53 protein-coding genes and 4 tRNA genes (1 of these 57 only partly in view) are annotated in these 55,932 nt (G+C 67.7%); 31 read left to right on the top strand and 26 right to left on the bottom strand.

From position 1 onward, the window contains the following. The first annotated feature begins 39 nt into the window (after positions 1 to 39). Positions 40 to 1,614, top strand: a complete 1,575-nt coding sequence (locus tag ABTV68_RS08975; protein ID WP_433677290.1) for an SDR family oxidoreductase — start codon at positions 40 to 42, stop codon at positions 1,612 to 1,614. 60 nt (positions 1,615 to 1,674) lie between these two features. Here ABTV68_RS08975 and ABTV68_RS08980 read toward each other — a convergent pair. From ABTV68_RS08980 to ABTV68_RS08995, 4 genes are all read right to left on the bottom strand, one after another. Next, positions 1,675 to 1,747 (bottom strand) — tRNA-His (locus tag ABTV68_RS08980). Between the two features lie 37 nt (positions 1,748 to 1,784). Next, positions 1,785 to 2,411 carry an oligoribonuclease gene (orn, locus tag ABTV68_RS08985; RefSeq protein WP_433677291.1) on the bottom strand — a complete coding sequence of 209 codons (627 nt, stop codon included), beginning with the start codon at positions 2,409 to 2,411 and terminating at the stop codon, positions 1,785 to 1,787. Positions 2,412 to 2,484: 73 nt separating this feature from the next. Then, positions 2,485 to 2,560, bottom strand: a tRNA-Arg gene (locus tag ABTV68_RS08990). A gap of 90 nt (positions 2,561 to 2,650) precedes the next feature. Continuing rightward, complete coding sequence (locus ABTV68_RS08995; protein WP_433677293.1) at positions 2,651 to 2,908, bottom strand: hypothetical protein; 258 nt, start codon at positions 2,906 to 2,908, stop codon at positions 2,651 to 2,653. A gap of 222 nt (positions 2,909 to 3,130) precedes the next feature. On the opposite strand from ABTV68_RS08995, the gene ABTV68_RS09000 reads away from it, so the two are divergent. The 4 genes from ABTV68_RS09000 (at position 3,131) to ABTV68_RS09015 (ending at position 6,775) form a co-directional block, all read left to right on the top strand. Then, positions 3,131 to 3,637, top strand: coding sequence for a single-stranded DNA-binding protein (locus ABTV68_RS09000; protein ID WP_433677294.1), 507 nt, complete (start codon positions 3,131 to 3,133; stop codon positions 3,635 to 3,637). Between the two features lie 171 nt (positions 3,638 to 3,808). After that, a complete protein-coding gene (locus tag ABTV68_RS09005) occupies positions 3,809 to 4,363 on the top strand; it encodes a DUF6993 domain-containing protein (RefSeq protein ID WP_433677295.1) in 555 nt (184 codons plus the stop codon). 257 nt (positions 4,364 to 4,620) lie between these two features. Continuing rightward, positions 4,621 to 6,300, top strand: coding sequence for an energy-dependent translational throttle protein EttA (ettA, locus tag ABTV68_RS09010; protein ID WP_433677296.1), 1,680 nt, complete (start codon positions 4,621 to 4,623; stop codon positions 6,298 to 6,300). Continuing rightward, entirely contained in the window at positions 6,251 to 6,775 is a 525-nt protein-coding gene (locus tag ABTV68_RS09015; RefSeq protein ID WP_433677297.1) for an acyl-CoA thioesterase, read from the top strand. The genes ettA and ABTV68_RS09015 overlap by 50 nt, the downstream gene beginning before the upstream one ends. 66 nt (positions 6,776 to 6,841) lie before the next feature. On the opposite strand, the gene ABTV68_RS09020 is transcribed toward ABTV68_RS09015, so the two are convergent. Further along, entirely contained in the window at positions 6,842 to 7,702 is an 861-nt protein-coding gene (locus ABTV68_RS09020; protein WP_433677583.1) for an acyl-CoA thioesterase, read from the bottom strand. Positions 7,703 to 7,786: 84 nt separating this feature from the next. On the opposite strand from ABTV68_RS09020, the gene ABTV68_RS09025 reads away from it, so the two are divergent. After that, positions 7,787 to 8,470, top strand: a complete 684-nt coding sequence (locus ABTV68_RS09025) for a hypothetical protein (RefSeq protein WP_433677298.1) — start codon at positions 7,787 to 7,789, stop codon at positions 8,468 to 8,470. Positions 8,471 to 8,595: 125 nt separating this feature from the next. Here the strand turns inward: ABTV68_RS09025 and ABTV68_RS09030 are convergent, their stop codons facing one another. Beyond that, on the bottom strand, positions 8,596 to 10,251 hold the full coding sequence (locus ABTV68_RS09030) for an FAD-binding dehydrogenase (protein ID WP_433677299.1): 1,656 nt from the start codon (positions 10,249 to 10,251) through the stop codon (positions 8,596 to 8,598). Positions 10,252 to 10,424: 173 nt separating this feature from the next. On the opposite strand from ABTV68_RS09030, the gene tdh reads away from it, so the two are divergent. Further along, positions 10,425 to 11,468 (top strand): L-threonine 3-dehydrogenase, encoded by a 1,044-nt coding sequence (gene tdh / locus ABTV68_RS09035; protein ID WP_433677301.1) that lies wholly within the window; start codon positions 10,425 to 10,427, stop codon positions 11,466 to 11,468. A 13-nt stretch (positions 11,469 to 11,481) separates the two neighbouring features. Further along, positions 11,482 to 12,654 carry a glycine C-acetyltransferase gene (locus ABTV68_RS09040; RefSeq protein WP_433677584.1) on the top strand — a complete coding sequence of 391 codons (1,173 nt, stop codon included), beginning with the start codon at positions 11,482 to 11,484 and terminating at the stop codon, positions 12,652 to 12,654. A gap of 14 nt (positions 12,655 to 12,668) precedes the next feature. Here ABTV68_RS09040 and ABTV68_RS09045 read toward each other — a convergent pair whose 3' ends face one another. The 5 genes from ABTV68_RS09045 to pepN form a co-directional block, all read right to left on the bottom strand. Then, positions 12,669 to 13,109, bottom strand: coding sequence for a globin (locus ABTV68_RS09045; protein WP_433677303.1), 441 nt, complete (start codon positions 13,107 to 13,109; stop codon positions 12,669 to 12,671). Next, positions 13,106 to 14,191: a mechanosensitive ion channel family protein gene (locus ABTV68_RS09050; RefSeq protein ID WP_433677305.1), complete on the bottom strand. Its 1,086-nt coding sequence runs from the start codon at positions 14,189 to 14,191 to the stop codon at positions 13,106 to 13,108. The genes ABTV68_RS09045 and ABTV68_RS09050 overlap by 4 nt, the downstream gene beginning before the upstream one ends. Before the next feature lie 95 nt (positions 14,192 to 14,286). Next, positions 14,287 to 15,129 carry an ABC transporter permease gene (locus tag ABTV68_RS09055; RefSeq protein ID WP_433677306.1) on the bottom strand — a complete coding sequence of 281 codons (843 nt, stop codon included), beginning with the start codon at positions 15,127 to 15,129 and terminating at the stop codon, positions 14,287 to 14,289. Further along, positions 15,126 to 16,037 (bottom strand): ABC transporter ATP-binding protein, encoded by a 912-nt coding sequence (locus tag ABTV68_RS09060; RefSeq protein ID WP_433677307.1) that lies wholly within the window; start codon positions 16,035 to 16,037, stop codon positions 15,126 to 15,128. The genes ABTV68_RS09055 and ABTV68_RS09060 overlap by 4 nt, the downstream gene beginning before the upstream one ends. A 163-nt stretch (positions 16,038 to 16,200) precedes the next feature. Further along, a complete protein-coding gene (gene pepN / locus ABTV68_RS09065) occupies positions 16,201 to 18,747 on the bottom strand; it encodes an aminopeptidase N (protein ID WP_433677308.1) in 2,547 nt (848 codons plus the stop codon). A gap of 117 nt (positions 18,748 to 18,864) precedes the next feature. Here pepN and ABTV68_RS09070 point away from each other — a divergent pair, with 117 nt between their 5' ends. The 4 genes from ABTV68_RS09070 to ABTV68_RS09085 are packed head-to-tail and all read left to right on the top strand — an operon-like array spanning position 18,865 to position 22,514. After that, positions 18,865 to 19,362 carry a ribose-5-phosphate isomerase gene (locus tag ABTV68_RS09070; RefSeq protein WP_433677309.1) on the top strand — a complete coding sequence of 166 codons (498 nt, stop codon included), beginning with the start codon at positions 18,865 to 18,867 and terminating at the stop codon, positions 19,360 to 19,362. Continuing rightward, entirely contained in the window at positions 19,362 to 20,357 is a 996-nt protein-coding gene (locus tag ABTV68_RS09075; RefSeq protein WP_433677310.1) for an Fpg/Nei family DNA glycosylase, read from the top strand. The genes ABTV68_RS09070 and ABTV68_RS09075 overlap by 1 nt, the downstream gene beginning before the upstream one ends. Before the next feature lie 19 nt (positions 20,358 to 20,376). Continuing rightward, positions 20,377 to 21,024, top strand: a complete 648-nt coding sequence (locus tag ABTV68_RS09080) for an FMN-binding negative transcriptional regulator (protein ID WP_433677311.1) — start codon at positions 20,377 to 20,379, stop codon at positions 21,022 to 21,024. Then, positions 21,021 to 22,514: an amidohydrolase gene (locus ABTV68_RS09085; RefSeq protein ID WP_433677312.1), complete on the top strand. Its 1,494-nt coding sequence runs from the start codon at positions 21,021 to 21,023 to the stop codon at positions 22,512 to 22,514. Before ABTV68_RS09080 ends, ABTV68_RS09085 begins: the two co-directional genes overlap by 4 nt. A 61-nt stretch (positions 22,515 to 22,575) precedes the next feature. On the opposite strand, the gene ABTV68_RS09090 is transcribed toward ABTV68_RS09085, so the two are convergent. From ABTV68_RS09090 to ABTV68_RS09100, 3 genes are all read right to left on the bottom strand, one after another. Then, positions 22,576 to 23,061, bottom strand: coding sequence for a Dps family protein (locus tag ABTV68_RS09090; protein ID WP_433677313.1), 486 nt, complete (start codon positions 23,059 to 23,061; stop codon positions 22,576 to 22,578). Positions 23,062 to 23,198: 137 nt separating this feature from the next. Then, complete coding sequence (locus tag ABTV68_RS09095) at positions 23,199 to 23,639, bottom strand: MarR family winged helix-turn-helix transcriptional regulator (protein ID WP_433677314.1); 441 nt, start codon at positions 23,637 to 23,639, stop codon at positions 23,199 to 23,201. Next, a complete protein-coding gene (locus ABTV68_RS09100; RefSeq protein ID WP_433677315.1) occupies positions 23,636 to 24,016 on the bottom strand; it encodes a hypothetical protein in 381 nt (126 codons plus the stop codon). The genes ABTV68_RS09095 and ABTV68_RS09100 overlap by 4 nt, the downstream gene beginning before the upstream one ends. 77 nt (positions 24,017 to 24,093) lie before the next feature. Here ABTV68_RS09100 and ABTV68_RS09105 point away from each other — a divergent pair, with 77 nt between their 5' ends. After that, a complete protein-coding gene (locus tag ABTV68_RS09105) occupies positions 24,094 to 24,624 on the top strand; it encodes a gamma carbonic anhydrase family protein (protein ID WP_433677316.1) in 531 nt (176 codons plus the stop codon). A gap of 65 nt (positions 24,625 to 24,689) precedes the next feature. Here the strand turns inward: ABTV68_RS09105 and ABTV68_RS09110 are convergent, their stop codons facing one another. The 5 genes from ABTV68_RS09110 to ABTV68_RS09130 form a co-directional block, all read right to left on the bottom strand. Next, positions 24,690 to 25,481: an amino acid ABC transporter ATP-binding protein gene (locus tag ABTV68_RS09110; RefSeq protein WP_433677317.1), complete on the bottom strand. Its 792-nt coding sequence runs from the start codon at positions 25,479 to 25,481 to the stop codon at positions 24,690 to 24,692. Beyond that, the gene (locus ABTV68_RS09115; protein WP_433677319.1) at positions 25,478 to 26,302 is read right to left on the bottom strand and encodes an amino acid ABC transporter permease; all 825 of its coding nucleotides are present in this window, start codon (positions 26,300 to 26,302) and stop codon (positions 25,478 to 25,480) included. Before ABTV68_RS09115 ends, ABTV68_RS09110 begins: the two co-directional genes overlap by 4 nt. A 62-nt stretch (positions 26,303 to 26,364) precedes the next feature. Then, positions 26,365 to 27,183: an ABC transporter substrate-binding protein gene (locus ABTV68_RS09120; protein WP_433677321.1), complete on the bottom strand. Its 819-nt coding sequence runs from the start codon at positions 27,181 to 27,183 to the stop codon at positions 26,365 to 26,367. A gap of 117 nt (positions 27,184 to 27,300) precedes the next feature. Further along, positions 27,301 to 28,017, bottom strand: a complete 717-nt coding sequence (locus tag ABTV68_RS09125; protein ID WP_433677322.1) for an SDR family NAD(P)-dependent oxidoreductase — start codon at positions 28,015 to 28,017, stop codon at positions 27,301 to 27,303. A 104-nt stretch (positions 28,018 to 28,121) separates the two neighbouring features. After that, positions 28,122 to 28,192, bottom strand: a tRNA-Gly gene (locus ABTV68_RS09130). Positions 28,193 to 28,367: 175 nt separating this feature from the next. On the opposite strand from ABTV68_RS09130, the gene ABTV68_RS09135 reads away from it, so the two are divergent. From ABTV68_RS09135 to ABTV68_RS09165, 7 genes are all read left to right on the top strand, one after another. Then, positions 28,368 to 28,444 (top strand) — tRNA-Pro (locus tag ABTV68_RS09135). Positions 28,445 to 28,522: 78 nt separating this feature from the next. After that, positions 28,523 to 29,998, top strand: coding sequence for a trigger factor (gene tig / locus ABTV68_RS09140; RefSeq protein ID WP_433677323.1), 1,476 nt, complete (start codon positions 28,523 to 28,525; stop codon positions 29,996 to 29,998). 68 nt (positions 29,999 to 30,066) lie between these two features. Further along, positions 30,067 to 30,582 (top strand): tetratricopeptide repeat protein, encoded by a 516-nt coding sequence (locus ABTV68_RS09145; RefSeq protein WP_433677324.1) that lies wholly within the window; start codon positions 30,067 to 30,069, stop codon positions 30,580 to 30,582. 93 nt (positions 30,583 to 30,675) lie between these two features. Continuing rightward, positions 30,676 to 31,260, top strand: coding sequence for an ATP-dependent Clp protease proteolytic subunit (locus tag ABTV68_RS09150; protein ID WP_231089954.1), 585 nt, complete (start codon positions 30,676 to 30,678; stop codon positions 31,258 to 31,260). Between the two features lie 22 nt (positions 31,261 to 31,282). Further along, on the top strand, positions 31,283 to 31,948 hold the full coding sequence (locus tag ABTV68_RS09155; RefSeq protein WP_433677326.1) for an ATP-dependent Clp protease proteolytic subunit: 666 nt from the start codon (positions 31,283 to 31,285) through the stop codon (positions 31,946 to 31,948). A gap of 114 nt (positions 31,949 to 32,062) precedes the next feature. Next, positions 32,063 to 33,331 (top strand): ATP-dependent Clp protease ATP-binding subunit ClpX, encoded by a 1,269-nt coding sequence (clpX, locus tag ABTV68_RS09160; RefSeq protein ID WP_433677327.1) that lies wholly within the window; start codon positions 32,063 to 32,065, stop codon positions 33,329 to 33,331. Next, a complete protein-coding gene (locus ABTV68_RS09165) occupies positions 33,328 to 33,975 on the top strand; it encodes a hypothetical protein (RefSeq protein ID WP_433677328.1) in 648 nt (215 codons plus the stop codon). Before clpX ends, ABTV68_RS09165 begins: the two co-directional genes overlap by 4 nt. A gap of 36 nt (positions 33,976 to 34,011) precedes the next feature. On the opposite strand, the gene ABTV68_RS09170 is transcribed toward ABTV68_RS09165, so the two are convergent. The 5 genes from ABTV68_RS09170 to ABTV68_RS09190 form a co-directional block, all read right to left on the bottom strand. Beyond that, positions 34,012 to 34,509: a GyrI-like domain-containing protein gene (locus ABTV68_RS09170; RefSeq protein WP_433677329.1), complete on the bottom strand. Its 498-nt coding sequence runs from the start codon at positions 34,507 to 34,509 to the stop codon at positions 34,012 to 34,014. A gap of 54 nt (positions 34,510 to 34,563) precedes the next feature. Continuing rightward, positions 34,564 to 36,612: a M3 family metallopeptidase gene (locus ABTV68_RS09175; RefSeq protein WP_433677330.1), complete on the bottom strand. Its 2,049-nt coding sequence runs from the start codon at positions 36,610 to 36,612 to the stop codon at positions 34,564 to 34,566. Between the two features lie 146 nt (positions 36,613 to 36,758). Beyond that, complete coding sequence (locus ABTV68_RS09180) at positions 36,759 to 36,980, bottom strand: hypothetical protein (RefSeq protein WP_433677331.1); 222 nt, start codon at positions 36,978 to 36,980, stop codon at positions 36,759 to 36,761. Continuing rightward, complete coding sequence (valS, locus tag ABTV68_RS09185) at positions 36,977 to 39,550, bottom strand: valine--tRNA ligase (protein ID WP_433677332.1); 2,574 nt, start codon at positions 39,548 to 39,550, stop codon at positions 36,977 to 36,979. Before valS ends, ABTV68_RS09180 begins: the two co-directional genes overlap by 4 nt. A gap of 80 nt (positions 39,551 to 39,630) precedes the next feature. Beyond that, complete coding sequence (locus ABTV68_RS09190) at positions 39,631 to 40,290, bottom strand: hypothetical protein (protein WP_433677333.1); 660 nt, start codon at positions 40,288 to 40,290, stop codon at positions 39,631 to 39,633. 200 nt (positions 40,291 to 40,490) lie between these two features. Between ABTV68_RS09190 and ABTV68_RS09195 the strand changes: the two genes are divergently transcribed. The 8 genes from ABTV68_RS09195 to ndk all read left to right on the top strand — a co-directional run bounded on the left by ABTV68_RS09195 (position 40,491) and on the right by ndk (position 51,240). Continuing rightward, entirely contained in the window at positions 40,491 to 42,131 is a 1,641-nt protein-coding gene (locus ABTV68_RS09195) for an ABC transporter substrate-binding protein (protein ID WP_433677334.1), read from the top strand. A 37-nt stretch (positions 42,132 to 42,168) separates the two neighbouring features. Continuing rightward, entirely contained in the window at positions 42,169 to 43,119 is a 951-nt protein-coding gene (locus ABTV68_RS09200; protein ID WP_433677335.1) for an ABC transporter permease, read from the top strand. Then, complete coding sequence (locus ABTV68_RS09205) at positions 43,116 to 43,925, top strand: ABC transporter permease (RefSeq protein WP_433677336.1); 810 nt, start codon at positions 43,116 to 43,118, stop codon at positions 43,923 to 43,925. Before ABTV68_RS09200 ends, ABTV68_RS09205 begins: the two co-directional genes overlap by 4 nt. Then, a complete protein-coding gene (locus tag ABTV68_RS09210) occupies positions 43,922 to 45,481 on the top strand; it encodes an ATP-binding cassette domain-containing protein (RefSeq protein ID WP_433677337.1) in 1,560 nt (519 codons plus the stop codon). The genes ABTV68_RS09205 and ABTV68_RS09210 overlap by 4 nt, the downstream gene beginning before the upstream one ends. 233 nt (positions 45,482 to 45,714) lie before the next feature. Continuing rightward, positions 45,715 to 49,089: an isoleucine--tRNA ligase gene (gene ileS, locus ABTV68_RS09215; protein WP_433677338.1), complete on the top strand. Its 3,375-nt coding sequence runs from the start codon at positions 45,715 to 45,717 to the stop codon at positions 49,087 to 49,089. Beyond that, positions 49,089 to 50,441 carry a bifunctional folylpolyglutamate synthase/dihydrofolate synthase gene (locus tag ABTV68_RS09220; RefSeq protein WP_433677339.1) on the top strand — a complete coding sequence of 451 codons (1,353 nt, stop codon included), beginning with the start codon at positions 49,089 to 49,091 and terminating at the stop codon, positions 50,439 to 50,441. The genes ileS and ABTV68_RS09220 overlap by 1 nt, the downstream gene beginning before the upstream one ends. Further along, positions 50,438 to 50,818 carry a DUF4233 domain-containing protein gene (locus ABTV68_RS09225; RefSeq protein WP_433677340.1) on the top strand — a complete coding sequence of 127 codons (381 nt, stop codon included), beginning with the start codon at positions 50,438 to 50,440 and terminating at the stop codon, positions 50,816 to 50,818. Before ABTV68_RS09220 ends, ABTV68_RS09225 begins: the two co-directional genes overlap by 4 nt. 5 nt (positions 50,819 to 50,823) lie before the next feature. Beyond that, positions 50,824 to 51,240, top strand: coding sequence for a nucleoside-diphosphate kinase (ndk, locus tag ABTV68_RS09230; RefSeq protein ID WP_404922217.1), 417 nt, complete (start codon positions 50,824 to 50,826; stop codon positions 51,238 to 51,240). Between the two features lie 78 nt (positions 51,241 to 51,318). Here the strand turns inward: ndk and ABTV68_RS09235 are convergent, their stop codons facing one another. Further along, a complete protein-coding gene (locus ABTV68_RS09235; RefSeq protein ID WP_433677341.1) occupies positions 51,319 to 51,906 on the bottom strand; it encodes a vitamin K epoxide reductase family protein in 588 nt (195 codons plus the stop codon). A 304-nt stretch (positions 51,907 to 52,210) separates the two neighbouring features. Between ABTV68_RS09235 and ABTV68_RS09240 the strand changes: the two genes are divergently transcribed. Then, on the top strand, positions 52,211 to 54,874 hold the full coding sequence (locus ABTV68_RS09240) for an Rne/Rng family ribonuclease (RefSeq protein ID WP_433677342.1): 2,664 nt from the start codon (positions 52,211 to 52,213) through the stop codon (positions 54,872 to 54,874). A 32-nt stretch (positions 54,875 to 54,906) separates the two neighbouring features. Here ABTV68_RS09240 and ABTV68_RS09245 read toward each other — a convergent pair whose 3' ends face one another. Next, a complete protein-coding gene (locus ABTV68_RS09245; RefSeq protein WP_433677343.1) occupies positions 54,907 to 55,179 on the bottom strand; it encodes a DUF4031 domain-containing protein in 273 nt (90 codons plus the stop codon). Between the two features lie 279 nt (positions 55,180 to 55,458). Between ABTV68_RS09245 and rplU the strand changes: the two genes are divergently transcribed. Continuing rightward, positions 55,459 to 55,767 carry a 50S ribosomal protein L21 gene (gene rplU, locus ABTV68_RS09250; RefSeq protein WP_433677344.1) on the top strand — a complete coding sequence of 103 codons (309 nt, stop codon included), beginning with the start codon at positions 55,459 to 55,461 and terminating at the stop codon, positions 55,765 to 55,767. An 18-nt stretch (positions 55,768 to 55,785) separates the two neighbouring features. Beyond that, on the top strand, positions 55,786 to 55,932 hold the 5' portion of the coding sequence (gene rpmA, locus ABTV68_RS09255; RefSeq protein WP_404923775.1) for a 50S ribosomal protein L27. The gene runs 108 nt beyond the window's last position; only the first 147 of its 255 coding nucleotides appear in the window; its start codon is at positions 55,786 to 55,788; its stop codon lies beyond the right edge, outside the window.

The following is a 55,932-nucleotide window of genomic DNA, read 5'->3' on the forward strand; positions in this document are numbered from 1 at the left end:
ATGGACCTCTCGCCCAGCGTCGATGCCTACGATGGCGTGATGACAGAGCGAGAAGCGGAAGCAGAGGCCGCGGCGGCACTGAGCTCACCGAGCGGCATGGAGGATCCGTATCGCTCGAGGGCCGGTGCGCAGGGCATCACGCCGCGTGTCCTCGTGCTGGGCGCGACCGGATATCTCGGCGGTCGCCTTGTCCCGCGGCTCGTGGCGGCCGGCTACCGAGTGCGCGCGTTGACTCGCGGCGGGTCACGGCTTGTCGGCGCGCCGTGGCATGACCAGGTCGACATCGTCGACGGTGATGCCAGCGATCCGGACGCCCTTGCACGAGCCCTCGACGGCGTCGATGTCGTGTACTACCTGATCCACTCGATGTCAGCGGGGCGCGACTTCGCCGCCGTCGATCGTCGCATTGCGCGAGCCGTGGCGAGCGCGGCGACACACGCCGGCGTGCAGCAGATCATCTACCTGGGAGGTCTCCATCCCCGCGATGTGCCGCTCTCACCTCATCTGAGTTCGCGGCGCGAAGTGGGGGAGATCCTGCTCGCGTCGGGTACCCCTACGCTCGTGTTGCAGGCGGGCGTCGTGATCGGCTCCGGGTCGGCATCCTTCGAGATGGTCCGTCATCTCACCGAAGTGCTGCCCGTGATGCCTGCCCCGCGCTGGGTGCGAAACAGGATCCAGCCGATAGCCGTGCGTGATGTTCTGCACTATCTGTTGGCCGCAGCGCGGCTTCCCGAACCGGTCAACCGGGCTGTCGACATCGGAGGCCCGGACGTTCTGCGCTACGGGCAGATGATGAACGCGTACGCCGTGGTCGCGGGTCTCCCGCAGCGGCGCATCATCGCGCTGCCGGTGTTGACCCCACGGCTGGCCTCCCTCTGGGTGGGGCTGGTGACGCCCGTACCGCAACGCATCGCTCGGCCGTTGGTGGAGTCGTTGCAGCAGGAATGCGTGATGCAGGATCATGCGATCGACGCACTCATTCCGCCTCCCGCTGACGGTCTCACCACCTACCGGGATGCGGTGCGGCTGGCACTCGGCCGCATTGAGATGGACGCGGTGGAGACCAGCTGGGTGGACGGGCGGGTACCGCGAGCTCCCAGTGACCCGATGCCGAGTGACCCGGACTGGTCCGGGCGCACCGTCTTCCTTGACGCCCGCGAGCGGACGACGGCTGCCTCTCCGGCCGCGGTGTGGCGCGTGATCAGCCAGATCGGGGGAGCGCGCGGCTGGTACTCGGCCTCGATCCTCTGGGCGCTGCGTGGACTCATGGATCGTGTGCTCGGCGGCGTGGGCCTCCAGCGGGGACGACGTTCCCGTCTCACCGTGCGCGAGGGCGACGCGATCGACTTCTGGCGCGTCGAGGCGGTGGAGCCCGGTCGTCTGCTGCGGCTCCGCGCCGAGATGCGCGTTCCGGGCGACGCATGGCTGGAGCTGGTGGTCGACGAGTCCGGCAGCGGCGGCGCCACGTACCGTCAGCGCGCCGTGTTCTTCCCTCGGGGGTTGTGGGGGCGGCTGTACTGGCTGTCGATGCTGCCGTTCCACGGTCTGATCTTCGCCGGAATGGTGAGTGAGATCATCGCGGATTCCGAACGCGGCGCAACCGACTCTCGCTGAGGGGATGGGGGCCGACGACGAAAGATCCCCGGAGCCTGACGGCTCCGGGGATCTCATCCGGGTGAGTAACGGGGCTTGAACCCGCGACCTCCTGGACCACAACCAGGCGCTCTACCAACTGAGCTATACCCACCGTGTCCCCGCCTCAGCGGGGCAACTCATCTATTCTGTCACAGGTTCGGAGCGAACGATGACACGACGGCCTCCGACACCGCCTTCGCCTGGTCCGAAGTTGGCCCCGGATCAGGCACGAATACGGCGCGACGGTAATATTCGAGTTCGCGAATGGACTCGAGAATGTCCGCGAGCGCGCGGTGTCCGCCATCCTTCTCGGGTGCCTGGAAGTAGGCACGCGGGTACCACCGGCGGGAGAGCTCCTTGATGCTCGAAACATCGACGTTGCGGTAGTGCAGGTACCCGTCCACGCGAGGCATGTACTTCGCGATGAACATGCGGTCGGTGCCGATGGTGTTGCCTGCGAGGGGGGCCTTGCCCTCCAACGGGACGAAACGGCGGATGTACTCCAGCGACAGGTACTCTGCTTCCGCCACGCTGACGCCGTCGGGGATCTCCTCGATCAGACCGGAGGTCGTGTGCATGCTCGTCACGAACTCGTTCATGTTGGCAAGCGCGGAATCGTTCGGCTTGATGACCACCCGGAAGCCCGGATCGATGAGATTGAGTTCGAAATCGGTGATGACGATCGCGATCTCGACGAGTTCGTCGACCGCGAGGTCGAGACCCGTCATCTCGCAGTCGATCCAGACGAGCCGGTCGTTCTCGGCAGCAGAAACCATGGTCACATCCTAGTCGCGGCATATTCGGGCAGCCGCGGGAATCCGACGCTCAGCGCAGGTACCACTCGCGAGATGGTCCCCCAGAGGTGATTCGAACACCTGACCGGCGGATTAGAAGGCCGCTGCTCTATCCACTGAGCTACTGGGGGTCTACCCACCAGAATATCCGGTCGGGCGACGGGCGTGAGAACCGGTGTGGTCGCGGTGGCAGGCATCGCGAGGAGCAAGCGCGGCATCGGTCACATCCACCGGAGGCAGTCGCAGGCTTCGTCGGGGCTCCAGAACTCGCCGACTTCGCGGAAACCGGAGACGGCCGCATCGAACCGGCGAGCCTGGAAGCGGGTGCCCGCCGCTGAGAGGACGGCACGAATCTGGCCGAGCACACGGCCATCGGCGGCGATGACCCGCCACGTGTTCTCCGACACTGCGAGCAGTCGCTCCCGGGCAGTGGTCTTGAGGTGGGGTGCGAACCGAGCGGTACTGATGGTGATGGACATGTGCGTCTCCCTTCTGACAGGAACGCTAGACCTGGCCACCGACATTGGACGCGGACCGTCCATCGTTCCTCCCCAGGCGCGGTTTCTCGGCGATCGGTTCCTCATCCACGGCTTCCTGTGTCACGGCGTCGCCGGTCGCCCCACGATGGAACCGATCCGGCGTCGACTCGGGCACGACGGCGCCGGATCGCCCGGCGGATGGTCCGCCCAGAAGGGAGAGAAATGACGGAGAACATCACGGTGGTCGGCAACGTCGCCTCAGAGCCGCGCCAGGCGACGAGCGGCGCCGGAGCGACGTACACCTCGTTCCGCCTCGCGACCGACAACAGGAGGTTCGATCGGGCGACCAGGGAGTGGGTGGATGGCACGCCCAACTGGTTCACGGTCTACGTGTGGCGAGCTCTCGGAGAGAATGCGCTCGCCTCCGTTCGCACGGGAGACCGCGTTCTGATCTCCGGAAGACTGCGCTTGCGGGCGTGGACGGACGGGGATCGTCGTGGCACGGCAGCGGAGATCGACGCCGACGCGATGGGTCCGGATCTGCGCTGGGGGACGACTACCTTCCACCGCACACGACGTCTGGCGGCGACAGACCCGGACGAGGGGATCGAGGTGCCGCCCGCGCCGATGGCGTTGACGGACACCGAGGCCCCGCCCCTCGATGCTCAGGACGAGCCGGCAGCTTCCGGCCGGGACGATCAGTGGGCGGCGACGGCGACACCGTTCTGAGGTGATCCCGGTTCCGGTCGCTCGAGTGCATCGGGGCGTCGCCCCGCGGTACCCGGGGCGGCCGCCGCGGGGCAGCGTGTCACCGTCTAGGGTCCGTGAGGGAGGCGCATCGCGTGACGCGGGCGCGGCGGCGCTCAGCAGGTTGCCGGGTGGGAACCATAGACTCGCTGGGTGACTCGTCTCCCGCGCCGAACGCTGACCGCCACCGCTCTCCCCGCCGTGATCGCCATCGCCGCACTGATGCTCGCCGGCTGTACGCCGACAGCACCCGCGGATCCAGGGTCTGCGGTATCGGACACCGCGGCACCGGATGCGGGTGCGGCTCCGGAGACAGACGCGGCGGTGGCACCGAGTGACGGCGCGGCGGCTGCTCCCCAGGAGCCCGCGGCCCCCGCCGCCTTCGTACCGGACGGCAACGCCGCCGCGAATCTGCCGATATTCACCGAGACCGTGAAGAGCGTCTGGGCGTCCGACAGCAAGGATCAGGGGCGGGCGTACATCGATGCTCTCGTGGGAGTCGGCTTCGACAAGGCCGCGATGCAGGTGACAGCCGACCGCACCACAATCGGCGATCAGGCAGAGAGCATCCAGTTCTCGGTCGTTTTCGCGGGGGAGTGCCTCATCGGACAGGTGGGCCCCGCTACGGGAGAGCCGCACACGGTGGTAGCACCCGTGCTGAGCACGGGCGCGTGCCTCGTGGGCGGAACGCGACCTATCGACTGGTGAGCTGACACGGAGACGCGCGTTCATCCGGCCGTTTCACGATCTGCACATGGGTTCGGAGGGGCCGGTTCGGATCCGCCCGGGACTTCGTGCCTTTCGCGGCGACACGGTGGGCGCGGACGCGCGGCGGCTCACCGGGCCTTTCCACGCGCGCGCCGGTAGACTCGAAAACGGTGCTCGGTTTGTCGTGCACACGCGGACTTCGCCGTGACACACACGGCGCGATCAACACCCATCACAACAAGGGACGTGAACCAGGTTTGGCTGAATACATCTACCAGATGGTGCGAGCTCGCAAGGCCGTCGGCGAGAAGCTCATCCTCGATGACGTGACGATGGCGTTCCTCCCGGGCGCCAAGATCGGCATGGTCGGCCCGAACGGTGCCGGTAAGTCGACGATCCTCAAGATCATGGCCGGGCTCGACACGCCGTCCAACGGCGATGCGACGCTGACCCCGGGGTTCACCGTCGGCATCCTCATGCAGGAGCCGGAGCTGGACGAGGACAAGACCGTGCTGGAGAACATCCAGTCCGGTGTCGCCATCAAGGCCAAGCTCGATCGCTTCAACGAGATCTCTGCCCTCATGGCTGACCCGGATGCCGACTTCGATGCGCTGCTGGCCGAGATGGGCCAGCTCCAGGAGGAGATCGACGCCGCTGACGCCTGGGACCTTGACGCACAGCTCGAGCAGGCCATGGATGCGCTGCGCACCCCGCCGGGCGATGCGGACATCAAGAACCTCTCGGGTGGCGAGAAGCGCCGCGTGGCGCTTGCCAAGCTGCTGCTCCAGAAGCCCGACCTGCTCCTGCTCGACGAGCCCACCAACCACCTCGACGCCGAGAGCGTGCTGTGGCTGGAGCAGCACCTGCAGAAGTACCCCGGCGCCGTCATCGCCATCACCCACGACCGGTACTTCCTCGACCACGTGGCCGAGTGGATCGCCGAAGTCGACCGCGGACGCCTGATCGGCTACGAGGGCAACTACTCGACGTACCTGGAGAAGAAGCAGGAGCGTCTGGCCATTCAGGGCAAGAAGGACGCGAAGCTCGCCAAGCGCCTCTCCGAGGAACTCGAGTGGGTGCGCTCCAACGCCAAGGGCCGTCAGGTCAAGTCCAAGGCCCGTCTGGCGCGCTACGAGGAGATGGCTGCGGAGGCGGAGCGGACGAAGAAGCTCGACTTCGAGGAGATCCAGATCCCCGCGGGTCCGCGTCTGGGCAGCATCGTCATCGAGGCCAAGAACCTGAAGAAGGGCTTCGACGGTCGTTCGCTGATCGACGGTCTGAGCTTCTCGCTGCCGCCGAACGGCATCGTCGGCGTCATCGGTCCGAACGGTGTGGGTAAGACCACGCTGTTCAAGACGATTGTGGGGCTGGAGCCCCTCGACGGCGGCGACCTGAAGATCGGTGAGACCGTCAAGATCAGCTACGTCGACCAGTCGCGCGCCAACATCGACCCGGAGAAGACGCTGTGGGAGGTCGTTTCCGACGGCCTGGACATCATCACCGTGGGCAAGACCGAGATCCCCTCGCGCGCCTATGTGTCCAAGTTCGGCTTCAAGGGCCCCGACCAGCAGAAGAAGGCCGGGGTGCTCTCCGGTGGTGAGCGCAACCGCCTGAACCTCGCGCTGACGCTCAAGGAGGGCGGAAACCTGCTGCTCCTCGATGAGCCGACGAACGACCTGGATGTCGAGACGCTGTCCAGCCTCGAGAACGCGTTGCTCGAGTTCCCCGGTTGCGCCGTGGTCATCACCCACGACCGCTGGTTCCTGGACCGCATCGCCACGCACATCCTGGCCTACGAGGGCACGGACGAGAAGCCCGACCAGTGGTACTGGTTCGAGGGCAACTTCGAGTCCTACGAGGAGAACAAGATCGCCCGCCTGGGTGCCGATGCTGCCAAGCCCCACCGCTCCACGCACCGGAAGCTCACGCGTGACTGACAGCGTGCGCCTGCACGTTCCCATCCACCTCCGGTGGGGCGACCTCGACGCCTTCAATCACGTGAACAACACGTCGATGCTGAAGCTTCTGGAAGAGGTCCGGGTCCGGGCGTTCTGGCGCCCGGGCCCGGGCGAGGACGCGCCGGACACCGCGGTGCTGGACTCCGGGATCTCGGCCGGGCTGCTCACGCTGATCGCGCGACAGGAGATCGAGTACCTCGCTCCGGTGCCGTACCAGCGCAACCCGCTTGACGTGCAGATGTGGTTCTCGAAGCTCGGTGGATCGAGCATGGAGATCTGCTATGAGGTCTACTCACCGGCGGATGGCGGCGAGCAGACGCTGTACGCACGGGCCACCTCTGTCGTGGTAATGGTCGACGCCCACACGGGTAAGCCCGTCCGGCTCGACGACGAGCAGCGCCGGGCCTGGAACCCGTATCTCGGCGAGCCGATCACTTACGCGCATCGGCGCTGACACGTGCACGAACCCCCGGATCACGTTGATCCGGGGGTTCGTTCGTTGTGGCTGGTCGGGGACTGTTCAGCCCTCTTCAGCGTGGGGCACGCGCACCATGAGCTCCTGCGCCACGGTGGCGACGAGCAGGCCATCCCGGGTGTAGATGCGCCCGGTCGACAGGCCACGCCCGCCGCGTGCGCTCGGTGACTCCTGCGCGTAGAGCAGCCAGTCATCCACGCGGGCATCGCGGTGCCACCACATCGCGTGATCCAGGCTGGCGACCTTCAATCCGGGCGTTGCCCACGGCACGCCGTGCGCGCGAAGGACGGAGTCCTGGATGGTGAGGTCGCTCATGAACGCGAGGGTCGCTCGGTGCAGCCATGCATCGTCAGGCATGACCGAGCGGACGCGGAACCACAGTGCCTGGTGCGGCACATGGGCGCCGTCGACGCGGAGATGGATCGGCGCGTCGACGTAGCGAGTCTCGATGGGATGCTCGGTGAAGAACCGGTGACGGCCGTCGGCTGGGTTCAGCTCGCGGACCAGTGCGAGGGCATCGGGGAGGTCCTCCGGAGGGGTGATGCCGGTGGGCATCTCCTCCTGGTGCTCGAGTCCGGGGCCTGGGTCCTGGAACGAGGCGATCATGGAGAAGATCGGATGTCCGTCCTGATAAGCCTGGGCGCGACGCGTCGAGAACGACCGACCGTCGTGGATGCGATCGACCGCGAGCGTGAGACCCTGGGCCGCATCACCCGGACGAAGGAAGTAGCCGTGCATGGAGTGGACCGCGCGGCCGGGATCCAGCGTGCGCTGCGCGGCCACGACGGACTGCGCGAGGACCTGGCCGCCGAAGATACGGCCGTGCGGCATCGGCAGCGAATGTCCGGTGAAGATGTCCTCCGTGGTGCGGGCTTCAGAGCCCGCCAGATCCAGCACATCGATCATCGCGGCGACGGATGCCGCCGGGTCGTAATCGCTCACTCGTCCTCCTTCGGAGCCCGTCGTGGGCACCGTTGTTAGTGTAGACACGTGCCCCACAGCCTTCTTCTCGCCGACGTTCAGACCGCCGCGGATTTCCTCACGTTCGCTGGTCGTGCGGCGCGGATCGCGGACGAGGGCATCCGACTGCAGGCGAATGCGGGAGTGCTGCGCATGTCCGCGGCGACCCTCGCACCGCAGGGACTTCTGGATGCAACGCCGACCGTGATCGGCATGCGCATCCTCGCGGCGGACCCGGAGCTCGTCTGCGACATCACCGTTCCCGCGGAGTCGCTCCAGCGGGATCCGCAGAACGAGTCGGCCATCGCGCTCCCGGAGACCGCGCTGAATCCCGCGTGGACCGGAGTTGCGCCGCCGCAGGGCGGGTGGGAGCACGTGGGGACAGTCACTGCCGAGCATCTTTCGGCCCTTGCCGCCCACGGCATCTCGATCGTGGCGGGTCGCGTGCCCACCGGCACCGGTGAGGAGATCGTCCGATCGGTGCGCGCCTCTGTGTGGGGGCCGCTCGATGACACCCTGTTCGACGCCCCGCGCGGCGTGGCCTTCACAGCGGACGCGCTCGGATTCATCTCATCACGTCGTCCCACCGAAGAGGCCGCGGTCTTTCGTGCGGGGCGCTGGACGCGCTTCTCCACGTCGGGTGGTCACGTCCTCTCCCGCGGGCCGGCACGTGTCGGGCTCACCGACGTGCGACGCACCGGCGCCGTGGTGTAACGAAACCGGGACAACGGGGGCGGATCGACGCGACCTCACGCTGGAGCGTGCGGGCACCCGGCCGACTTCCGCGCGGGTGACGCGAGCCCTCAAGAGGGAAGGGTGATACGGGTGATCCGTTCGTATCAGCGCTGCGCCAGCGCCCTGCCCACCTGGCGACCGGAGAACAGGCAGCCGCCGACGAAAGTGCCCTCCAATGCGCGATAGCCGTGCACGCCCCCACCGCCGAAGCCACTGGCCTCACCGGCGGCGAACAGCCCGCGGATCGGCTCGCCGTCGGCGTTGAGAATCCGACCGTCCAGATCGGTCTCGAATCCGCCGAGCGACTTGCGGGTGAGCACGTGCAGCTTCACGGCGATCAGCGGCCCAGCGGACGGATCCGTGAGCCGATGCGGAGTGGCCGTGCGAATGAGCCGGTCGCCTCGATACGCGCGGGCCGAACGCAGCATGGCGATCTGCGCGTCCTTGGTGAAGTCGTTGGCCATTTCGCGGTCGCGGGCCTCGACCTCGCGAACCACCTGCTCGCGGTCGAGGGCATCGCCGCCCGGGAGCGCCTGCATCCGGTCGATGAGCCGGTCGAGCGAGCGTTCGACAACGAAGTCCTCGCCCCTGTCGAGGAACGCCTGCACCGGCCCGGGTGCGCCGCCGGAGAGCCGTGTGGTGGCGAGCAGCTTGATGTCCTTCCCCGTGAGATCGGGGTTCTGCTCGCTGCCGGACAGCGCGAACTCCTTCTCCACGATCTTCTGCGTGAGGATGAACCAGGAGTGGTCGTGCCCGGTGCGACGCAGGTGTTCCAGTGTGCCGAGGGTGTCGAATCCCGGGAACAGGGGGACTGGCAGACGATGACCCGTCGCGTCCAGCCACAGTGACGAGGGGCCGGGCAGGATGCGGATGCCGTGCCCGGGCCACACCGGATCCCAATTGCGGATGCCCTCCACGTAGTGCCACATCCGGTCACCGTTGATCAGATTTCCGCCCGCCGCGCTGCCAACGGGACACATGGAGCCGTCGACGTAGGCGGGGACACCGGTGAGCATGTCGTCGGGCGGGGTGCCGAGTCGTTGCGGCCACTGGGCGCGCACAAGGTCGTGGTTTCCGCCGATGCCCCCGGATGCGATCACCACGGCATCCGCCGCGATCTCGAAGTCGCCGACCACCTCGCGCGATGTGGCAACGCCGCGCGCGGCACCGCTCGGGGCGAGGACGTCTCCCGTGGCGCCGGTGACCGCGCCGTCGGTCACGGTGATGCCGGTCACGCGGTGGCGGGGGAGGACCGTGACAGAGCCTGCGATCTCGGCTTCATCCACGAAATCGGCGAACGGCTGAACGATCCCCGGACCGGTTCCCCACGTGATGTGGAAGCGCGGCACCGAGTTGCCGGGACCGAGCGCCGTGTAACCGCCGCGCTCGGCCCACCCGACGATCGGGAAGAAGCCGACGCCGAGCGAACGCAACCACGATCGCTTCTCACCCGCCGCGAACTGCAGATACGCCTCGGCCCAGGCCCGCGGCCAGCGATCCTCGGGGCGGTCGAACCCGGCGGTGGCGAACCAGTCCTGTCGCGCGAGCTCCAGGCTGTCGTGGATGCCCATGCGCCGCTGCTCGGGCGAGTCGACGAAGAACAGGCCGCCGAACGACCACCAGGCTTGACCGCCGAGGTTCGAGCGCGGCTCCTGATCGACGATCGTGACGCGCTTTCCCGCGCGGGCGGCCTCCCGAGCGGCCACCAGGCCGGCGAGACCCCAGCCGATGATCAGGACGTCGGTGCGGTGCGCGCTCACAGATTCTCCTTCGGCCGGGGCTGCTTACCCGACGCTATCGGGTGTGGACCATCCAGGGGAACACGTCCCGCGCGATACGATCGACCTCGTTCCACTCGTCGTCTGCGCCCACCACGCGCTCGCGCCCACGCGCACGACGGACTGTTCACAAGACATGGGAGATGGATGCGGCGATGAAGGCGCTCATCAAGAACGAACCCGGACCCGGGCTGGCACTGATCGAGGTGCCGGAGCCGACGATCGGGGCATCGGACGTGAAGATCCGGGTGCTGCGCACCGGGATCTGCGGGACCGATCTGCATATCGAGAAATGGGACGACTGGGCCGCGAGCACGCTGCGGCCGCCGATCATCCCCGGCCACGAGTTCAGCGGCGAGGTGGTGGAGGTCGGCTCCCTCGTGCACGACGTCGCCGTCGGCGATCTCGTCTCCGGCGAGGGGCACGTGGTCTGTGGCATGTGCCGCAACTGCCGCGCGGGACGAGCCCACATGTGCATCCGCACGAAGGGCGTGGGCGTCAATCGCGATGGCGCGTTCGCGGAGTACGTGGTCATCCCGGGAAAGAACGTCTGGGTCCATCAGCCGGGCACCGATCCGGACGTCGCCGCGATCTTCGACCCCTTCGGCAACGCCGTGCACACCGCCCTGAAGTTCGGTGTGGTGGGAGAAGACGTGCTGGTCACCGGCTGTGGTCCGATCGGCCTCATGGCGATCGCGGTGGCGCGGCATGTCGGCGCACGCTTCGTCGTCGCCACCGATATCTCCCAGCCGCGTCTGGAGATGGCGCTGCGCATGGGCGCCGACGCGGCGGTGGACGTGTCGCGGGAGCGGGTCGCCGACGTGCAGCGTTCGCTGGGCATGAAGGAGGGGTTCGACGTCGGCTTCGAGATGTCGGGATCGCCCGCCGCGCTCGGCGAGATGATCGAGAACATGAACCACGGCGGTCGGATCGCCATGCTGGGGCTGCCGTCGGAGCCGTTCCCGATCGACTGGAGCAAGGTCGTCACCCACATGCTCACGCTGTCGGGCATCTACGGCCGCGAGATGTTCGAGACATGGAACTCGATGAGCGCGATGCTCCAGTCGAGTCCCCAGCTGAGCGAACGGCTGGCGTCGATCATCTCGGACCGCTATCCGGCCTCGCGGTGGCGCGAGGCGTTCGACGTGGCCGCGACCGGCGGCGTCGGCAAGGTCATCATCGATTGGACGGAGATCTGACGTGTACACGAGCATGCGAGCACAGCTCCAGGAGGAACTGGACGGCATCGAGGAGGCGGGCCTCACCAAGCGGGAGCGGGGGATCCGCGGGCCGCAGGGCGCGCTGGTGGAGGTAGGCGGCACCGAGGTGCTGAACTTCTGCGCCAACAACTACCTCGGTCTGGCCGACGACCCTCGGATCGTGGCAGCGGCGAAGGAGGGCCTCGATGAGTGGGGTTACGGCCTCGCCAGCGTCCGGTTCATCTGTGGAACGCAGGAGCAGCACCTGCGATTGGAGCGGTCCCTCTCGGACTTCCTCGGCTACGACGACACCATCCTCTTCTCCTCGTGTTTCGACGCGAACGGCGGCGTGTTCGAGGTGCTGTTCGGCGCAGAGGACGCGATCATCTCCGACGAGCTGAACCACGCGTCGATCATCGACGGCATCCGGCTGTCGAAGGCCGCACGCCTGCGCTACCGCAACCGGGACATGGCCGATCTGGAGGCGAAGCTGCAGGAGGCATCCGGCGCTCGTCGGCGCGTCATCGTGACAGACGGCGTGTTCTCGATGGACGGCTACATCGCACCGCTGCGGGAGATCTGCGACCTCGCGGAGCGCTACGACGCGCTCGTGTTCGTCGATGACTCCCACGCCGTCGGCTTCGTGGGTGACAAGGGCCGCGGCACACCGGAGCTGTGTGGCGTCGAGGGGCGCGTGGACATCACCACCGGCACGTTCGGCAAAGCGCTCGGCGGCGCGTCGGGCGGATATGTGAGCGGGCACGCCGAGATCATCGCGCTGCTACGCCAGCGGGCACGCCCGTACCTGTTCTCCAACACCCTCGCACCGTCGATCGTGGCGGGAACGCTGCGCACGCTGGAGCTGCTCACCGAGTCCGATGAGCTGCGCGTCACGCTGCGTCGGAACGCCGCGCTGTTTCGTGAGCTGATGACGGCGGAGGGGTTCGATCTGCTGCCGGGGGAGCACGCGATCGTCCCCGTCATGTTCGGAGATGCCCGCCTCACGGCTGAGATGGCCGACGAGCTGCAGCGCCAGGGGGTCTACGTCACCGCGTTCAGCTTCCCGGTGGTGCCGCGGGAGCAGGCGCGCATCCGGGTTCAGCTCTCCGCTGCGCACACGGAGGATGAGATCCGACGCTGCGTGGCGGCGTTCAGCGCGGCCCGCGCGGCGGTCAGTTCCGCGTAAACGGGGGCGCTGCTTTAGTGGGTGAGCCCCAGGTCCGTGCGGCCCTGGGATGCCGGACCGACACCGGTGGGCTCGAAGGTGTTCACCATCGCGTGGGCGGCCCGCTCCAGGTAGTCCCAGAGCGCCACTTCATGGATCGGCGCGAGTTCGAGCGCGTCCACCGCCGTGCGCATGTGCTTCAGCCAGCGATCGCGCGCGTCGGGATTGACGTGGAACGGCATGTGCCGCATGCGCAGGCGCGGGTGACCGCGGCGCTCGGAGTAGGTGCTCGGGCCTCCCCAGTACTGTTCGAGGAACAGGGTGAGTCTTTCGGCCGCCGGTCCGAGATCCTCCTCGGGGTACATCGGCTTCAGGACCTCGTCTTTGGCGACTCCCGCGTAGAACACATCGACCAACTTCACGAACGTCTCGTGTCCGCCGATCTCCTCGTAGAGGCTCAGGGGTGCATCGGTCACGGTGTCTCCTCGGGAGGGGTTTTGGGGCGCTTGCGCGGCTTCCAGGACGGACGGCTCGGTTCGGAGTCCTGAACCGGCTGCGGTTTGGTCTTCGGCGGGTTCGCGCCACGGACACGGAAGGCGCCCTCGCTGCCGGTGAGCACGACCGAGGCGAGCGCCGGACGGACGACGCCGTCCTCGGTCTCCGGCAGCTCGAGGCCGTCGGCGGCCGCCAGGAGCCGCGCGCGCAACTCCTGGGCGACGTCGTCACGGGAAGCCGAGCGCGTGCGCATCACGACGCGGATGATGAGGGCATCGGCCGTGGCTGCCTCCAGGCCCCAGGTCTCCGGCTTGCCGACGATGCGCGACCGCCAGCGGGGCTCCTTGGCGAGGGCCGTCGCCGCGTCATGCAGCACGTCCTCCGCCGTCTCGAGCTCGGTGCCGCGCGGCACCGAAACATCGACGATGACGCGAGACCATCCTTGAGACATGTTGCCGATGCGGGTGATCTCACCGTTGCGGACATACCAGAGGGTGCCGTTCACGTCGCGCACATGGGTGACCCGCACGCTGACGTACTCCACGATGCCGATGGCGAGCCCGAGGTCGACGACATCGCCGATGCCGACCTGGTCCTCCACGACGATGAAGATGCCGTTGAGCACGTCCTTCACAATGTTCTGCGCCCCGAAACCGAGGCCCGCGCCGATGGCCGCGGTGAGGAGGGTGAGGGATCCCAGGATGTCGGGAGCCAGCACCTGGACCGTCAGCACGATCGCGATGATCACCAGCGTGATGTTGACGATGTTCTGCAGGATGGAGCCGAGGGTGCGCGTCCGCTGGACGAGCCGGACCGCCGCGAGTGGCGAGCGGTCGAGGGCCTGTGTGTCGTCAACGTTCGCCTTGCTCTTCGCACCGTTGACGATGCGTGAGACGACGCGGCGGATCACGAACTTCAGCAGATAGCCGATCACCGCGCAGACGACGATCGTGACGATCACCCGCACGATGTTCCACCCGGCTGCCCCGAGAAACGCCACGAACTTGTCCCACGTGGGGATCCAGTCCGACCAGTCGGGCGGGGTGGTTTCGGCGAGGGGCATCACCCTTCGATCCTACGAGCCGAATCTCGGCAGAGCATGAGGACGCGATCGGCCCCCGCCGAGTGGGCGGGGGCCGATCGCGCTCATAGCGGTGCTCAGGCGTCGCGGGTCTTCAGCGCAATGGCACCGAGGCTGAGCACCGCCACGACCCAGCCGCCGAGGATGAGAGCGCCCTGCCACACCTCGTCCCCGCTGCCCTGCACCAGCGCGTTGCCCGCGTTGCTCGGGAGGTAGCGTGCCGCTTCCACGACCCACTCCATCCCGGGTGCCATGGCGAGCACCTGCGGGACGATCGGGAGGATGAACAGGATTCCTACGGCGATAGCGATCGCCCCGGCCCCGCTGCGCAACAGGTACCCGAAGCCGAGGCCGAGCAGTGCGGCCGCCACGAGGTAGACGGCGGAGTACACGTAGGGCAGGACCGCGCCGGAGAGGTCACCGAAGTCCAGCGCGACGTCGGTGCCGGCGAACAGCGCACTCACGAGCGTGACACCGAAAACGCTGGTGATGACCGAGACCAGCACGGTGTAGCCGACCAGCACGATCGCCTTCGCGAAGAGACTCCGGAGCCGATCCGGCGCCGCCGTGAGCGTGGAGCGGATCATGCCGGTGGAGTACTCACCCGTGATGAGCATCGACCCCGTGATGGTGACGAGCAGCGCCGTGAACGCGAGGGGCATCGTGACCGCCTGAGCGATCATCGCGTTGCCACCGCCGGAGACGGGGGCCTGATCCAGGAAGTTTCGCAGGGAGATGGCCATCAGCGTCGTGATGCCGAGCGAGATCGCAATGGTCAGCGCCGCGGAGATCCAGGGGGAGCGGAGCGTGACCAGCTTGATGGCTTCGCTGCGGATGACCCGGCCGAGGCTGAGCTGGTATCCGGAAGACGGGAGGACAGGCGCGGCAGCAGGTGCCTGCTGCGGGGCGGTGAGAGTCATGCGAGCTCCTTGGTCTTGTACTCGACGGCGTCGCCGGTGAGTGCCATGTAGGCCTCCTCGAGCGAACCAGTGCGGGTGGTGAGCTGATGGATCGCGATGCCGGCCGCCGCCGCGCGGTCACCGATCCAGGACGCCGGGGCACCGCTCACGGCCAATGCGTTCGTGCCTGTGCGCTGGACGGCGACGCTGTCGCTCGCGAGGGCGGACGCCAGCGCGTCGGGGTGCGGGGTCTCCACGGCGACGTCCTCCTTCGTCCATGCGGCGACGAGCTGAGCGACGGATGCGTCCGCGAGCACGCGGCCGCGTCCGAGCACGATCAGGTGGTCGGCGGTCAGCGCCATCTCGCTCATGAGGTGGCTGGAGAGCAGCACCGTACGGCCTCGTGCCGCGTAGCTGCGCACGAAGTCTCGCACCCAGCGCACGCCCTCGGGGTCGAGTCCGTTGACGGGTTCGTCGAGGATGAGCGTGGTCGGATCGCCCAGGATCGCGCTGGCGATGCCGAGACGCTGTCCCATGCCGAGAGAGAAGCCCCCGGCCCGCTTGCGAGCCACACTCGCGATGCCGGTGATCTCCAGGACTTCGTCCACGCGCGACAGCGGGATGCCGTGCGTGGCCGCCATGGCGCGGAGGTGGTTGCGGGCCGACCGACCGGTGTGAACGGCTTTAGCATCCAGTAGCGTTCCCACCTCGGTGAGTGGGGAGGGAGATGTGGCGTAAGCGCGGCCGTTCACGGTGGCGCGACCAGACGTGGGACGGTCCAGCCCCACGATCATGCGCATGGTGGTGGACTTGCCCGCGCCGTTGGGCCCGAGGAAGCCCGTCACCATGCCGGGGCGGACGGCGAAGGAGGCGTCGGACACCGCGGCGCGTACGCCGTACCGCTTCGTGAGGTTCTCTGCGACGATCATGTACTCAGGCTATGAACTGCCTGTATGCCGCCGAATCCCTCCGAGGTATGGGTTCGGATCGCCGCCGTCATCCCAGAGGATGACGCACCCTCCAGAAACCCAAACAAGTCCGAGAAACCCCGCATCGCGGGGATTCTCGGACTTGGATGGGTTTCTCGCGACGTTACTCGGCGTCGCGCTCCTGGACGGCGAGCGCGCGCTCGACGATGGCCAGGTTCTCGTTCACGAGGCGACGAAGGGCGGCCGGAGCCTCAGGGTTCTCCGCCAGCCAGGCGCGCGTGGCGTCACGGAGCTCCCGGTTGGCGAGCGAGGCCGGGTACAGGCCCGTGATGAGGTAGTTCGCGATCTGGTACGTGCGCGACTCCCAGATCGGCAGCAGCATCTCGAAGTACGCCGGAACGAACGCGGCGAGGTCGTCGCGGGTCGTCGGGTTCACGAAGCCCAGCGCCGCCGAGCGCACGATGGTGTTCGGCAGATCGGCGTTGTCGATCAGCGAGCCCCACGCGGCGCGCTTGGCCTCTTCGCCGGGAAGAGCGGCCTTCGCCTGCGCGGCGAACTCGCCTCCCTTGGCCGTGTTGTCCGCAGCGAGTGCGGCATCGATGTCCGCGGTGGTGACCGCGCCTGCGGCGGCGAGGGCCACCAGCAGCTGCCACGACAGGTCGGTGTCGATGTTCAGGCCCTCGAACACGATCTCGCCGTCGCGGATCGCGCGCACGCGCTCGACCTGCTCGGGAGTCGACGCGTTGGCGGCCAGGGCCTGCACGAACTGCAGCTGGCTGTCACTGCCGGCCTCGGCGGCCTGGGCGAGATCCCACAGACCCTCGCCCACGCGGCTTCGTGCGGCAGAGCGTGTGGTGGGATCCACGTAGGAGTTGGCGGCCAGACGGAGCTGTGCCAGCGTGGTGCGCACGGTGGTGGACTCGGTCTCGCGACCGATGTTGCCGAGCACCAGCTCGATGTAGTCCGTGGCGCTGGATTCGGCATCGCGGGTCTGGTCCCAGGCGGCACCCCACACGAGCGAGCGCGCCAGCGGGTCGGCGATGTCGCCGAGGTGTTCGATCGCCGTCCGGAGCGAGCGGTCGTCCAGGCGGATCTTCGCGTAGGCGAGGTCCTCGTCGTTGAGCAGCACGAGATCGGGCTGCGTGAGGCCCTTCAGCTCCGCCACATCGGTGCGATCGCCGTCGACGTCCAGCTCCACGTGGTGCGTGCGGCGCAGCTCGCCGTCCACGACGTCGTAGAAGCCGACGCCGAGGCGGTGCGGACGGATGGTCGGGTAGTCGGCGGGCGCGGTCTGCGTGATCGCGAAACGCGTGATCTTGCCGTCCACGTCGGTGTCGATGACCGGCGCGAGCGTGTTGACGCCAGCCGTCTCCAGCCACTTCTTGGCCCAGGTCGAGAGGTCGCGGCCGCTGGTGGCCTCCAGCTCGACGAGCAGATCGCCGACCTCGGTGTTGGAGTAGGCGTGCTTCTTGAAGTATGCCGCGACACCCGCGAAGAACTGCTCGATGCCCACCCAGGCCGCGAGCTGCTTGAGCACCGAGCCACCCTTGGCGTAGGTGATGCCATCGAAGTTCACCTGGACGTCCTCGAGATCGTTGATCTCGGCGACCACAGGGTGCGTGGAGGGAAGCTGGTCCTGCAGGTAGGCCCAGGTCTTCTCCATCGCGTTGAAGGTGGTCCACGCCTCCTTCCACTCCGTAGCCTCGGCGGTGGCGATGGTGGATGCCCATTCGGCGAACGACTCGTTCAGCCACAGGTCGTTCCACCACTTCATGGTCACGAGGTCGCCGAACCACATGTGGGCGAGCTCGTGCAGGATCGTGACGACGCGACGTTCCTTGACGGCGTCGGTCTGCTTGCTGCGGAAGACGTAGACCTCGGTGAAGGTGACGGCACCGATGTTCTCCATCGCACCGGCATTGAACTCCGGAACGAACAGCTGGTCGTACTTCGCGAACGGGTACGGGTAGTCGAACTTCTCGCCGTAGTACGCGAATCCCTCGCGGGTCTTCTCGAAGATGTAGTCGGCGTCCATGTACTCCCACAGGCTCTTGCGGGCGTAGATGCCGAGCGGGATGGTGCGTCCGTCGCCGTTGAGCAGCTCGGAGTGGGTCGACTCGTACGGGCCGGCGATGATCGCGGTGATGTACGAGGACATCTTCGGCGTGGGCTCGAAGCTCCAGGTCGCGATGCCGTCGCCCGCGGGCACGGGCTCGGGAGTGGGGGAGTTCGAGACGACCTTCCACGCGGCAGGCGCCGTGATAGTGAAGGTGAACTCCGCCTTGAGGTCGGGCTGCTCGAACACCGCGAACACGCGACGGGAGTCCGGCACCTCGAACTGCGAGTAGAGGTAGACCTCGCCGTCCACCGGGTCGACGAAGCGGTGCAGGCCTTCACCGGTGTTCGTGTAGAGGCAGTCGGCGTCGATGACGAGCTCGTTGTCGGCGGCAAGACCATCGAGCGCGATGCGGGAATCCGCGAACGCGGTGGTCGGGTCGATCGCGCGGCCGTTCAGCGTGATCGAGTGCACCGTACGGGCGATCAGATCGATGAAGGTCGAGGCGCCCTCGGTGGCGGTGAAGCGCACCGTCGAACGGGAGCGGAACACCTCCGCTCCGGTGGTGAGGTCGAGGACGATGTCGTACGTCTGTGTGTCGACGATCGCGCGACGCTCCTGCGCCTCGATGCGTGTGAGGTTCTCTCCAGGCACTGGGTTTCTCCCGTGTTGTGGGGTTCTGCGGCGACCGCCGCTCGGATGCGCCCGGCGCGGTGGCGCGGGCGGAGACGAAAACCAGCCTACGCCCCGCGGCCTCTCTAGGATTGAGCCATGCGCATCCACATCGCCACCGATCACGCCGGTCTCGAGTTCTCCACCCGTCTGCAGGAGCACCTGCGCACCGCAGGCCACGATGTCGTGGACCACGGACCGATCGAGTACGACGCCGTCGACGACTACCCCGCCTTCTGCATTCGCGCGGCCCAGGCCGTTGTGGCGGACCAGAGCGCCGGCGTCGAGGCACTGGGCATCGTGTTCGGTGGGTCGGGCAATGGCGAGCAGATCGCCGCGAACAAGGTCGCCGGCATCCGCGCGGCGCTGGCCTGGAACGAGGCGACCGCCAAGCTCGCCCGAGAGCACAACGACGCCAATGTGATCTCCATCGGCGCTCGCCAGCACACCTTCGAGGAGGTCGTCTTCCTCATCGACACGTTCATCGCCACGCCGTTCAGTAATGAGGAGCGCCACGTTCGACGCATCGCCCAGATCGCGGACTTCGAGCGCGACGGATCGCTGCTGCCCGACCCGCGCGCAGCACAGGAGAACTGATGCCGGAGGGGCACTCCGTCCATCGCATCGCACGCCAGCTCGACCGCAACTTCGTCGGGAAGGCCATCACGGCCTCTTCGCCACAGGGACGCTTCGCCGAGGGTGCTGCGCTGCTGAACGGTCGGGAGATGGTCGGCGTGCAGGCTGTCGGCAAGCAGATGTTCACGGAGTTCGAGGGCGACCTGTGGCTTCGCGTGCACCTCGGTCTCTACGGCGCCTGGGACTTCGCCGGTGAGATCCTGGTCGACCCGACCATCGCGTCCGCGAACGGGCGCATGGGGCAGACGAATCAGCGTGGCACCGATCTCGACGCGATCTTCGACGACGCGGGCGAGAACTCGCTGAACTCCATCGGGGCGCCGCGCCGTGCTCGTGTGAACGTCCGCATGTCGGAGCAGACCAAGGGACTCGCGTCCGAGCTCACCGAGTGGCCGCCTCCGCCCGTGGGTGCCGTCCGCCTTCGCCTGTTGACGGATCTCACCTGCGCGGATCTGCGGGGTCCCACCGCGTGCCAGATCCAGACGCCGGACGAGATGCTGGCCACCGTCGCGAAACTCGGACCGGATCCGCTCGTGGGGGACACCACGGAGGGTGAGGAACGCTTCGTGACCGCTGTGCGCCGCCGCAATGTCTCGATCGGTCAGCTGCTGATGGACCAGGCTGTGGTGAGCGGCATCGGCAATGTCTACCGTGCCGAGCTGCTGTATCGCGCCGGCCTCAACCCGCATAAGCCTGGCAAGTCGATCCCGGTGGAGAACCTTCGGGCACTCTGGCGGGACTGGGTGCAGCTCCTGGATGTCGGTGTCGAGACGGGTCAGATGATGACCATGGACGATCTGGATCCGGAGGCGTACCGGCGCGCGATGGCGAGCCGTGATGATCGCCACTGGGTGTACCACCGGGAAGGACTCCCGTGCCGCACCTGCGGCACCAACATCGTGATGGAGGACATGGTGGGCCGCAAGCTGTACTGGTGCCCCACCTGTCAGGCCTGATCACACGAGAGGAACGCCGATGAGACAGAACCCGAGCTTCGCGATGACGGATGTCGCCGAGCTGCGTCGTGTGATCGCTCGCAATCCCTGGGCGACGCTGATGAGTGACGGTCCTGACGGACTGATCGCATCGCACTATCCGGTGCTGCTTGACGACGCGAGAGACGATCTGACGGTCGTCACCCATGTCGGTCGGCCCGACGACCTGCTGCACGGGCTCGGGGAGCGGGAGCTGCTCATGGTGTTCCAGGGGCCGCACGGCTACATCACCCCGCGCTGGTATGGCGACACGCCGGCGGTTCCGACCTGGAACTACGTCGCGGTTCATCTGCGCGGCGTCCCCGAGATCCTGAGCACCGAGGAGAACCTCGCCGTGCTGGATCGGCTGGTGGCGCACTTCGAGTCGGCCGAGCCGAACCCGCGCGGCATGTGGCAGGCACCCAATGACGAGGCCTTCGTGCGTCGCCTGGAGCGCGGCACCGTCGGCATCCGACTCACGCCGACGTCGGTGACGGCCAAACGCAAGCTCAGCCAGAATCGCACGCCGGAGATCATGGAGGCGATCCTCACCGGGCTGGAGGGCGACGGACCCTACGGGAACGCGGAGCTGGCGACCGAGATGCGTCGAAGCGAGGCGGCGCGGCGCGCGGCGGCGGAGAACGCGTGAACGTGCACATCGGATCTCGGCCGTCCCTGCTCCGAAACGTGCGCATCAGCGGGCCGAGTGCACGGTTCATCCCCGTCAGCGGTCCGCTCGACGTGCTGCTGGACGCGGGTCGGATTGTCGACATCGCACCTGCCGGGGCGCTTCGCCCGGTCGGACCGATCTGGGATGCCGAGGGGCGCTGGGCGATTCCCGGCCTCTGGGACCACCACGTTCACGTGAATCCGTGGGCCCTGTTCGCCGTGCGGGAGAACGTCCACGACGCGACGAGTGCGCATGAGGTCGCGGTCCGCATGGCAGCGGTCCCCCCTGATCACCGCGGCGTACGGGTCGGTGTCGGCATGCGCGACGGCCTCTGGCAGAGTCCGCCGGTGCTGACCGAGCTCGATGCGATCACGGGGGACGTTCCCACGTACGTGGTCGGCGCTGACCTGCACTGCGTGCTCGTGAACTCCGCCGCAGCGCGTCGGGAGGGGATCACGGCACCCGCCGACGGCATGCTGCGCGAGGCGCCGGCATTCCGCGTCCATGCCTCACTGGACGCCATCAGCGACGACGAACTCGATGCCGCGGTGTCGGCCGCCGCGGCGCGAGCGGCGCGCCAGGGAATCGTCGGCGTGGTCGATTTCGATATGGCGTGGAACATCGGCGCCTGGCAGCGGCGCGGTGCGGCAGGATTCGACACCTGGCGAGTTCGTGCCGGTGTGTATCCGCAGCACCTCGATCGCGCCATCGCGGAGGGCTGGGTGAGCGGCGACCTCCTGCACGACTCCGGCCTGCTCGAGGTGGGTTCCGTCAAGGTCATCACGGACGGATCGCTCGGAACGCGCACCGCCGCCTGCTCGGTGGCCTACCCGTCGGGAGGCCACGGCGAACTGACCGTGCAGCCCGAAGCCCTTGTCGGGCTGCTCACGCGCGCCACCGGTGCCGGTTTCTCCGTCGCGGTGCACGCGATCGGTGACGTCGCCAACGCCCGTGCCTTGGACGCGTTCGCGATGAGCGGGGCGCACGGTTCTCTCGAGCACGCGCAGCTCGTGGGGCGCACGGATCTCCCACGCTTCGCTCGGCTCGATGTCACGGCCAGTGTGCAGCCGCAGCACGCGGTGGATGATCGGGAACTGGTCCGCGCCGAGTGGGCTTCCCAGCTCGCGGCCGCGTACCCGCTGCGCTCCCTCGTCGACGCCGATGCCAACATCACGCTGGGATCGGATGCCCCGGTCGCGCCGCTGGATCCGTGGGGTGCGATCGCGACAGCCGTGGGGCGCTCGCGCGCAGGGGAGGCGGAGCCTCAGGACGGGGAAGGCATCGATGCGATCACCGCGCTCGGCGCATCCACCGAACGCGGCTCGCGGGCGGCTGCCGAGCTCCTGCCGGGTTCGCTCGCGGACATCGCCTTCTGCGACGCCGATCCGTTCGCCTCTGATGTGGAGGGTCTGCGCACCATGACTGTCGGGGCCACGATGCTGGGCGGTCGTTTCACCCACCTCTCCTGAGTCTCACCCACACGAAAGGGCGGGCCGCTCGGCCCACCCTTTCGTGTTGTGATGCTGCGACTCAGTGCGCGACGTGCGCGGTGAGGAACCAGCGGTCCTTCTCCAGACCCCGACGGATCTCGATGGCGACGTCCTGGCTGGTGAGGTCGATGTCGTCCAGCCCGTCGATCGCCTCCTGCGTCTGGGCGAGGACGGCGTCGATGTCGGCGACGATGGCCGCGATCATCTCGTCGGACTGGGCGAAGCCGTCGCCCACCTGGGTGTTGGCGGCCTTGGCGGCCACGGTGGCGGCGCGAGCGTCGACGGGCAGGCCGAGGGCGACGATACGCTCCGCGGCGGTGTCCGCCCACTCGCTGGCGTGTGCCACGACGGTGTCGAGAAGCTCGTGCACGCCGATGAAGTTGGCGCCGCGGACGTGCCAGTGCGCCTGCTTGCCGTTCAGGGTGAGGGCCTGCAGGCCGATCACCAGCGGCGAGAGGAACTGCGCGGCGGCAGCGGCGACGGTCGGGTCGCTGGCAGTGGCGGTGACGGTGGTGGTCTTGCTCATGATTGCCTCCGATGGGGTTCGTCGTGTGAAACCCACGCTACTCATCTGACATTCCCGCGCAAGCAAGCTGAGGCTGGGCTTACCGCGCGTTAGGGTGAGGGGCCCGCGACGGCGACGACTCCTGTCGTGCGCGTCGATCACATGCCGATCGCCTGAGACCGCGCGATCAGATCGGCCATCGCGTTCTGGAAGTCCTCGCGTCGTCGAGTACTCCATCCCGCGGTCAGCTCGTCGAATATCCGCTCTTGCCATGCGTGAGCCTCCTGCAGGGCGGCACGACCCTGCGGAGTGACGGCCACTTCACGCCTGCGCCGGTCGGACGGGGTGCTGGTCAGCGTGACGTAGCCGGCATCGATGGCGCTCGCGATCAGACGGGATGCACCGCTCTGGTCGATGGCGATCTCGGCCGCGACCGCGTTCACCGTCGCTGGCACCTGGCGCTCCGCCAGAGTGGAGATCGCTTCCGTCACCAGAATTAGCCGTCCGTTCTGCGCGGTGGCGGTATTCCCCGTCGCCGACCGCCGCGACCAATATCGCACGAAGCCGAACAACAGGCGTCCGGGTCCCAGTGCGTTCATTCTGTTGCGGCCAGCTCGCGACAGATGTAAGCGAGATCGAGAGCGGCTCTCAGCTCCGGTAGCCGAAGGGCCGCAGTGACCTTTCCCTCTGAGACTCGGAACACGGTGGCTACGCGCGTCGGCTTATTGTTCGCGGGCCATGTCGCGTCCTCTTCGACCACGATCAACCGTTCACTGATCGGATGCCACGAGCGTGGGACGAGGCGAATTCCCGACCGCTCCACCCACTCGGCGAACTCCGTCGGCGTGATCGGCCCCGCTCCCTTCGGGCCGAGAACGACGATCGGATTGCCGACGGCCGCCGCTGAACGACGGAGATCTCCGCTGAGCACGGCCTCATGCCATTCGTTGACGGCATCTTCCAGTTTCTCCTGCATCACGCGAGTATATGCGACTCGCATACATTTTACGACCCGCGGGAGCCTTACGTCTCGGAGCAACTAGGGTGAGGGTCATGACCGTCAGCGAAGCAGCTCAGATCCTCACCACAGCAAGCGGAACGCCTCAGCTCGACGACAGCGCGTTTGTCGCCGGCGGCGCTCGTATCATCGGCAACGTCGTCATCGAGGAACGCGGCAGCGTCTGGTACAACGCGGTGGTGCGGGGCGATCGCGCTGAGATCCGGATCGGCGCGCGGAGCAACGTGCAGGACAACGTGTCGATCCATGTCGACGAAGGCGCTCCGGTCAGCATCGGTGAGGACGTGTCGATCGGACATAACGCCGTGGTGCACGGGTGCACCATCGAGGACGGATCACTCATCGGCATGGGCGCAGTGGTGCTCAGCGGCGCGGTGATCGGCGCCGGCAGCCTGGTCGCAGCCGGTGCGATGGTCCTCGCCGGCGATGTCATTCCGCCGGGATCCCTGGTGGCGGGTGTGCCGGCGAAGGTGCGTCGTTCGCTGTCCGACGACGAGGCCGCGGGATTGCTGCGCAACGCCGCGGTGTACCTCGAACTCTCCGCGGAGCACGCCGACGCTCGCTGATCGCACGAAAACGGCGCCCGGCTGCAGCCGGGCGCCGTTACGTGGGGCTCAGGCCCCGGGGAGCGTCAATCGTCGGTGAGGTCCACGTTGGTGGGATCGAGCACGCGACGCAGGAAGTTCTTCGTGCGCTCGTGCTGCGGGGCGCCGATGACGTTCTCCGCGGGTCCTTCCTCCACGACCACACCGCCGTCCATGAACACGACGCGGTCGGCCACCTCACGTGCGAAGCCCATCTCGTGCGTCACCACGATCATGGTCATGCCCTTCCGAGCGAGCTTGCGCATGATGGCGAGCACATCGCCGACCGTCTCCGGGTCGAGCGCGGACGTGGGCTCATCGAACAGCATCAGCCCCGGATCCATGGACAGCGCTCGCGCGATGGCCACGCGCTGCTGCTGCCCGCCGGAGAGCTCCCCGGGGTAGCGGTGGCTGAGGTCGGCGAGTCCCACCGAGGTGAGATGCCCGTGCGCGATCCGCTCCGCCTCGGCGCGGTTGCGCTTCAGCACGGTCCGCTGTGCCACGGTGCAGTTCTCCAGCACGGTGAGGTGCGGGAACAGGTTGAACTGCTGGAAGACCATGCCCACGTGACGGCGCATGTCGTCGACGTCCACATCGGGATCCGTGGCGACGAAGCCGCCCACCTCGATGGAGCCGGCGTTGGGCGTCTCCAGCAGGTTCACGCAGCGCAGCAGGGTGGACTTTCCCGAGCCGGACGGGCCGATGAGGCAGACGACCTGTCCCGGCGCGACGTCCAGCGAGATGCCCTTCAGGACTTCGTTGGAGCCGTACGACTTGCGCAGGTCCGTGATCGTCACGCCGGCTGCGGTGGCGATGGGGGCGGTGATTGGTGCGCTCATGCCGCGACCTCCTTCTTCTGGCGGCTCGGTCGCGAGACCTGTGCGGTGCGCTTCTCGAACCAGCGGGCGAGGAACGTCAGCGGGATCGTGATGCAGAGGTAGAAGAGGCCGGCCACCAGCAGCGGCGTCATGCCTCCACCGAGAGAGAGCATCCCGTCACGGCCCATCTTGGTGAGGTCGACGACCAGGGCCGTCATCCCGAGCACCTGCACCAGTGACGTGTCTTTGGTCAGCAGGATCAGCTCGTTCGTGAGCGGTGGAAGGACGATGCGGAACGCCTGCGGGATGATGATCGAGATCATCGCACGCCACTGCGGCATGCCCAGCGATCGTGCGGCCTCCATCTGGCCCTTCGGAACCGCCTGGAGGCCGGCTCGCAGCGTCTCGGCCATGTAGGCCGCGGAGACGAGGCCGAGCGAGACCATGACCGTCACCCAGAACTCCCACTTGAGTCCGGAGAACGCGAGCGGAAGACCGTAGCCGAGCGCCAGTAGCACGAGCAGCGCCGGGATGCCACGGAAGAACTCGATGTAGATCGTCGCGACCCACCGGTACGGGGCGAACGACGCGGTCTTCATCAGCGCGAGCACGAGGCCCAGCGCGAGCCCGAAGATGAACGAGGTGATCGTGTACAGCAGGGTGTTGCGAAGACCGACCAGGATGATGTCCGGGAACATCGGCAGGGTCTTGTCGAACTGGAAGAACGAGTCCGCGACCAGCTTCCAATTGACCAGGAGAGCGAGCAGGACGATCGCGAGCACGAAGACGAGGATCTGGATCCATCGGCTCACCGTGCGCCGCTGACGGGCTGTCATAGCCATACAGCTGTGCCTTTCTGAGAAGAGGGCCGGTCCGCGCCATTGCGGACCGGCCCATTAAGCGGTCAGTTGCCGAACCACTCGGCTTCGAACTTGTCCAAGTCGCCGGAGCTCTTCAGCTCGCCGAGCGTCTTGTTGACCGCTGCCAGCATGTCCGCGTTGCCCTTGGGGACCGCGATGCCGAGCTGCTCACCCGTCTTGATCTCCTCGACCACCTCGAAGTCGCTCTCGCCCTTGATGGCGAACTTGAGCACCGACTGGTTGCCGAGCGAACCGGCCGTGGCACCCGACTTCAGGGACTGGATCTGCAGACCGGAGTCCTCGTAGCCGATGGTGGACAGACCGTTCTCCTGGCCGTAGGCCTCACCGGTGGTCGCGGTCTGGACGCCGATCTCCTGACCCTTCGCGGTCTCGATCGACGTGATGCCGGAGCCCTTCTTGGCAATCAGGACGAGGTCGTCGTCGTAGTACGGGTCCGAGAAGTCGACATTCTGCTTGCGCTCGTCGGTGATCGAGATCGACGACGCTGCGATGTCGCAGTCGGTCTTGAACAGGCCGGACGTGATGGCGTCGAACGAGGAATCGACCACATTCAGCTCCAGGCCGAGATCCTCGGCGATGGCCGCGGTGATGTCGATGTCGAAGCCGACCGCCTTGCCGTCCTTCATGGACTCGAAGGGCTCGTACGGGATGTCGGAGCAGACCGTGAGCTTGCCGTCGACGACGGTCTTCAAGCCGGTGTCGGTGCCCGAGTCGGTGCCGGACGATGCGGTGGATCCGGTGTCGCCACCGGCATCGGTGCTACCGGTGCTGCAACCGGTGAGGGCGAGCGAGCCGGCTGCGGTGAGCACGGCGATCGCGAGAAGGGACTGACGCAACTTCATGGTGTACCTCTTGGGTGATCATCGGGAGATTTGTTGCCTGAGCATAGCGGCACCCATCGCCCGCACACGTTACGCGTGTGTCTCGATCCGGTTTCGGTCCACCCGAGGAGGTGCTTTTCAGCGAAGTTCCGCGCGAGGGCGCACCCACACCTCGGTGATCTGCGTGTCGGCCGGTGCGTCGATCACGTGACGGACGGAACGGGCGACCGTGGCGGGCAGGATGCGTCGGCCGTCCTCATCGCGCGTAAGGCCCTCGGCGGCCAGCGCACCCGAGGTGGCCGTGGGACCGGGGGCGACCGTGCTGACGCGGACGCCGTCCGGTTCCACCTCCTGGCGCAGTGCGTCGGCGAGGGCCTGGAGCGCGTGCTTGGTCGCCCCGTACACGACGTGACCGGCCGCGGCGCGTCGCGATGCGCCGGAGCCGATGAACACCACGGTCCCGCGTGCGTCACGCAGCCGGGGAAGAAGGACACGCGTCAGTTCCGCCGGTGCGACCACGTTCACGTCGAGCATCTCCCGCCACAGGCTCACGGTGGCCGTTTCCGTGGTGGTGTGGGGGAGCAGCGCCGCAGCATGGACGACCGCATCGACGCGGGGCAGTCCCGCCAGGGCGGCCTCGATGGCCGTCGGATCGGCCAGGTCGAGGACGACGGGAACGATCGCCCCGTCCGCTGCGCGCGAGGCGACATCGGCGAGTCGCTTCTCGTCGCGGCCGATCGCAACCACGGTGCGGTCGCTGGCGAGGTCCACCGCGATCTCCGCGCCGATGCCGGATGAGGCTCCCGTCACGATGACGAGCGGGATGGAGACATCGATGTCGGTGAGGGCGGGCATGCCTCGACGCTAGCGCTGCCCTGTGGTCTTCGTGCCTCGTTGCGTCATTCTTCGTGATGAAACGAAGAACGCCCCGATCCGGGTGGAGCCGAATCGGGGCGAAGAGGGGATGACGGGAATCGAACCCGCGTGACCAGTTTGGAAGACTGGGGCTCTACCATTGAGCTACATCCCCGCACTGCATGAGCAGCGGGACCACTCTACCCGATCCCGATCGATGCTCCCGCACATGGCTGACGGCCGGGCGCGTCGGACTGAGAATCGCCCGGCAGCAGGGGTGTGAGCCGGAAGCCACCTCGTCGGCTAGACTTTTGGAGGCCGTTTCGTGCCCACGCGCAGGCGTGGAATCCCGGGGCGTAGCTCAGCTTGGTAGAGCGCCCGCTTTGGGAGCGGGAGGTCGCAGGTTCAAATCCTGTCGCCCCGACCAACGGCCCCCTCAAGACTCAGCACGAAGAACCCGCACGCCCACGCGTGCGGGGACGCTACAAGGAAGAGACGCACAAGCATGGTGAAGAGCACCGTCGAGAAGCTCAGCCCGACCCGGGTGAAGCTGCACATCACGGTCACGCCCGAGGAGCTCCAGCCCTCGATCAAGCACGCCTACGAGCACATCGCCCAGGACGTGCAGATCCCCGGCTTCCGCAAGGGCAAGGTGCCCGCCCCGATCATCGACCAGCGCATCGGACGCGGCGCCGTCATCGAGCACGCTGTCAACGAGGGTCTCGACACTTTCTACCGTGAGGCCGTCACCGCTCACGAGGTGCGCATCGTCGGTCGTCCGGCCGCGGAGATCATCGAGTGGCCGGCTGAGAAGGACTTCTCCGGCGACCTGATCGTCGACGTCGAGGTGGACGTCGTTCCCGACTTCGAGCTGCCGGACCTCTCGGGCATCACCCTGACGGTGGACGCTGTCGAGGTCGACGAGAACGCCGTCTCCGAGGAGCTGGACCGCCTCCGCAGCCGTTTCGGCACGCTCGTGACGGTCGACCGCCCCGCGAAGACGGGCGACTTCGTCGAGCTCGACCTGGTGGCCACCATCGACGGCAAGGAGATCGACCGCGCCGAGGGCGTGTCCTACGAGGTCGGCTCGGGTGAGCTGCTCGAGGGCACCGACGAGGCTGTCGAGTCGCTCACCGCGGGCGAGGACACCACCTTCCGCTCCAAGCTGATCGGTGGCGAGCACGCCGGCTCCGAGGCCGAGGTGTCCCTCACCGTCAAGGCCGTCAAGGAGCGCGAGCTGCCCGAGGCCGACGATGACTTCGCACAGATCGCGAGCGAGTTCGACACCATCGCCGAGCTGCGCGAGAGCCTCAAGGAGCGCGTCGCCTCGCAGGGTGCGTTCTCGCAGGGCTCCGCCGCGCGCGACAAGCTGGTCGAGGCGCTCATCGAGGCCACCGACATCCCCGTTCCCGCTGCCCTCGTCGAGGACCAGGTTCACCAGCACCTGGAGCAGGAGGGTCGCCTCGAGGACGACGAGCACCGCGCCGAGGTCACCGAGGCGAGCGAGAAGCAGTTCCGCACGCAGGTTATCCTCGACCGCATCGCCGAGAACGCCAAGGTTCAGGTCTCGCAGGACGAGCTGACCCAGTACCTCGTGCAGTCCGCCGCTCAGTACGGCATGGCACCGCAGGAGTTCGTCGAGATCCTCCAGCAGGGCAACCAGCTGCCCTCGCTGATCGGTGAGGTCGCCCGCAACAAGGCGCTCGCCGTCGCACTCGGCAAGGTCACCGTCGTCGACACCGACGGCAAGGCCGTCGACCTGAGCGACTTCGTGGCCGTCGAGGATGAGGCTGAGGCTGACGAGGCTGCGGCCGAGGAGGCTCCGGCCGAGGAGGCTCCGGGCGAGGAGAAGCCCGCGAAGAAGCCTGCTGCCAAGAAGGCTCCGGCGAAGAAGGCCGCGGCTGACGACGCTGCAGCGGACGAGAAGCCCGCGAAGAAGGCTCCGGCCAAGAAGGCTGCGCCTAAGAAGGACGCCGAGTAATCACGAACGAGTGATCGAGGGGTGGATGACATCGTCATCCACCCCTCGTCGTATCTGGAGGAGGAGACATGATCTCGATCGATTCGGCGGAGTTCGCCGCCTGGCAGACCCGCGTCGACGACGTGTGGCAGGATCGCTCGCTGACCGACGACGAGCGCACGGAGCGGATCGATGCGCTGGCTGAGGAGCTGGGTTCCGACCACCCCGTTGCGCTGTTCGAGCGCGCCGGAGCCCGAGACAGCGCCGGCCAGGAAGACGCGGCCGAGCCGTTGTACCGCGCGGCGCTCGCCGCGGGCCTCGATCCTCGCCGGCGCACCCGCGCCGTCATCCAGCTCGCAAGCACGATTCGCAACCTCGGGAAGATCGATGAGGCGCTGGCGCTGCTGGCGGCCGAACATGACCTCACCCGTGACGGCGAGCTGCACGATGAGGCCTCGGCGTTCTACGCGCTCGCGCTGGCTTCCGCCGGCCAGCCCACCGATGCACTCGCCGTCGCACTCACGGCTCTCGCACCCCATCTGGAGCTCTATCGACGCTCCGTCACGGGGTATGCCGCGGAGCTGCGCGAGGCTCCGCGCGACTGACCGCGCCACGCACGTCTGCCGACGGCGAACACGGCCGGTGCCGCCCGAGCGCGCCGGTAGATTCGTTATCACCAACACGAAACGGGAGCACTCATGGCTGAACCCCTCATGGCGACCAGCGTCTTCGACCGGTTGCTGAAGGACCGCATCATCTGGCTCGGCGCCGAAGTCCGCGACGAGAACGCCAACGAGATCTGCGCCAAGATCCTGCTGCTCGCGGCCGAGGACCCGAACAAGGACATCTACCTCTACATCAACTCGCCCGGTGGCTCGATCACCGCTGGTATGGCGATCTACGACACGATGCAGTTCGTGCCGAACGACATCGTCACCGTCGGCATCGGCATGGCGGCGTCGATGGGCCAGCTGCTGCTGACCAGCGGCACCAAGGGCAAGCGGTACATCACCCCCAACGCCCGCGTGCTGCTGCACCAGCCCCACGGCGGCTTCGGCGGCACGGCCAGCGACATCCAGACGCAGGCGCAGCTCATCATCTCGATGAAGAACCGCCTCGCCGAGATCACCGCGGCGCAGACGGGCAAGTCCGTCGAGCAGATCAACGAGGACGGTGACCGCGACCGCTGGTTCACCGCCGAGGAAGCACTGGAGTACGGCTTCGTCGACCACATCCGCGAGCACGCCACTGACGTGCACGGCGGCGGTGGAACCCAGGCCTGAGACCGAGAGAAGGAACACTCCTATGAACATGCCGACCTTCGGCCTCCCGCAGGGCGTGGCGATGCCGTCCTCGCGTTATATCCTCCCGCAGTACGAGGAGCGCACGGCCTACGGCTACAAGCGCCAGGACCCGTACAACAAGCTGTTCGAAGATCGCGTGATCTTCCTCGGCGTCCAGGTGGATGACGCGTCCGCCGACGACGTCATGGCGCAGCTGCTCGTGCTCGAGAGCCAGGACGCTGACCGCGACATCACCATGTACATCAACTCGCCCGGTGGCTCGTTCACGGCCATGACGGCCATCTACGACACCATGCAGTACGTCGCGCCCGACATCCAGACCGTGGTGCTGGGTCAGGCGGCGTCGGCGGCGTCCGTGCTGCTCGCGGCCGGAACGCCCGGCAAGCGTCTCGCGCTGCCGAACGCCCGTGTGCTGATGCACCAGCCCGCCGTGGGTGAGGCCGGACACGGTCAGGCCTCCGACATCGAGATCCAGGCGGCGGAGATCCTCCGCATGCGCACCTGGCTCGAGGAGACGATGGCTCGTCACACCGGGCGCGATGCCGCAGAGGTGCACAAGGACATCGACCGCGACAAGATCCTCTCCGCGCAACAGGCGCTGGAGTACGGCATCGTGGACCAGGTCCTCACGTCGCGCAAGCGCACGACGCCCGCACTCACCAAGTGAGTCACGACAGATGCCCGGCCCGCGTGGCCGGGCATCTGTCGTTTCGTGTCGGATATCCCATCGGATGTCCGAGGGTGCGGTTAGGCTCGAATCAATCGTTATCAGGGAGGCGACATGGCACGGATCGGTGAAAGCGCCGATGTCTTCAAGTGCTCGTTCTGCGGAAAGAGCCAGAAGCAGGTGCAACAGCTGATCGCCGGTCCCGGCGTATACATCTGCGACGAGTGCGTGGAGCTGTGCAACGAGATCATCGAAGAGCGCATGGCGGAATCCGCCTCCGGAACGGTCGCGGAGTTCGACCTTCCCAAGCCGCGCGAGATCTTCTCGTTCTTGGACGAGTACGTCATCGGTCAGCTGCAGGCCAAGCGGGCGCTGTCGGTGGCGGTCTACAACCACTACAAGCGCGTCCGCGCGCGCGGCGCGCTGCAGCCGGCCGAGCAAAAGGCCGACGACATCGAGATCGCCAAGAGCAACATCCTGATGATCGGCCCCACCGGCTGCGGCAAGACCTACCTGGCGCAGACACTGGCGAAGCGGCTGAACGTGCCGTTCGCGGTCGCGGATGCCACGGCGCTCACCGAAGCGGGCTATGTCGGCGAGGACGTCGAGAACATCCTGCTGAAGCTGATCCAGGCGGCCGACTACGACGTGAAGCGCGCCGAGACAGGCATCATCTACATCGACGAGGTCGACAAGATCGCGCGCAAGGCGGAGAACCCGTCGATCACCCGGGACGTGTCGGGTGAGGGCGTGCAGCAGGCGCTGCTCAAGATCCTCGAGGGCACCGTCGCATCGGTTCCGCCGCAGGGCGGCCGGAAGCACCCGCACCAGGAGTTCATCCAGATCGACACCACCAACGTGCTGTTCATCGTGGCGGGTGCGTTCGCCGGCCTGGAGGACATCGTGTCCTCTCGAGTGGGAAAGCACGGGGTGGGATTCGGCGCTCCGCTGCAGGACAAGAGCGCGACGCAGGACATCTTCGCCGATGTCCTTCCGGAAGACCTTCACAAGTTCGGCCTGATTCCGGAGTTCATCGGTCGTCTGCCGGTCGTGGCCTCCGTGTCGCCGCTGGACCAGGAGGCGCTGATGGAGATTCTCACGGTGCCGCGAAACGCCCTCGTGAAGCAGTATCAGCGCATGTTCGAGCTGGACGGCGTCGAGCTCGACTTCGATGATGACGCGCTGCGCGCCATCGCCGATCTCGCGGTGGAGCGCAAGACCGGAGCTCGCGGGCTGCGCGCCATCCTCGAAGACGTTCTCGGCCCCATCATGTTCGAGATCCCCTCGGCCGACGATGTGGCGAAGGTCATCGTCACCCGCGCCGCTGTTGAGGAGGGTGACGCTCCCACGGTCATCCTCAAGGAGAATCGCAAGAGCGCGTGAGCGATCGATACGCGGTCATTCGCGAGCTCTGGGAGATCGATCCAGACGTGCGAATCGGCTACCCCGGCGAGGTGCTCGACGACTGGCGAGAGCGCTTCGGCGACGTGCCGGGGGCACTTCGCGATTACTACACCACGCTCGGTGCGCACGTCGAGCTGAACCACACGCAGGATCAGCTTGTCGCACCGGCGGACACACCCGGCACCGCGTATCGGATCGACGGCGACGACGCGACCGACGTTCTCGTGTTCTACGTCGAGAATCAGCTCGCGCTCCAGTGGGGGGTTCTCGCTGCCGACTGCGGTGACGACGATCCCACGGTTCAGGAGCTCGTCGGCGAAGAGTGGCAGCCCACCGCCGACACCGTGAGCTCCTTCCTTGTGGCTCAGGCACATCTGCAGCGCCTGTACGCGTACGAGGACTGGAGTGAGGAGTTCCTGTCGATCGACGACGAGGCACTGGCACGGCTGCGTGACTTCCTTCCGTCGCGGAACGTCACCTCCGACCTGTATGGCGGCGTCGAGTTCTTCGGGGGTCCCGGCGTGGTGCTCGCGTACTTCCGCGACAGCTCATCGGTGGTCTTCGGGTGCGCCGACGAGCACCTTCTGGACTCGCTCTTCGCGTACTTCGCCCGCAACGGCTGATCGCGTGGGGCCGGACCCATGAGAGCCGCCCGCGTCTCAGCGCAGCGGCATCATGAGGTCGGTGCGCAGCTCGTCCGCCGGCGTTGACGAGGGGTCGCTCACGTAGACCTCCGTCCAGTCGCCGCGAGGCTGACCCTGCGCCGACGCGAAGTCGGCAAGAGTCGCCCACGCTGCCGGCAGACGGTCGAACGATCCGATCGCGGTGAGGACCGCCGTCCGTGCGGCGGGGATCGCACCGGTGGTCACGATGAGATCGCCCGCCGCGTACGTGGTCGGCATGCCTTCCACGGGGAAGCCGACTTCGAGATCGAACTCACCCTGCGGATCACCGATATAGCGCCCGAATGGCGCGCCGTTCGGCGTGATCGCGCCCTCCGCGATCGCCTGCCGCAGCGCACCGAACGCTCGGTCGTAGACCGAGGAGAGCGCCGCCATAGTGATGCCACGGAAGCGCACAACGGCGGTGGCGATCTCGGACACCTCCAGGATCGTGGGGGAGGCGAAGGGTTCGCGGGAGGCGGGCAGCAGGGTCATCGTCGTCCTTTCTCAGCGCCTGACGTTACGGGATCACAAGCCGAGGCGGAAGCCTCAGTCTCCAAGCCCGCGTCGGGCGAGGAGCGGGCCGATCTCCGGGTCGCGACCTCGGAAGTCTCGGTAGGCCTCACGCGGATCCCGCGCACCACCCACGCCGAGCAGGCGTTCACGGAAGCGGTCGCCACCCGCGCGGCTCAGGCCGCCGTTCCCGGTGAACCACTCCACGGTGTCGGCGTCCATCACCTCTGACCAGATGTAGGAGTAGTACCCGGCGGAATAGCCGCCGGCGAACACGTGGGAGAAGTACGCCGTGGAGTACCGGGTCGGAACGGTGTCGGACGCCAGCCCGATATCAGCAAGCGCTGCGGCCTCGAACGCATCGATGTCCTCGACCCGCTCCGCTTCGGCGGAGGTGAGCGAATGCCAGGCGAAGTCGAGCCACGCCGCGGCCAGGTATTCGGAGGTCTGGAACCCCTGGTTGAACGTCTCGGCCGCGTTCAATCGGCCGACCACCGCGGGATCGATCGGCTCACCGGTCTCGACGTGACGGGCATAGTTGTCCAGTACCTCGGGCCAGAGCATCCACATCTCGTTCACCTGGCTCGGGAACTCGACGAAGTCGCGGAACACGTTGGTCCCCGAGAACATCGGATAGCGGGTGCGCGCAAACAGACCGTGCAGCGCGTGACCGAACTCGTGGAACAGGGTCGACACCTCATCGAACGTGAGCAGCGTCGGCCCTTCGCTGGGCTTCGGAACGTTGAGGTTGTTCATGACGACAGGCAGCGTGCCTTCCAGCTCGCTCTGCTCGACGATGGGGTTCATCCAAGCACCACCGCGCTTGGTGTCGCGGGTGTAGAGGTCCAGCGCGTACACGCCAACGACCGTGCCGTCGTCGTCGCGGACCTCGTACACCTCGACGTCCGGGTGGTAGGTCGGGAGATCGTCGCGGCGGTGGAAGGTGACGCCGTACGCTCGGGTTGCGGCGTAGAACACGCCGTCGTGCAGCACACGGCTCGCCTCGAACCAGGGCCGAAGCGCCGCCGTGTCCACGTCGTACTCCGCGGCACGGACCTTCTCGGTGTAGTACGCCCAGTCGGATGCCTCCAGCGGCCGTGGCGACTCCGTGGTGTCCAGCATTCGCTGCAGCCGTTCCTGCTCCGTCCGTGCGTTGCGGGCGGCCGCGGGTGCCAATCGCCGCAGCATCTCGGTGACGGCTTCGGGGGAGCCGGCGGTTTCGTCGGCCGTGACATAGGCGGCGTGGCTGGTGTAGCCGAGGAGCTCCGCACGACGCGCACGAAGCCGCACGATCTCCAACACGATGGCCGCGTTGTCCCAATCATTGCCGCGGTGCCCTCGCGAACGCGAGGCCGCCATGATTCGTCGGCGCGTGTTCGCGTCCGTGAGAACGGCCAGCGCCGGGTGGCCGGTGAAGTTCATGAGGTTGAGCAGGTACCCAGACAGGCCGCGCTCCTTCGCTGCGGCGTTCGCGGCAGCGATTTCGGCGTCCGTGAGCCCGTGCAACTCGGACGCATCCTCGAAGTGAACGGCGAGGTCATTCGTGTCGGCGAGGAGGTTCTTCTCGAACTGCGTCGTAAGAACGGAGATACGAGCGTTCAGGGTCGTCAGCGTCGCCTTGGCTTCGTCGTCGAGCGCGGCACCGGCGTGAGTCATGGTGCGGTAGCGCCGCTCGAGGAGATAGGCGTCCTCGCCGGCGAGGCCCAGCGTCTCGCGCTGTTCCCACACTGTGCTGACACGCTGGTACAGCTGGGTGTCGAGGGTGATCGCGTCGAAGTGCGCGGACAGCATCGGAGCCAGCGTCTCCTCGATGGCCTGGATCTCGTCGGTCGCGTCCGCGGAACTGACCGTGAAGAAGGCGTGAGCGACGCGCCGGAGGAACGCGCCGCTGCGCTCCAGCGCCACGAGGGTGTTCTCGAACGTGGGCGTCGATCGCACGCGCGTGAGGGCGTCGATCTCAGTGCGATGCTCGGCGAACGCCGCCTCGAATGCCGGGAGATAGTGCTCCGGGCGGATCCGGTCGTACGGCGGCACACCGTAGGGCAGCGATGACGGAACGAGCAGGGGATTGGCGCCAACAGTCATCTGCCCACCCTATCCACCCCAGGCCGACCCCATCATCCGCGAGACTTCCATCTGTGGGCGACAATCCGCGCAACGCGGCGATTGTCGCCCACAGACGGAAGTCTCGCGGGCTATGGGGTGACGTGAGGGGGTGTGGGAGGGGCGGCTCAGTCCTGCCAGGGGCGGGCGATGACCGAGCCGTCGGGGAGCTCGACCACCTCGATGCCGGCATCGAGTTCGGCCAGCGCGCGACCCTCCAGCCACGTGAGGGTCCAGTGCGAGCCGGCGGGGGCATCGGCATCGGCCTGGGCGATCGCGTCGCGCAGCTGCGCGGGCACGCTGGGCGGCGGGACCGTGCCCGCCGCCCAGCGCGTACCGAGCTGCATCATGCCTCCGCGGCGGGGGCGAGCTCGATCTCGACCACGGCCAGCTCTGCGCCGTCGACGAACTGCAGGTCGTCGATGCGTCCCACGGCGGCGAGATCGGCAGCAGCGCCGGCGAGGGCGGCGCGGACGTCTGCGGGAGCAGCCACAACGGCGCGCGCCACCGGCGTCTTCTGCGAGGCCTTCGCCTCGGTCTTCGCCCGACGGATGCCGATCAGAGCCGCGCTGGTGGCGGTGAGCACGGCGGTGTCCCCACCACGCTCGCCCGGCGCGGGCCAGGAGGCTGCATGGATCGAGCCCTCGTTGAACCAGGACCAGGCCTCCTCGGTGGCGAACGAGATCACCGGCGCCAGCAGACGCAGCAGCGTAGACAATGCGGTGCGCAGCGCGGCGATCGCGGAGGCGCCGGCCGCACCGCCCGCGTACGCGCGCTCCTTCACGAGTTCCAGGTAGTCGTCGCAGAACGTCCAGAAGAACGATTCGGTGACTTCCAGAGCACGGGCGTGGTCGTACTCGTCGAACGCGCGGGTGGCATCGGCGATCACCGCGTCCAACGTTGCCAGCATGCTGAGATCGAGCGCCTCGGTGACCGCAGCATCGCCCGGGTCGCCGAACGAGAGGACGAACTTGGCGGCGTTGAGCACCTTGATGGCCAGGCGACGACCGATCTTCACCTGCGTCGGGTTCTGCGGGTCGAAGGCTGCGTCCGCACCGAGGCGGCTCGAGGCCGCCCAGTAACGCACCGCGTCCGTGCCGTGCTGGGTCAGGATGTCCGCGGGCGTGACGACGTTGCCCTTCGACTTCGACATCTTCTTGCGGTCGGGGTCCACGATGAAGCCCGAAATGGCGGCATCGGTCCACGGGGAGCGGTTGTCCTCCAGCGTGCTGCGCAGCATGGTGGCGAACAGCCAGGTGCGGATGATGTCCTGCCCCTGCGGGCGCAGGTCGAACGGCGACACGAGATCCCACAGCTCGGTGTCACGCTCCCAGCCGCCGGCGAGCTGCGGGGTCAGCGACGACGTGGCCCACGTGTCGAAGATGTCCATCTCGCCGTCGAACCCGCCGGCCTGGCCACGCTGGTCCTCGGTGTAGCCCGCGGGAACATCGGTGGTCGGGTCGATGGGCAGCTGCGCGATGTCCGGGACCAGCACGCGGTCGTAGTCGCGCTCACCGTTCTCGTCCAGCGCGTACCACACCGGAATCGGCACGCCGAAGAAGCGCTGGCGTGAGACCAGCCAGTCCCCGGTGAGCCCGCCGACCCAGTTCTCGTAGCGCACGCGCATGAAGTCCGGGTGCCAGTTCAACTCGCGGCCCAGCTCCACGAGGCGCTCACGAAGCTGCGGGTCGCGGGCCCCGTTTCGGATGTACCACTGGCGCGTGGAGACGATCTCCAGCGGTCGGTCGCCCTTCTCGAAGAACTTGACCGGGTGGGTGAACGGACGCGGGTCGCCGATCATCTCGCCGGAAGCCTGCAGCAGCTCCACCATCTGCTTCTTGGCGCTGAACACCGTCTTGCCGATGAGCTCGCCGTAGGCGGCGATGCCCGCTTCGGACGTGATGGCCTCGGGACGTTCGTCGACGATCCGGCCGTCCTTGCCGATGATCGTGCGGTTCGGAAGATCTAGCTCGCGCCACCAGATGATGTCGGTCACGTCACCGAAGGTGCAGACCATCGCGATTCCCTTGCCCTTGTCGGGCTGTGCCAGGTGATGCGCGAGCACCGGGACCTCGACGCCGAAGACCGGGCTGGTCACGGTGGTGCCGAACAGGGGCTGGTAGCGCTCGTCGTCGGGGTGGGCGACCAGAGCGACGCACGCGGCGAGCAGCTCCGGACGCGTGGTGTCGATCTCCACGTCACCGTTCGCGCCGTGGAACACGAGCGTGTGGTAGGCGGACGGCTGCTCACGATCCTCGAGCTCCGCCTGCGCGATCGCGGAGCGGAAGTCGATGTCCCAGAGCGTGGGGGCCAGATCCTGGTAGGCCTCGCCGCGCTCGAGGTTGCGCAGAAACGCGAGCTGGCTGGTGCGGATCGTGTCGTCGGAGATCGTCCGGTAGGTCTGCGTCCAGTCCACCGACAGGCCGAGCTGACGGAACACGGCCTCGAACTGCTTCTCGTCCTCGACCGTGAGCTCCTCGCACAGCTCGATGAAGTTGCGGCGCGAGATGGGCTGCTGATCCGCGGCCTTGGACGACTTGTTGTCGCCGCCGCGGAACGGGGGAGTGAAGTCGGGGTCGTACGGCAGCGACGGGTCACAGCGCACGCCGTAGTAGTTCTGCACCCGGCGCTCGGTGGGCAGTCCGTTGTCGTCCCAGCCCATCGGGTAGAACACGCTCTTGCCGCGCATGCGCTCGAAGCGCGCCTTGATGTCGGTGTGCGTGAACGAGAAGGCGTGGCCGATGTGAAGGCTGCCGGAGGCGGTGGGCGGCGGGGTGTCGATGGAGTACACCGATCCGCGACCCTGCGCGGCTGCGGCCGCGCGATCGAACCGGAAGACACCGGTCTGCTCCCACTGCTCGGACCACTTGGCCTCGAGACCTTCGAGGGCGGGCTTGTCGGGAATCTGCGCGTCGGCCATGGGGTCTCCAGAGGCGATATGTGCGGCACCGTGTGAGCGTGCCTGAGTGTTTGGGAGAGACCAGTCTACGTGCTCGCCGTTCAGTCCCGAACGTGGACCCCCAGCGCCGTCGCGAGAGCCGCTGCGGCCAGCTGAGCCTGAAGGGACGTGATCGTCGCGCCGGCGAGACCGCGGGGATCGAGATGGTGGGCGATGTCCAGACCCCGCAGATCGACGTCGGTGTTGCGGCTCTCACGCAGGTCCAGCTCGTCGACGCTGGACGACACGAACCGAACCCGCGTGAGGGTGGCGGCCGGCGCGTCGAGTGAACCGAACGTGGTGCGCGCAACGTCGACGTCTGCGGCGGACGCGCGCCCGGCGCTGAGATAGTCGACGCGCGAATCCTCGATGATCAGCTCGGCGACCTCCGCGTCCGCGAGATCAAGACTGCCGATGCGGCTGGAGTGGACGTGCACCCGCCGGAGGTGCGCGCCCCGCAGAGAGAGGGAGGCGATCTGCATCGTGTCGAACTCGATGTCACGCAGAGTGCCGTGCGCGGCGTCGAAACGATCCAGCACGCCGCCGGTGAAGCGGGAGCCGGCGAGATCCGCGTACGGCGCGTCGAAGGATCCCCGTGCATCGACCCACTCGACGTCCTCCGCGGTCACACCCCGCCGCGGCTCCGGTCCGGTCGAGAACTCGCGGGGGAGGTCGGGGGTGTCGGCCTGAGGCGGACGAAGGGTGCGGGAGGTGCGGGCCATGTCGGAAGTCTAGGCAGGGCCTCGGACGTTGACCTGAGGGGGTGTCGCGCCCGACCCGAACGGGCGCGACACCGTGCCGCGGAGATACTCACGCGACAGCCGGCCGCTGGAGGGCCGAGGCGGTAATTGCACCGCGTCCAATAACCTACCCGATGCGGTAGATTGGATTCATCCCTGACCCGCACATCCGAGGATCCCGCATGTCTGCTCGTTCCGTCGGCCGCCGAATGCTGGCCGCACTCTCTCTGACTGTCGCTGCGACGATCGTCCTCGCCGGCTGCGCCGGATCGGACGCTCTGGCCTCGGGCGGGGGCGACGCCTCCGGCGGGTCCTCCGGAGAGCTCACCTGGGCGATCGCCGGCGCGACGCTGTCCGAAGGCCACATGGACCCGCAGACGAGTCAGATGGACGTGACGGCGATGGTGCAGCGGGTCGTGTTCGACTCGCTCGTGTTTCAGAACGCCGACGGATCGTTCTCGCCCTGGCTGGCGACCAAGTGGGACGTCTCCGCGGACGGCCGCAGCTACACGTTCACCCTTCGTGACGACGTCACCTTCACCGACGGCGAGGCGTTCAATGCGGAGGCCGTGAAGGCGAACTTCGACCGCATCATCGCCCCCGACACCGCCTCCGCCCAGGCGGCGAGCATGCTCGGTGGCGACAACTACGCCGGCACGACGGTCGTCGACGACACCACAGTGCGCGTGGACTTCCACGAGCCCTACGCTCCCTTCCTGCAGGCCGCGAGCACGCCCCTGCTCGGCTTCTACTCGCCGCGCGTGCTCACGGAATCCCTGGACAAGCTGAAGGCCGGCGGGCCTGATGTGACGGTCGGCACCGGCCCCTACATCCTCAGCGAGTACACCGCGGATCAGGAGATCGTCTACACCGCGAACCCCGATTACGCGTGGGGTCCGCAGGGGCAGAAGACGCCGTCGATCCAGACGCTGCGTGTCGCCCTCGTTCCTGAGCCGTCGGTGCGCACCGGAATGGCGAACTCGGGTGAGGCGCAGCTGGTCAGCGAGCTGCCGCCGAGCTCCGTCGTCGAACTGAACCCGGATCTCACCGTGGACACGAAGGCTTACCCGGGCATGCCGTACTCACTGTTCCTCAACGAGAAGTACGGAGTCTTCGCCGACCAGAAGGTACGTCAGGCATTCGAGCTCGGAATCGACGTGGACAGCGCGGTCGAGTCGATCTTCGACGGACAGTTCGAGCGTGCGTGGAGTGTCCTCGGACCCACCACGCCGATGTACGACGCGGCGATCGAGGGCACGTGGGCGTTCGACTCGAAGAAGGCCGAGGCCCTGCTCGACGAGGCCGGCTGGACCGGCCGCGACGCCGAGGGATACCGCACCAAGGACGGGAAGCGGCTGAGCGCCCGCTGGATCGCCTGGACGCCCATCCCCGATGACCGCACGGCTCTCGGCAACGCGATTCAGTCGGATCTCAAGAAGATCGGATTCGAGGTGGTGCGCGAGGCGCTCGAGCCCGGTGCCTACAACGAGCAGTACGGTCCGAAGACGTATGACATCACGGACTGGGGCTTCTCCGGCGTGGACCCCGACTACCTCCGCTCCCACCTGGCGACCGAGGGCTTCCAGAACGCCTCCCAGGTGTCCGATCCCGCTGTCGACGCGCTCGTCACGAAGGGCGCCCAGACGGTCGACGCGACGGAGCGCGCGGCCGTGTACACCGAGCTGCAGGAGTGGAACGCCGAGCACGTCGCCATCGTCCCGCTCTACGTCCCCGCCCTCATCAGCGCCAGCGCGCCCGAGGTGACCGGACTCGCCTTCGACCTCTACGGTCGTCCGCTGTTCTACGACGCCTCGATCGACTGAGGTGGTCCGAGCGACCACGCCGCGGCGGCGTGACGGAGTGATCCGGCGCGCCGCCCTCGGCGTGTCCGGGGGAGTGCTTCTGCTGTGGGCGGCGGCAACGGCCTCGTTCCTCTTGATGCGCGTGATCCCGGGGGACCCGGTCGCCGTGATGCTGGGGCCGCAGGCGAACGTATCGGAGGACGTGAAAGCGCGTCTGCGCGAACAGCTGGGGCTCGATCGACCGATGCTGCAGCAGTATGTCGACTACCTCGGCGGCCTGGTGCGCGGTGACTTCGGGGAGTCGTTCCAGTTGCGCCTTCCGGTCACCGAGGTGATCGGACGTCAGCTCGGCGCAACGCTCCAACTCACCCTCGCGGCACTCGGGATCGCGCTGGCGCTCGTGCTGATCGTGGCGATCGTCGCGCGCACGCGGCGGACTCGGACGGTGGCGGCCGCGATCGAGCAGGTCGTGCTCGGGATGCCCGTGTTCTGGATCGGATTGATCCTGCTGTCGGTCTTCGCGTTCGGTCTCGGCTGGTTCCCGGTCTCCGGGTCGCGCCCCGGGGCGCTCGTCCTGCCCGCGCTCACGCTGGCGCTGCCGACGGCGGCGCTGCTGGGGCAACTGCTTCGCGACGGGTTGGAGCAGGCAGAGCGCTCGAACTTCGCCGAGACCGTTCGAGCGCGCGGAGCCGGCGAGATCCGACTGCTCGCCCACCACACCCTCCGGCACGCGACGGTCGGCGTGCTCCCGATGGTCGCATACCTGATCGGTTCTCTGCTGGGGGGTGCGGTACTCGTCGAGACGGTGTTCGCTCGTCCGGGCCTGGGCCGCGTGACGCTGGCCGCCATCACCGACCGGGACGCTCCGGTGCTGAGCGGTGTGCTTCTGCTGAGCTGCGCGGTGTTCGTTGTGGTCTCGGTGCTGTCCGATCTCGCGATTCCGCTCCTGGATCCGCGACGACGGGCTCGCACCGCGGCGCCCCTTCCGGACAGCAGGGAGTCCGCATGATGCGGCGCGTGCTGCTCGTCCTCGCCGGCGCCGTGCTCCTGGTGCTCATCGCCATGGCGGTGGTGCCTCAGGTCTTCACGACCGTCGATCCGCTGCTGGCCGACGTGTCCTCGCGTCTGCAACCGCCGAGCGCTGGGCACCTCTTCGGCACCGATCAGAGCGGACGCGACGTCTTCGCGCGCGTCGTGTACGGTGCACGCGCCTCGCTGGGGGTGGGCGTCAGCGCGGTGATCGCCGCACTCCTCGTCGGCACCGTGCTCGGCTGGCTGATCGGAAGCGCGCCGCGAGCTGTCGACGCCGTGACGATGCGGGTCGTCGATCTTGCGCTGGCGGTCCCGGAGTTCCTGGTCGCGCTGGTCGTTGTGGCCCTCCTCGGTCCGGGCTCCGGGAACGTCGCTCTCGCGGTGACGTTGGCGGTGATTCCGATCTACATTCGCTACGCGCGAGGACATACTCGCGCGATCGCGGCGGAGGAACACGTGGAGGCGGCGCGCATGCTCGGGCTCCCGGCGGTGACGGTGTCCCTGCGGCATGTGCTGCCCGCGGTCGCCCGGCGGCTGACCGTGCTCGCAACAATCGGCATCGGCAGCACGATCCTCGCGGTAGCGGGCCTCGGTTTCCTCGGCCTCGGCGCGGGGGAGCCGGCGCCGGAGTGGGGACTGATGCTCGCGGGCGGACGCAACGTGCTTGCGCGAGCCTGGTGGGTGACGCTGTTCCCCGGCCTCGCGATCACGCTCACGGTGGTGTGTGCGAGCCTGATCGGTCGGGCGCTGCGGGACCTGGTCGAGAGGGAGGACGCCCGATGAGTGGGATCGTGCTGCGCGACCTCGTGATCACGCACGGATCCGGATCGAACGCCCGTGAACTCGTCCGGATCGACGACCTGCGGGTGGACCCGGGGGAGTGCGTTGCGGTGGTCGGCGAGTCCGGCGCAGGGAAATCCCTGTTCCTGCGCGCCCTGCTGGGTCTCGTGCCGCGGCCGCTGCGCACATCCGCGACCCGGCTGGACGTCGATGGCGTCGACCTCACGACGGCATCGGGGCGGGATCTGCGGCGACTGCGCGGCGCGCGGATCGCGCTGGTGAGCCAGGACGCGCTGGTCGCGCTGGATCCGATGCGACGGGTGGGGGCGGAGGTGGCCGAGCCGCTGGCGATCCACACCCGCCTCTCCCGGCCGGCGCGACGTCAGCGGGCTGTGGCGTTGCTGGAGGATGTCGCCGTTGATCGGCCGGCGTTGCGAGCCGAGCAGTATCCGCATGAACTGTCTGGCGGGATGCGTCAACGGAGTCTGATCGCGTCCGCACTCGCGGCGGATCCGCCCGTGCTCGCACTCGACGAGCCGACCACCGCACTCGATGCCACGGTCCAGCGCCACGTGCTCGAGCTGGTGCGCTCACTGGCCGACGACGGGCGCGCGGTCGTTCTGATCAGCCACGACATTGCCGCGGTCGCCAGCGTCGCGGATCGGGTGATGGTGATGCGCGACGGTCGTGTGGTGGAGAGCGGGGAGACCTCCGACATCCTCTCGGCCCCGGCGCACCCGTATACGCGAGAGCTTCTGGTCGCGGCGCGGCGGTCGGCGCCCGCTCGGCGGACGGTGGGCGATCGGGTGCTGCTCGATGCTCGCCATCTGACGCGGCGTTTCGCTGAGACCACGGCGGTGAACGACGTCTCGCTGAGACTGCACACCGGCGAAGTCGTCGGAGTGGTCGGCGAGTCCGGTTCCGGCAAGTCCACCCTGATTCGGATGCTGTTGGGCGCGGAGAACCCGGACGAGGGCGATGTCACCCTCGACGGCGCGCCCTGGTCGCCGTTGACGGAGGCGGCGCGGCGCGGGCGGCGCACGCGGATCCAGCTGGTGGCGCAGAACCCGCGCGCGGCGTTCCTGCCGACGTGGACGATCGGGCGGACCCTCGCCGAGGCGTTGGAGGCGGCCGGCACGCCGCGTGCCGAGCGCCCGGATCGCGTTGCGCAGCTTCTCGCGCGGGTCGAGTTGGACCCTGCTCTTGCCTCCCGCCGCCCGGGCACGCTCTCGGGCGGACAGCTGCAACGCGCGGCGATCGCCCGCGCGCTCGCGACCCAGCCCGACGTGCTCCTGCTCGACGAACCGCTGTCGGCGCTCGATGTGTCGGTGGGGTCGCGGATTCTGGCACTGCTGCGGAGGCTCCGAGACGAGGGTGTGGCGATGGTGCTCGTGTCCCACGATCTCGCCGTCGTCGGCGAGCTGGCGGATCGGATTCTGGTGATGCGGGGCGGGCACATCGTCGAGGAGGGATTCTCCGGCGACGTCTTCGGATCGCCGAAGCATCCGTTCACCCGTGAACTGCTGGCGGCCCGCGCCGCTCTCCCCGCGGGACCGTAGAAGCGGCGGCTCAGTCCTGGGCGCGGTATGATCGACCGACATGCATCGATCCGGCATCACCGGGGAGCATTCGGAAGAACAGGCTGCGGCCCCAGTAGAACCGAACGGGGCAGGCCCGTCACAGCCGAAGTACGAAGTGGTCCACCGCTCGCCGGGCGGAGGGCAACGCGGGGTGGTACCGCGGTCGAGAGATCGTCCCCGCAGGAGCGAATCACGAGCACCTGCGAGATGAGATGACCTACCCACGATCCTCCTTCGGACCAGCCGCCGATCAGGCAGCGTCCGTCACGCCGAGCCCGCGGTTCCCGGAGATCGAGCGCGAGATCCTCGACTTCTGGGAGAGCGACGACACCTTCCGAGCATCCATCGCCCAGCGCGACGGCTCCGATGAGTGGGTGTTCTACGACGGCCCGCCCTTCGCCAACGGTCTACCTCACTACGGCCACCTCCTCACCGGCTACGCCAAGGACCTCTTCCCGCGTTTCCAGACCATGCGCGGCAAGAAGGTCGATCGTGTGTTCGGATGGGACACGCACGGCCTGCCGGCAGAGCTGGAGGCGATGAAGCAGCTCGGCATCACGGAGAAGAGCGAGATCGAGGCCATGGGCATCGACACGTTCAACGCCAAGGCTCGTGAGTCCGTGCTCACCTACACGCAGGAGTGGCGCGACTACGTGACGCGCCAGGCCCGCTGGGTCGACTTCGAGCGCGGGTACAAGACGCTGGACACGTCCTACATGGAGAGCGTGCTGTGGGCGTTCAAGACGCTCTACGACAAGGGTCTGGCATACGAGGGCTACCGTGTGCTGCCGTACTGCTGGCGCGATGAGACGCCGCTGTCCGCGCACGAGCTGCGCATGGACGACGACGTGTACAAGGAGCGCCAGGACCCGTCGGTGACGGTGAGCTTCCCGCTCGTCGGCGCCAAGGCGGAATCTCTCGGGCTCACGGGTGTGCGGGCGCTGGCCTGGACCACCACCCCGTGGACGCTGCCCACGAACCTCGCCCTCGCTGTCGGACCCGACATCGACTACGTCGTGGTTCCGGGTGGCCCTGCGGGCGCTGCCGATGTCGTTGCGGGCGATGACACCGAGTCCGCGGTGGCACATCGCTACCTGCTGGCAGGCGCGCTGCTCGGAGGCTATGCGAAGGATCTCGGCTACGCGTCGGCTGAGGAGGCCCAGGCGGCGGTGGAGCGCACGGTGCGCGGCGCCGAGCTCGCCGACGTGCACTACGACCGCCTCTTCGACTACTACGCCGACGCGGAGGCCTACGGCACGAGCACGGCGTGGCGCATCCTCGTCGACGACTACGTCTCCACCGGTGACGGCACCGGCATCGTGCACCAGGCCCCGGCCTATGGTGAGGATGACAAGCGCCTGGCGGACGCCGCCGGTCTTCCCACGATCCTCTCCCTGGACGACAGTGGTCGATTCCTTCCCGCTGTCACGGATGTCGCCGGCGAACTGTGGATGGACGCCAACCGTCCGCTGATCCGCCTGCTCAAGGCGAACGGTCGGCTGCTGCGCGAGGCCTCCTACCTGCACTCCTATCCGCACTGCTGGCGCTGCCGGAACCCCCTGATCTACAAGGCCGTGTCGAGCTGGTTCGTGCGCGTCACGGACTTCAAGGACCGCATGCTGGAGCTCAACCAGGAGATCACCTGGGTGCCGGAGAACGTCAAGGACGGCCAGTTCGGCAAGTGGCTCGAGGGCGCGCGCGACTGGTCGATCAGCCGCAATCGCTACTGGGGATCACCCATCCCGGTGTGGAAGAGCGATGACCCGGAGTACCCGCGCGTGGACGCGTACGGATCCTTCGAGGAACTGGAGCGCGACTTCGGTCGGCTGCCCCGCAACGAGAAAGGCGAGCCGGACCTGCACCGTCCCTACATCGACGAGTTGACCCGGCCGAACCCTGACGACCCCACCGGAAAGTCGACGATGCGCCGCATCGAAGACGTGCTGGATGTCTGGTTCGACTCGGGCTCGATGCCGTTCGCGCAGGTGCACTACCCGTTCGAGAACCGCGAGTGGTTCGACTCGCACTCGCCGGCGGACTTCATCGTGGAGTACATCGGCCAGACCCGTGGCTGGTTCTACCTCCTGCACGTGCTCTCCACCGCGCTGTTCGATCGTCCCGCCTTCACCGGTGTGTCCTGCCACGGCATCGTGCTGGGCTCCGACGGGCAGAAGATGTCGAAGTCGCTACGGAACTACCCGGACGTGTCCGAGGTGCTCGACCGCGACGGCTCCGACGCCATGCGCTGGTTCCTGATGTCCAGTTCGGTGCTGCGCGGTGGCAACCTCTCCGTGACCGAGGAGGGCATCCGCGGTGGTGTGCGTGAGTTCCTGCTGCCGCTGTGGAACTCGTGGTACTTCTTCGCGACGTACGCCAACGCCGCGCAGCCCGGCGCTTATCAGGCGACGTGGCGCACGGACTCGACCAACGTGCTCGATCGCTACATCCTCGCGTTGCTGGGAGACCTGGTGACCGGCGTGACCGCGGACCTCGAGGGCCTGGACTCGACCAGCGCCACCGAGAAGCTCCGCGACTTCGCGGAGGCGCTGACCAACTGGTACATCCGCCGTTCGCGTGACCGGTTCTGGGTGGGTGTCACCGAGGACGACAGCTCGCGCGAGGCGTTCGACACGCTGTACACCGTCCTCGAGGTGCTGACGCGCGTCGCCGCTCCGTTGATCCCGCTCGTGTCCGAGCGCGTGTGGCAGGGTCTCACCGGTGGTCGCAGCGTCCACCTGCAGGACTTCCCGGACCCATCCGCATTCGCCCCGGCCGCCGACATCCGCGCCGCGATGGACGCCGTGCGCGAGATCTCCTCGACCGCCAACGCGCTGCGCAAGCAGCACGGACTGCGTGTGCGTCTGCCGCTCGCTAAGCTCACGGTCGTTGCCGCCGATTCCGCCGGTCTGGCACAGTTCGAGGGCATCCTGCGCGACGAGCTCAACGTGAAGGCGGTCGAGCTGGTCGAGGCCGAGGAGGGCATCGGCGAGCGGTACGGCATCAGCCGTCGCCTGGTGGTGAACGCCCGGGCCGCGGGTCCGCGGATCGGCAAGCAGGTACAGCAGGCGATCGGCGCGGCGAAGAGCGGTGACTGGTCGGAAGTGGACGGGGTGGTCACCGCCGGTGGCATCTCGCTCGAGCCCAACGAGTACGAACTCGCGCTGGAGGTGGCAGGCGGCGCCGAGGGCACCGCGCTGGCGCTGCTTCCCGGCGGTGGCTTCGTGCTGCTCGACACCGCGACCACGCCCCAGCTGGAGGCCGAGGGCCTCGCTCGCGACGTGATCCGCGCCGTGCAGGACACCCGCCGCGCCGCTGACTTCGACGTCAGCGACCGCATCCGCCTGCAGCTCGCGTTCGCGAGTGCGGAGGAGGCGGCGGCAGTCGCCGGCGCGTTCGAGGTGGCAGACGTCGCGGGGGAGACCCTGGCGACCAGCTACACCGTCCTCGGCGATGGTGCTTCGGTGCTGGCGTCGGGGGAGGCCGGCACCTCCTTCGAGCACACCGCCGATATCGTGGCGGGTACGTATGCGAACACCGCGGCCTTCACGGTCTCGGTTGCGCGCACAGGTGAGCGAGGAGAGCGCTGATGAGCGATCGCGACAGGGCCGACGCCGTCTACGCCGAACTGCTCACTCGCCAGGGCGAGCAGTGGGTGCAGCCCCGTGTCGAGCGCACCGCCCGTGTGCTCGAGCTGCTGGATGACCCGCAGCGGACGTACCGGGTGATCCACATCACCGGGACGAACGGCAAGACCTCGACGGCTCGCATGATCGAGTCGCTCCTGCGTGCGCACGGACTGCGTACTGGTCTGTTCACCAGCCCGCACCTGGTGCGTTTCACCGAGCGCATGCTGGTGGACGGTGAGCCGATGGCCGACGCCGCGGTGGCGGACGCGTGGGATGAGATCGCGCCGTTCGTGGAGATCGTCGACGCCGAGCTCGCCGCGAAGGGCGATGCCGCGCTGACCTTCTTCGAGCTGCTCACCGTGCTGGCCTTCGTCGGGTTCGCCGACGCTCCGATCGACGTGCTCGTCCTCGAAGTCGGTATGGGTGGTTCGTGGGATTCCACGAACACCGCCGACGGCGACGTTGCCGTGTTCACGCCGATCGACCTGGATCACGCCGACCGGCTGGGCGACACGATCGAGAAGATCGCCACCGTCAAGGCCGGCATCATCAAGGACGGCGCTGCGGTGGTCTCCGCGCGCCAGACGCCCGAGGCCGAGGCGGTACTTCGAGCCGCCGCCTCCGCGCACGGCGCGAGCATCGCGTTCGAAGGGGCAGAGTTCTCGCTCGTCAGCCAGCAGCTGGCCGTCGGCGGTCAGCAGGTCACCGTGCGTGGTGTCTCCGGATCCTACGAAGACGCCTACCTCCCGCTCTACGGCGCCCATCAGGGCCAGAACGCCGCCCTGGCGATCGCTGCCGTCGAATCCCTGATCGGCGGCGGAGAGCAGTCCATCGCCGAGGACATCCTGGCCGAAGGTCTCGCGGAGGCGACGTCTCCCGGCCGGCTGCAGCTCATCGGGATCGAGCCGACCGTGCTGGTCGACGCCGGGCACAACCCGCACGGAGCCCGTGCACTGGCTGCGGCGCTGCGCGAGTCGTTCGACTTCGATGAGTGGGGCCTCGTGCTCGGCGTCCTCGGCGATAAGGACGCGGCGGGCATCATCGACGCCCTGCGCGAGATCCCGGCCCACGTGTTCGTCACGGAGCCGGAGTCGGATCGCGCCCTGGATGCCGACGCGCTGGCCGATCTGGTGGAGGCGGCCGGCCTGCGCGCCAGCGTTCACCCCAACCTGGACGACGCGGCCGAGTCCGCTCGCGACTGGGCGGCCGAGGCACCTCGTCGCGCGGTGATCATCGTCGGCTCCGTCGTGCTCGCCGGTGAGGCGATCCGGCTGGCCGAGGATGAGGACTGGAAGGGGAGCACCGCCCGATGAGCGCCTCCTCACGCACCCCGTCCCTCATGGCGCGACTCGGCTCGATCGTGCTGATCTTCGAGGCGTTCGTCGCCTTCCTGGGCGGGCTGGTGATCTACGGCCTGCGCGCTCTACCCGAGACCATCGCCCCCTGGTGGGGGATCGTCGGCGGTGCCGTGGTGGCGCTGCTGATGGTGATCGTCGCCGGCTGCACACGATTTCGGTGGGGGATCGCCGCGGGTTGGGCGCTCCAGTTCGTCGTCCTCGCCGCCGCGTTCCTGAATCTCGCCTTCGTATTCGTCTTCCTCGTCTTCGGCGGGATGTGGGCGTATGCGATGATCACGTCGGCTCGTTTGGTCCGCAAAGGGCCCGGCCGCACCCTCCACGACAGAAAGTGACTGACATGGCAACCGAAGAAACGCTCGTCCTGGTCAAGCCCGACGGCGTCGCTCGCGGACTGACCGGCGCGATCCTCGCGCGCATCGAGGCGAAGGGCTACGCGCTCGTCGACCTCAAGCTCGTGCAGCCGGATCGCACGCTGCTGGAGCAGCACTACGCCGAGCACGAGGGCAAGCCCTTCTACGAGCCACTGCTCGAGTTCATGATGTCCGGTCCGTCGGTGGCGATCCGCCTCGCCGGCAACCGCGTCATCGAGGGCTTCCGCTCGCTCGCCGGCACCACGGATCCCACCACGGCCGCACCCGGGACGATTCGCGGCGACTTTGGCCGCGACTGGGGCCTGAAGGTGCAGCAGAACCTGGTTCACGGTTCGGACAGCGTTGAGTCCGCTGAGCGCGAGCTCGGCATCTGGTTCAGCTGAACGACATACGACAGCGGCGCCGCCCCACCGGGGACGGCGCCGCTGTCGTATGTCGACGGTCGGAAGCGGTGGGCCGACTTACAGCGAACCGAGCACGTCCAGGCGGACCTGGGCGAGGACCGCGATGACCGCCAGGATGACGACCGCGAAGACCGGGGTCCAGCCCATGAGGCGTTCGCCCAGATCGATGCCGCCACGACCGAAGGCACCCTGCTTCATGGCGGTGAAGGTGACCACGAAGAACGACGGGATCACCATCACCCAGGTGACCATGCACCAGGGGCACAGCACGTTGAGGGCGAAGATGCTCTGGAATGCGAGCCAGAACACGAAGCCGATGGCGAAGACGTAGCCGAGCCAGAAGAACGTCCAGAACCACCGGGCGAATCGCGCGCCGGCGAGAATGGCGAAGCCCACGACGATGGGCGCGACCCAGGCGGCGATACCGATCAGCGGGTTCGGGAAACCGAAGACGCTGCCCTGCCAGGAGGTGAGGTTCGTGCTGCACTGCACCAGCGGGCTGATGTCGCAGGAAGCGATCGAGTCCGGGTTCTCCAGCTTCTCGAACTTCTCGATCGTCAGGGCGAACGCGGCGTACCAGCCGATGATGCCACTGACGATCAGCCAGATGGCCACGCCGACGGGACGCTTGCGGGTTTCGGTCATGTCCTCAGTATGCCCGCCGGCTCATGCGACAAGGCCGGAGAAAACCTGGGAGCAGCCATATGCCGACATGCGTATGAATGGCTACTGGCCCATTTCCGGCCGATGGTGCGATAATGAAGGTCGTTGCACCCACCGGCCGCGCCGGTGAACGCAATGGAGAAGACTTCGAGGCCAAGACGGCCTCCGCGACCAGAGCCGCTGAGCCGGTCGCAGACCGAGTGAGTTCGCGGCACCGCCAGGTGCGGCGCCGCACGAGAATTTCGCCGGGCGACGCGCGGTGTTGCCCGCAGGGAGTGCGCCAGAAATGGCAGAGACGAAGAGCGAGAACGACCGTACCTCCGATTCCGGAGCGAACGACGACCAGCACGGACTGCCCGCCGGGGGCGATGGGGAGCTGTTCGGTGACCACACGGCACTCCCGGCATTCGGTGGCCCGGCCGACGACGCCGACGCTGACCCCACGGAGCCCGTAGGGGAGCCTGATGCTGACCCGTCGGCTGGCGCGGAGACGGGTGCAGACGACGGCGAGACGGTCATCGAGTCTGACGCGGGAATCATCGTGATCAGCGATGAGCCCGCGACGAGCGACGACACGGACGTAGCGGCCGACGCCGAGGCAGCGCCCGAATCGCAGGAAGCGGCAGCCGCCGGCGATGAGGCCGCAGCTGCGACGCTGAACGCCGAGAAGGAGCCCTCTTCGGCATCCGAGGACCAAGCTTCGGACGAGCAGGCTTCTGACGTCGACGCGGGGGAGAGCACTGCTCCCGAGCAGGCCACCAGTGCCGCGCCGAGCAACGCCGGTGCCAGCTTCGGCCTCGGCGACGACGTCGTCGTGCTCCGCCAGCCCGCCCCGGAGGCGGAGCCCGAGCCGGAGCCGCTGCCCACGGCGGTGAGCCTGGGGCTGCTGCCTGAGGTGTTCGTCTCGCAGGTGTCCACCGCGCTCCATTTCTATGCACCGGAGATCGTCCCGCTTCCGGCGCTGCCCGCTGACGAGGACGAGGGTGGGTCCTCCCGTCGTCGTCGCCGTCGCGGCGAGTCGGACGATTCGGGCGACGTCCGTCGTCGCACCCGCACCGTGGAGTACATCACGGAGCCGAAGGCGATCAAGGGCTCCACGCGTCTGGAGGCGAAGAAGCAGCGCCGCCGTGACGGTCGCGAGGCCGGTCGTCGGCGCGCCGTGGTGACGGAGGCCGAGTTCCTCGCTCGCCGCGAGGCCGTGGACCGTCAGATGATCGTACGGTCCAAGAACGGTCGCATCCAGATCGGCGTGCTGGAGGACAAGGTGCTCGTCGAGCACTACGTCGCTCGCAACCAGGACGCGTCGCTCATCGGCAACGTCTACATCGGACGGGTTCAGAACGTGCTGCCCTCTATGGAAGCCGCGTTCGTGGACATCGGTCGTGGTCGTAACGCGGTGCTGTACTCCGGCGAGGTGGACTGGGATTCCGTCGAGACGGGGAACCAGCCGCGCCGCATCGAGCTGGCACTGAAGACCGGCGACAAGGTGCTCGTCCAGGTGACGAAGGACCCGGTGGGCCACAAGGGCGCGCGTCTCACCAGTCAGATCTCGCTGCCGGGCCGCTACCTCGTGTACGTGCCGAACGGCTCGATGAACGGCATCTCCCGCAAGCTCCCCGACACCGAGCGTGCGCGCCTCAAGCGCATCCTCAAGGAGGTTCTCCCGGAGTCGAGCGGCGTGATCGTCCGCACGGCCGCCGAGGGCGCCACGGAGGAGCAGCTCACGGTGGACGTGCGGCGCCTCACCTCCCAGTGGGAGCGCATCGCGGCTCAGGCAACCTCCGGTCACGCGCCGCAGCTGCTGCACTCGGAGCCGGACCTGCTCGTCAAGATCGTGCGAGATGTCTTCAACGAGGACTTCCAGAAGCTCATCATCCAGGGCGACGAAGCGCAGCAGACGATCGAGAGCTACCTGCGTGGTGTCGCGCCCGACCTGCTGGAGCGCGTCGAGCGCTATGAGGGCGACCGGGACCCGTTCGACGAGTACCGCATCACCGAGCAGATCGAGAAAGCTCTGGACCGCAAGGTCTGGCTGCCTTCGGGTGGTTCGCTGGTGATCGACCGCACCGAGGCCATGACCGTCGTCGACGTCAACACCGGCAAGTTCGTCGGCTCTGGTGGCAACCTCGAGGAGACTGTCACCAAGAACAACCTCGAAGCGGCCGAGGAGATCGTGCGACAGCTGCGACTGCGCGACATCGGCGGCATCATCGTGATCGACTTCATCGACATGGTGCTGGAGTCCAACCGCGACCTGGTGCTCCGCCGACTGGTCGAGTGCCTGAGCCGCGACCGCACCAAGCACCAGGTCGCCGAGGTCACCTCTCTGGGGCTCGTGCAGATGACCCGCAAGAAGCTGGGCCTTGGCCTGCTGGAGACCTTCTCCGAGCCGTGCGAGGTGTGCGCGGGCCGTGGAGTCGTGGTGCACCACGACCCGGTGGTCAAGCACCGTGCGCCGGTCTCGAACGGGAACGGCGGCGGAGGCGGCAACGGCTCGTCGCGTCGCTCCCGCGGTGGATCGAACGGCGGAGGCGGTGCCTCGACGCCCGCGCCGCAGGTCTCGACCCACGTGATCACCGAGGGCGCGAAGTCCGCTCTCGCGCAGATCGCCGCGTCGACTCGCACGGGCGTGATCGCTGAGGCAGCGCCGGTCGACGTCACCGATCTCGTTCTTCCGGAGGCGCCGACCCCCGAGCGGAGCGAGCGGTCGGAGCGCACGAAGCGTCCGCGCAAGAAGCGCAACGGCTCGAACGGCAACAGCGTAAACGGTGCAGACAAGCCGAAGAGCGAGAAGGAGCAGCTTCTCGAATCCGTGCTCGACGCCCTCCCGGAGCCGAAGGCGCCGGGTCAGGGGCGCGGCCGTCGTCGCGTCACCACGGCCGCTCTCACCGGTACTCCGGTGTCGACGACACCTGTGCTGGGTGCGGTGGCCGAACCGGCCGGGGAGTGACCCCGCTCACGAGGTCCTGAACCCTTCTCGAATCACCGCCCGCGACGTTCGCGGGCGGTGATTCGCAATCCGGACGCGATGAGCCGGCGAACCAGCTCGTGTCCGTCGACGGGGGTCGCTCCCGCAGCCACGAGCCGGTCGATGATCTCCTCCGGCACGTCGTAGTGATCCAGGTCGAACGATCGCTCGGGCAGCCCCTGGGCGCGCGCAAAGGCGTGCAGTTCCTCCAGGTTGCTGTCGCTGACGAGGTGCGCCCACAGGCGGCCGTGGGCGGGCCAGCGCGGGGCATCGACGAGAACGGTCATTCTGCCGATGCTACGCCGCCGCCGGTGCGGTTCGGTCCTTCGCATCGGGCAGAATGGAGGACACGGAAGACGACACGCAGCGGTTCCTTTTGCCGCTACACAGGATCATCCGGTAAAGTGGTCCCTTGGTGCGCATCCGCGTCGCCCGCCCCCGGGCGGCGTCGAGAGACTTGCAGCCGCGCCGGCCCCTCGTGGGCGTCCCTTTCCGGGAGTGCAAGCACAGTCTTTTCAGACGTTCCGGAACCCGACACGTGGTTCCCCAAAGAAACAAGGTGGCAAGTGGTTTACGCAGTTGTGCGCGCCGGTGGACGGCAGGAGAAGGTGGAAGTCGGCACGATCGTGCAGCTCGACCGTGTCCAGGCCGCCCAGGGCGAGAAGATCGAGCTCCCCGCGGTTCTGTTCGTTGACGGTGACACCGTCACGACCGACGCGGAGAAGCTCGCGAAGATCACGGTGACGGCCGAGGTTATCGGCAACCTCCGTGGTCCGAAGATCGTCATCCAGAAGTACAAGAACAAGACCGGTTACAAGAAGCGCCAGGGTCACCGTCAGGACCTCACGCGCGTCAAGGTCACCGGAATCAAGTAAGCACCGGAGGCAGCAGAGATGGCACACAAGAAGGGCGCAAGCTCCACCCGTAACGGTCGTGACTCCAACGCGCAGCGCCTCGGCGTGAAGCGCTTCGGCGGTCAGACCGTAAACGCCGGCGAGATCCTCGTCCGCCAGCGCGGCACCCACTTCCACCCCGGCGTC

The organism is Microbacterium gorillae, from assembly GCF_050990725.1.
Taxonomy (GTDB): Bacteria; Actinomycetota; Actinomycetes; order Actinomycetales; family Microbacteriaceae; genus Microbacterium; species Microbacterium gorillae_A.

What these genes read in the sequence shown, in the direction of transcription:
- ABTV68_RS09090 (WP_433677313.1), bottom strand. Translation starts at nt 23,061, where the DNA reads ATGAGCAAGACCACCACCGTCACCGCCACTGCCAGCGACCCGACCGTC.
- ABTV68_RS09240 (WP_433677342.1), top strand. Translation starts at nt 52,211, where the DNA reads ATGGCAGAGACGAAGAGCGAGAACGACCGTACCTCCGATTCCGGAGCG.
- tdh (WP_433677301.1), top strand. Translation starts at nt 10,425, where the DNA reads ATGAAGGCGCTCATCAAGAACGAACCCGGACCCGGGCTGGCACTGATC.
- ABTV68_RS09195 (WP_433677334.1), top strand. Translation starts at nt 40,491, where the DNA reads ATGTCTGCTCGTTCCGTCGGCCGCCGAATGCTGGCCGCACTCTCTCTG.
- ABTV68_RS09155 (WP_433677326.1), top strand. Translation starts at nt 31,283, where the DNA reads ATGAACATGCCGACCTTCGGCCTCCCGCAGGGCGTGGCGATGCCGTCC.
- ABTV68_RS09060 (WP_433677307.1), bottom strand. Translation starts at nt 16,037, where the DNA reads ATGATCGTCGCAGAGAACCTCACGAAGCGGTACGGCGTACGCGCCGCG.
- ndk (WP_404922217.1), top strand. Translation starts at nt 50,824, where the DNA reads ATGGCAACCGAAGAAACGCTCGTCCTGGTCAAGCCCGACGGCGTCGCT.
- ABTV68_RS09190 (WP_433677333.1), bottom strand. Translation starts at nt 40,290, where the DNA reads ATGGCCCGCACCTCCCGCACCCTTCGTCCGCCTCAGGCCGACACCCCC.
- ABTV68_RS09145 (WP_433677324.1), top strand. Translation starts at nt 30,067, where the DNA reads ATGATCTCGATCGATTCGGCGGAGTTCGCCGCCTGGCAGACCCGCGTC.
- ABTV68_RS09170 (WP_433677329.1), bottom strand. Translation starts at nt 34,509, where the DNA reads ATGACCCTGCTGCCCGCCTCCCGCGAACCCTTCGCCTCCCCCACGATC.
- ABTV68_RS09050 (WP_433677305.1), bottom strand. Translation starts at nt 14,191, where the DNA reads ATGCCCCTCGCCGAAACCACCCCGCCCGACTGGTCGGACTGGATCCCC.
- ABTV68_RS08995 (WP_433677293.1), bottom strand. Translation starts at nt 2,908, where the DNA reads ATGTCCATCACCATCAGTACCGCTCGGTTCGCACCCCACCTCAAGACC.
- clpX (WP_433677327.1), top strand. Translation starts at nt 32,063, where the DNA reads ATGGCACGGATCGGTGAAAGCGCCGATGTCTTCAAGTGCTCGTTCTGC.
- ABTV68_RS09075 (WP_433677310.1), top strand. Translation starts at nt 19,362, where the DNA reads ATGCCGGAGGGGCACTCCGTCCATCGCATCGCACGCCAGCTCGACCGC.
- ABTV68_RS09040 (WP_433677584.1), top strand. Translation starts at nt 11,482, where the DNA reads ATGCGAGCACAGCTCCAGGAGGAACTGGACGGCATCGAGGAGGCGGGC.
- ABTV68_RS09080 (WP_433677311.1), top strand. Translation starts at nt 20,377, where the DNA reads ATGAGACAGAACCCGAGCTTCGCGATGACGGATGTCGCCGAGCTGCGT.
- orn (WP_433677291.1), bottom strand. Translation starts at nt 2,411, where the DNA reads ATGGTTTCTGCTGCCGAGAACGACCGGCTCGTCTGGATCGACTGCGAG.
- tig (WP_433677323.1), top strand. Translation starts at nt 28,523, where the DNA reads ATGGTGAAGAGCACCGTCGAGAAGCTCAGCCCGACCCGGGTGAAGCTG.
- ABTV68_RS09220 (WP_433677339.1), top strand. Translation starts at nt 49,089, where the DNA reads ATGAGCGATCGCGACAGGGCCGACGCCGTCTACGCCGAACTGCTCACT.
- ABTV68_RS09100 (WP_433677315.1), bottom strand. Translation starts at nt 24,016, where the DNA reads ATGCAGGAGAAACTGGAAGATGCCGTCAACGAATGGCATGAGGCCGTG.
- ABTV68_RS09245 (WP_433677343.1), bottom strand. Translation starts at nt 55,179, where the DNA reads ATGACCGTTCTCGTCGATGCCCCGCGCTGGCCCGCCCACGGCCGCCTG.
- ABTV68_RS09225 (WP_433677340.1), top strand. Translation starts at nt 50,438, where the DNA reads ATGAGCGCCTCCTCACGCACCCCGTCCCTCATGGCGCGACTCGGCTCG.
- ABTV68_RS09125 (WP_433677322.1), bottom strand. Translation starts at nt 28,017, where the DNA reads ATGCCCGCCCTCACCGACATCGATGTCTCCATCCCGCTCGTCATCGTG.
- ABTV68_RS09210 (WP_433677337.1), top strand. Translation starts at nt 43,922, where the DNA reads ATGAGTGGGATCGTGCTGCGCGACCTCGTGATCACGCACGGATCCGGA.
- ABTV68_RS09070 (WP_433677309.1), top strand. Translation starts at nt 18,865, where the DNA reads ATGCGCATCCACATCGCCACCGATCACGCCGGTCTCGAGTTCTCCACC.
- ABTV68_RS09055 (WP_433677306.1), bottom strand. Translation starts at nt 15,129, where the DNA reads ATGACTCTCACCGCCCCGCAGCAGGCACCTGCTGCCGCGCCTGTCCTC.
- ABTV68_RS09110 (WP_433677317.1), bottom strand. Translation starts at nt 25,481, where the DNA reads ATGAGCGCACCAATCACCGCCCCCATCGCCACCGCAGCCGGCGTGACG.
- ABTV68_RS09015 (WP_433677297.1), top strand. Translation starts at nt 6,251, where the DNA reads ATGCTGCCAAGCCCCACCGCTCCACGCACCGGAAGCTCACGCGTGACT.
- ABTV68_RS09120 (WP_433677321.1), bottom strand. Translation starts at nt 27,183, where the DNA reads ATGAAGTTGCGTCAGTCCCTTCTCGCGATCGCCGTGCTCACCGCAGCC.
- ABTV68_RS09175 (WP_433677330.1), bottom strand. Translation starts at nt 36,612, where the DNA reads ATGACTGTTGGCGCCAATCCCCTGCTCGTTCCGTCATCGCTGCCCTAC.
- ileS (WP_433677338.1), top strand. Translation starts at nt 45,715, where the DNA reads ATGACCTACCCACGATCCTCCTTCGGACCAGCCGCCGATCAGGCAGCG.
- ABTV68_RS09095 (WP_433677314.1), bottom strand. Translation starts at nt 23,639, where the DNA reads ATGAACGCACTGGGACCCGGACGCCTGTTGTTCGGCTTCGTGCGATAT.
- ABTV68_RS09105 (WP_433677316.1), top strand. Translation starts at nt 24,094, where the DNA reads ATGACCGTCAGCGAAGCAGCTCAGATCCTCACCACAGCAAGCGGAACG.
- ABTV68_RS09205 (WP_433677336.1), top strand. Translation starts at nt 43,116, where the DNA reads ATGATGCGGCGCGTGCTGCTCGTCCTCGCCGGCGCCGTGCTCCTGGTG.
- ABTV68_RS09000 (WP_433677294.1), top strand. Translation starts at nt 3,131, where the DNA reads ATGACGGAGAACATCACGGTGGTCGGCAACGTCGCCTCAGAGCCGCGC.
- ABTV68_RS09115 (WP_433677319.1), bottom strand. Translation starts at nt 26,302, where the DNA reads ATGGCTATGACAGCCCGTCAGCGGCGCACGGTGAGCCGATGGATCCAG.
- ABTV68_RS09180 (WP_433677331.1), bottom strand. Translation starts at nt 36,980, where the DNA reads ATGATGCAGCTCGGTACGCGCTGGGCGGCGGGCACGGTCCCGCCGCCC.
- ABTV68_RS08975 (WP_433677290.1), top strand. Translation starts at nt 40, where the DNA reads ATGACAGAGCGAGAAGCGGAAGCAGAGGCCGCGGCGGCACTGAGCTCA.
- ABTV68_RS09020 (WP_433677583.1), bottom strand. Translation starts at nt 7,702, where the DNA reads ATGATCGATGTGCTGGATCTGGCGGGCTCTGAAGCCCGCACCACGGAG.
- valS (WP_433677332.1), bottom strand. Translation starts at nt 39,550, where the DNA reads ATGGCCGACGCGCAGATTCCCGACAAGCCCGCCCTCGAAGGTCTCGAG.
- ABTV68_RS09235 (WP_433677341.1), bottom strand. Translation starts at nt 51,906, where the DNA reads ATGACCGAAACCCGCAAGCGTCCCGTCGGCGTGGCCATCTGGCTGATC.
- ABTV68_RS09150 (WP_231089954.1), top strand. Translation starts at nt 30,676, where the DNA reads ATGGCTGAACCCCTCATGGCGACCAGCGTCTTCGACCGGTTGCTGAAG.